Source organism: Paenibacillus sp. HGF5, from assembly GCF_000204455.1.
GTDB lineage: Bacteria > Bacillota > Bacilli > Paenibacillales > Paenibacillaceae > Paenibacillus_AQ > Paenibacillus_AQ lautus_A.
In genome coordinates, this window is sequence record NZ_AEXS01000017.1 from 1 (window position 1) to 56,588 (window position 56,588).

The window sequence follows — 56,588 nt, forward strand, 5'->3', positions numbered from 1 at the left end:
CAGAATTTTGCCCAGCTGCTCCAGGCGATGCTGCAGCGGCGTCTCCTGGGATTCCGTGTTTTGGATCAGATCGGCGATTTTGCCCATCTCCGTATCCATTCCGGTCCGGATAACAACGCCCTTGGCCGTACCCCGGGCCACCATCGTTCCCATGAACCCGATGTTCTTCCGGTCGCCCAGCGGAACTTCCGCATCGCGGATCGGCTCGGCATGCTTATTAACCGGCAGGGACTCGCCGGTCAAGGCGGACTCCTCGACGCTGCAGCTGTTGATCTCGAGCCAGCGAACGTCGGCCGGGATACGGTCTCCGCTCTCGACGAGAATGACATCGCCAGGTACGAGCTCTCTGGCCGTTAGCTGCACCACCTTGCCGTCCCGGATGACCTTGGAGGTCGGCGCGGACAGTTGCTTCAAGGCCCGAAGCGACCGCTCCGCCTTGAATTCCTGGATGAAACCAAGGATCCCGTTGATCAGGATGATGGCCACGATCGTGACGGCATCCAGATACTCGCCCAGCAGGCCGGATACCAGGGTGGCTCCAAGAAGCACCAGCATCATGAAATCCTTAAATTGATTCAAGAACAGAACAAATGGAGAAATTTTAACGCCCTCGGAGAGCTCGTTGTAGCCACTTTTTTTTCGTCTCTCCCCGGCTTCCTCTTCCGTGAGGCCGTGCTCCGGATGCATCTGCAGTACTTGCTGCAATTCATCCGTGTCCATCTGGTGCCATTGCTTTTGTTCCATGCTTCCTTTCCCTCCCGGTTGGTTTTGCAAGTTCCGGCGGATGACAGCTTTTCCACCCTTTCTACGTAAATGTATTCGGACAGGTCCTGAATTATCACAGAAGGGGCCTTAAGTTTTTAAGGGAAATATGGCATCATAGAGAAGTACGATTAGGAAGGGTAACAGACAGATAGGAGAATGAAGGATGGCACTAGACGGCATTGTCACGCGCGCGATCGTGCATGAGCTTCAAGCCTGCCGGGGCGCACGAATCAATAAAATATATCAACCGAACGATCGGGACATCGTGTTTCATATACGCACCCAGCAAGGAAACGCCAAGCTGCTGCTCTCCGCAAACCCCACGTATCCCAGGGTGCATCTGACGCAGGAAACGTTTCTCAATCCGGCCGAGGCGCCGATGTTTTGCATGATTCTGCGCAAGCATTGCGAGAGCGGCATCATCGAGGACATCCAGCAGGTGGGCATGGAGCGGATCATCCATATGACGATTCGCCAGCGCGACGAGCTCGGGGATGTTTCCTCCAAGAAAATCATCGTGGAGCTGATGGGCAGACACAGCAACATCATTCTGCTTGATCCCGCGAGCGATACCATACTGGACGGCATCAATCATGTGACGCCCGCCATCAGCAGCTACCGCGTCGTCATGCCGGGATTTTCCTACACGAATCCGCCGGAGCAGCATAAGCGGAACCCGCTCGAAACCGGGCAGGAAGCTTTCCGGGAGTCCTGTCTGGTGAACGAGGAGTCGGCCGTCTCATGGCTGGTCGGCGAATTCAGCGGCCTAAGCCCGCTGGCAGCGCAGGAAATAGCCCACCGTGCAGGAGAAGGCCATCCGGGGGGAAACGAAGGGGAAAAAGATTGCGGCAGCCTGTGGCGTGCATTCGATGAAGTGATGGGACAAGTCCGCAGCCATCAATATACGCCTGTTACAGGCGTCAATGCCAAGGGCAAATCGGTGTTCTCCGTCATTCCGCTGACATTGCTTGCGGACGAGACCAGAACCTACGAATCGGTCAGCCAATGCATGGAGGATTATTACGGGGATAAGGCGCAGCGGGACACGGTTAAACAGAAGGTCAGCGACCTCCTCCGATTCCTGCAGAATGAACGGACCAAAAACATCAAGAAGCTGGATAATCTGAACAAAGATTTGGAGGAAGCCGGCGATGCCGATCGGTACCGGATTTTTGGCGAGCTTCTCTTCGCCTCGCTCCATCAGATTCAGAAGGGCGACCGCGAAGTCCAGCTGATCAACTTCTACGATGAAGAGCAGGCGACCGTTACCATACCGCTGGATCCGCTCCTAACCCCATCGGATAATGCCCAGCGATATTTCAAAAAGTACAACAAGTATAAGAACAGCCTCGCGGTCATCAACGAACAGTTAATCAAAACCCGCGAAGAGATCAACTATATCGAGAATCTTCTGCAGCAGTTGTCGCATGCTTCCCTGAACGACATCGATGAAATCAGGGACGAGCTGGTCCAGCAGGGGTATTTAAGAGACCGCAGCCGCAAAACGAAGAAAAAGAAGAAAAACGACAAGCCGACGCTGCATGTCTATACTTCATCCGAAGGCGTCGAGCTCTATGTGGGCAAAAACAACCTTCAAAACGAATACGTGACCAACCGTCTCGCTTCCTCGAACGACACATGGCTGCACACCAAGGATATCCCGGGTTCCCATGTGGTCATCCGCAGCAGCGAGTACGGGGACGCGACGCTCCAGGAAGCGGCGCAGCTGGCGGCTTATTACAGCCAGGCCAAAGAATCCAGCAGCGTGCCCGTCGACTATACGCTCATTCGCCACGTCCGCAAGCCGAATGGAGCCAAGCCCGGCTTCGTCATCTACGACAATCAGAAAACGCTGTTCGTGACGCCGGACGAGCACCTGATCAAGGCCATGCCCAATTCGGTAAAAAACAATCGCAATTAAGATGAACGGAAGACGTGGATAGATTTTCATTTAGCCAAAAAAAAACGGGTACCCCGCAAGGTCAAAATGACCATCCGGGATACCCGTTTTTCTTACCGTTCCGTCTGCCTTAGATCCTTGCCCGCGCCTGTTGAAGCTGGTCCAGCACCTGGGTGGATACCTGGCGGCTGCCGATATCCCCATGAAATACCTGGCCCTGCCTCTGTCCATGGTAATCCGATCCGGCGGTCACGATGAAGCCGTACTCCTCGGCCATCGCCAAGTAACGTTCCTCCTCCGATACCCCATGGTCCGAATGATAGACTTCGATCCCCTTGAACCCTGACTCTTCAATGACCGTTCTGACCAACGCATCATCGCCGTAGAGTCCGGGGTGCGCAAGCACCGGCACGCCGCCGGCTTCACGGATCCATTCGCAGGCTTCCTTGGGATGGATCCGCGGCTGCGGTACATAGGCAGCCGCGCCCTGGGCGAGATACCGGTCGAAGGCATGCCTCAGATCCAGGGCATGTCCTTTATGGACCAGCGCATCCGCAATATGCGGGCGTCCGATGCTCTCATCGGGCTCCAGCGGCCGCCCCAATACCGCAATGACTTCCTCCATCGTAAGCTCGATGCCAAGCTCGCGAAGCTTAGCCAAGATCTTCTCATTGCGCTTATCCCTCGTGCGGCGGAGCGCTGCCAGCCGCTCGAGAAACACGGGGTCCCGGTGATCGACGTAATAGCCCAGGACGTGAATATCCGTCCCGCCTGCCATGGTGCTGATTTCAACGCCGGGGACCACGATGATGTTCAAGCGTTCTCCCGCTTGCAGCGCTTCCTCGATCCCGGCTACGGTATCATGATCCGTAATGGCCAAAGCCCCCAGCCCCCGCTCATAGGCAAGCTGCACGTTCTCCGAAGGCGTATTCATTCCATCCGAAGCCTGGGTGTGGGAATGGAGGTCACAGCCCTTTCGATCCGCGAGTTTATCCATGGCGTTCAATCTCCTTTCGTTGTATGTTCGGGTATGCTTGCATTAACGCCGTCGCTCTCTTAAGTAGGCCAAAAACGTCATCGCCGACATCGGCAAGAGCGCCGACCGCAAATGAATGGAATAGAAATTCCGTTTAAATGACGCATCCGCGATATCGATCATTTTGACTAACCCGAGCGCTGTCTCGTGCTTGACCGTAGAGGTTGACAGCATCGTTATGCCGAGTCCTTCCTCTACCGCCGATTTGACCGCTCCCGTGCTCCCCAGCTCCATCACCGTCTGGATGCTCTCAGGGTCGTGCCCCCGCTCCAGCAGCACGTCCTCCATGACCTTCCGGGTGCCGGAACCTTTCTCGCGCAGCACAAACGGATACGTCAGCACATCCTTCAAATATATCGCATCTTCCCTTTGCGCTAAAGGATGGCTGGAAGGAACGATCAGTTTCAGCTCATCCTCCATGACCGCATCCAGCACCATGTCCGGATGTTCCACAGGAGCCTCGATCAGTCCGAAGTTCAGTTGGTGGCTTGCGATTTCCTCGAGAATCTGCGTAGTGTTCATCACTTTGAGCATTATCGATATGTCCGGATACTCCCGGCCGAAGGGCCCCAGCAGTCGCGGCAGCACGTACTCCCCGATCGTCAGGCTTGCCCCGAGCTGCAGCCTTCCCTGAAGTTTGTTCGAGAAAGCCGCCATGGCCGCATCCGTTTCCTGCGACAGCTCCAGGCTCCTGCGGGCAAAGGGGAGCAGCGTCCTCCCGGCCTCGGATAACTCCATGCGCTTGGTGGAGCGGATGAGCAGCTTTGTCCCAAAGTACTCCTCCAGCGCCTGCACCTGCATCGTCACGGCCGGCTGGCTCATATGAAGCGCTTGGGCAGCAGCGGAAAAACTCCCCCGCTCGGCCACCGTGTAAAAGATATGTAGCTGGTGAAAATTCATCGTTTCCGTTCCCCTCTCGCTGCCGCTCTTGTTTTATATTGTAACGGATCGCGGCAGCGCATACAAAAAAAGACATCCGCGCTTACGCTCGCATGCCATTTCATGAATTTATTTCTTTATTTACGCTTGCGGCTGTTCTTGATCAGCGTCATGCGGCGCGAATGACGAAGCCATGAGTAATAAGACTTCAGGTCCCGAAGCTCAATGGTTTCGGACATACGCCCCAAAAATGTTACAATGATCATCCGATGCAGTGGGTTGCCGATCAGATCGCGTTCATGCTCCAGCTCCGAGAACTCCGCCACAACCACCAGATCGTCGTCGATCAGATAGACATCCTGTTCGTTGCGGTAATACGGCACGATCCGGTCCTGCTTCAAGCACTCCCACATCCAAGTCCCGATTTCCTCGTGGGAGGTGTCATGGCCTTCCACCCGGTCCGTATAACGGCTCTTTGCATGATTGGTAATCACGATATCGGCTACCTTTTTATCATTTAACGTAATATAAAACGGCTCATAGGTGCTCCACCGCTCAGTCCCTTTGTCGCGCATGGAATATCACTCTCCACCAAATGGGTCTTTGTATCTATGTATATATACCCAACATATTACATCATTCCACTGTCATTCACAAGATTGAAACCTCGCTTCTTGTGAACAATCACCGAAAATTTAGAAATAGCTCTAATTGCCTCCTGGTGCGGAAGGTGCAAAGCCGGATGGAATGATGGGTCCCATTAAAATGTAAATTGTACCTTACTTATACTATTTTATCAAATCGCCTTCCGGTTTATGCCAATCTATCGCCGCAAATCGAAATAATCTTTGGAAGTTCATGCGCGACATGCGAGGCTAATACTTTCCAAGGCCTTAAAAAAAGCGGCCCCAGAGGGGCCGCTTTACGCTTTTCTCGCATTCTTACAAGATACGCGATATGCGATTTGCACAGATTCACGAGCAGGCACATCCTGCTAGGGACCGTAAAACTTGGCTTTATCCGGCCCCTTGCTGCTGTACTCTGTCTTAATCTCGTTCCGGTAGGAGCGCTCGATCTTACGAACGTAGGACAATCTCCGTATGTTCTTCATTGTCTCTTCGGCACGGTCAGCGTTGACGTACATGACAACGTAATGCATGCGGCGCGATATATAATGGACGCTGCCGTATTTCTCCAAATTCCTTGCTGCCTTCACATCGCTGACCCATATAATAAAACCGGTCCGTTCAGCCAACATCCTAAGCTCCTCGCCTCACTTTCGTCTCTATCTCTAATGTATGCCTGTTATCCGCACGAGCAGGCTCCGCCGCTGCCGCACCCCTTCTTCGGAAGAGGGTCATTGCCGGGAACCTTGATGCTCTCCGAAACCGAAAAAGCAATCCTCTCCGACATGGAATGCAGCAGATCGTCCAGATTCTTCTCGGCCTGCTTGAACCGGGCTACGGGCTCAAAAGCTTCCAGTTCCGCTTCCACCGCGGCTACTTCATCCTTGGCCGAATGATAATTGGGGTGAAAGTGGCCGAACCGCTGCGTCTCTTCGAACAACTCCTTCTTCGATTCAAGCTTTCTGACCAAAGCCTGAATCATGGGGTCATTCTCAACTGCCTGCTTCCAATATAGATAATCCGCCACTTCGACGGAAGCATTAATCATGTCGCCTATCTCGTAGGCATAGGTGAGCACCTCGGCCATATCGACCGTGTTTATTTCCGATACGCTCATGAACTCATCCCGCTTTTCTATTAAATTTGGCCCGCGTGTTGATCGTGGACTCTTTCATCATAGCATAACGCTCGTATCTTAAGAAGGGGGAATTCGAACGCTTTTACGGAATCACGAGCCGCATTTCCCTCCATTCCCCTTCGCCTAACTCCACGATGGCTCCCGTCTTATCCGAATCCGGATCGTACAACGCACCCGAAATTTTCCACGGCTGACGCAGGATTTGAAATGGAATGAATTCCATGCGGCTGCCATCGACGGCAATCTCCAATTTGGCCGACAGCTCCAGCGCCTGCTCCATCATTTGTTTGGCCGTCGAGCCGTGGTAAGAGCGCCAATCCCGTGTCCACATGACAGGAATCCGGTTCAAATCGGGAATGATCGACGATGGATCCGGCAGGGTGTCATCAGGTTCAAGTGCAAGCTCGCTTTGTGCCGGGCGGATCAATCCGCAGGAGGGACGGCTGCGATTCCCCCACTGCATAGGGTAACGGTCATCTCCATCAGGGCCCGCAAGCTCCGCATCCTCTTCCGGAGGAGCCTCAGCAGAGCGCAGCGACTCGTTCTGGCCCGCCCTGTCCACCTCCTTGCCCCATTGGCATAAGGCAGCTTGCACGTTCTCCGGCATTCCCACGGCTGCATGTTTCGTGAAAAAGGCCACGATTCCCTCGGGGTCCATTCCGGCTTTTGCCGCCTGCATCACCGAATCCCTTGTCAGGCGATAGACCGTCATCACATCATCCAAAATCCGATCCGTGCAGCAAGCAGCTTGAAACTTAACGGAATTCGGCACATCGGGCGGTATCAATATGTCAAAATCCGGCTGAATAAACAGACCCGATGATCCGGTATCAGCGCCTTCGCTTCCATTCAGCAAGGAGGAGGGAGCCACGCGCCAGCGGAATAGGAATTGACCATCGTCATCGATGCCCAAATCGGTGTAACCGCAGCCGGTTAATAACCGGAGCCATGAAGCGGCTTCCTCCGGCAATAATTCTTTTCCGGTGGATGCCCCTCCTTCCAAAGGCTCTGAGACTGCAGCGGGCATCTGCCGGGCGCGGTACCACACCCCGCCGGACAGCGACGAGTGACATATCCGCCAAGTCCAATGCTGAAACCCGGCCGAGTTCGGAATGTAGCGTTCCATCATGTGAAGAAGGACGAACCTGTCCATCGCTTCCCGGGAGAGCATAAGCCAACGCCGCAATGCTGTACGGTTCAGCTTGAGCTCCCCCTGATCGGCAGCGACCAGCTCAAACGTAAACAGCAGATCCAAAACCATCGCCACATGTGGAGGGTACGCATCCGCATGATCATAGTGAAGGGAAAGCCCTTCGACATCGTATGGCGTTAAGGCGATCTCGCCCCCCAGTTTCTGAATATATTTCTTATGCAAAATCCCTTTTGTGGTCAACGATACCCGGTTTTTGGCCATATATGCGAGAACATTGAACATATCGATCGCTACGCCGCTTCTTGCTTCCTGCTGAAGCCTCACGGATGCAGGAGGGATGGAGCTTGTTTCAAGTGACTCCACAGGACCGCAGCCTTCTTGGAGGATCTGCAGCTTGTCAAAAGGAATGAAATACAGCCGCTCGCCCCACCCCCGCTTGACCGCTCGCACCCATCCCTGTTGTCTCAAGGAGATGATGGCAAGCTGCACCTCCACGCCGCTCAATCGAGGAAATCGCAATGAGCGCAGCTTGTCGTCATCGAAACCCTGCCCGGCAAAGCGGGACCAGATATGATGGAGGACCGTTCGCTCCTTCGGAAGAAGCCGTTCCAGGCTCATCGTGTCCGCCATGTCCTGCTGTCTCGTCATCTCCACGAGACCTCCTTCCCGTCGGGATGCTGATAAGAGCGGGTATTTCGCCTCGCGATCAGATCCAGGGAAGCCGTCGGCTGCTTTGCATGTATCGCGTGATATTCATACCCCTGCTCAATCAGAAACAGCTGTCGCCGGATCGCAAAGATCTCCTCCCGGCTGTCCTCCGTTACCAATGCATAAAAATAACCCCGATTCTCCCCTGTCTTGGGCCGCAGCAAACGTCCAAGCCGCTGCGCTTCCTCCTGCCGCGAGCCGTAGCTGCCCGAAACCTCAATCGCTACGGAAGCATCGGGCAGATCGACCGCGAAGTTTGCCACTTTCGATACGACAAGCACGCGTACGTTTCCTTCCCGGAAGGCGTTATACCATTCGTTACGCTGATCCTGGGTCATTTGTCCCGTGATGAGCGGGGCCTGCAGCTCCCTGGAAATGGCATGGAGCTGATCCAGGTATTGTCCAATGATGAGCGTCTGGGCATCCTTGTGGACATCCACGAGCTGCCGAATCACATCAAGCTTGGAGGGATTCTCGGCAGCAAGCCGATATTGCTCCCTTTTGCCTGCCGTTTCGCAGGCTTCTCTGATCTCGTCCGGCAGCGGCACCTTAATCTCCGTGCAGGTCACCGAAGCAATCCACCCTTGTGCCTCAAGCCTTTTCCACGGCATTTCATATCGCTTGGGACCGATCAGGGAGAACACGTCGCTCTCCCTTCCATCCTCGCGAACCAAAGTGGCGGTCAGGCCAAGCCTGCGGGTCGCCTGGATGTCGGCCGTCGCGCGGAATACCGGAGCGGGTAGAAGATGGACCTCGTCATAAATGATCAAGCCCCAGCGCCGTTCATTAAACAGCTTCATATGCTGCTGCTCCTCCCCCTTGCCCTGCCGGTGGGTCAAGATGTGGTAGGTAGCGACTGTCACCGGCCTGACCTGTTTGCGCTGACCGGAGTATTCGCCGATTTCATCCACGGACAGCGTCGTTTTCTGCATCAGCTCGGCGATCCACTGCCTTACCGACGTGGTATTGGAAGTGAGGATCAGCGTCTCGCACTGCAGCTCGCGCATGGCTGCGATGCCAATGACCGTTTTCCCTGCGCCGCATGGCAGGACCAGCACTCCATTGCCGCCTTCGCCGCCAATATCCCTGAAGGAGTCGACAGCCTTCTGTTGATAGTCGCGAAGCACGAAGCGCAGATCGTTGGATCCGCCGTTCGAATCTTCAAGGCGCCCGCTGCCCGATTTCTCTCCCCGCCAAAGAATGTTCAGGTATTGCCCGTCCATATATCCCGCGAGGTCCAGCACAGGATAGCCGAGCCGGGTCATCTCCTGCTTTAACACGCCGCGGCGGTCCGAAGGCACCTCCGCTTCCTTCGGCGAAATCAACCGGACGCCGATTTCCCTCAGGGAGCGATGGGACGTCAGCTCCTGCATCAGGGCTTCCTCATTGCCGGATAACAGCAATGCACGATCAAGCGTTGGATGCGGGAGCAGCGACAGCTGCCCGTAACGCCCAACGAGCTGGCGAATCTCTTCCAGCAGGGAGGCCGGCACGTCCCAACGCGACAACGACTGGAGGCTCGAGCAAATCGCTTCAGCCGTCATGCCTCCAGAAGCGGCGTTCCATAAAGATAAAGGGGTCAGGCGATATGTATGAAATGATGCGGGACTTTTGATCAAATCCGCATATTGGGCAAGCTGCTCGCGCGCAGCCTCCGCATCCGCATGGGCGGTTTCAAGAAGTATGGTCCGATCGCGCTGGACGATGCAAGGCTTGTTGTGCACCCTTATTCCTCCTCGTGACATTCGGTCATCTTAAAAAAAAGAAGTCCACATCCATGTCCTGGATCTGAACTTCCCCTATGATCAATAGGATTTCCAAATAACGAGCGTTCATGCGCGAAGATTGCGATTTTGTGAAAGTCTATTCCCCGTTCTGGTAACTCGACACCATCTCGACCAGCAGCTTCGCCCCGTAGCGCATCGCATCTTCATCAAAGTCGAACATCGGATGATGATGCGGATAAATCGCCCCTTTGTCGGGGTTGCCGGCTCCAACGAAAATGAAGCAGCCCGGAATTTCCTTCAAGTAATAAGCGAAATCCTCTGCCGGCATCAGTTTGGGCGAAACGGTGACCTGATCCGCATCGAACACCTTGGGTGCCGTACGGAAAAATCGTGCGGTTTCGGCTTCATCGTTCACCACGGGAGGGTAGCCGACGAGATATCGAATCGCCGCCTTTGTGCCGTAGGTTTCGGAAACCGTCCGGGTCATATGCTCGATCCGCTCCCGGATCAATGTCCGGGTAGGTTCGTCAAATGTGCGCACCGTCCCCGTGATCCGGCAGGAGGAGGCTATGACGTTTTGCGCCGTTCCGGCTTGCATCGTCCCTACCGTAACGACGGCAGGCTGCAGCGGATCCACGGTGCGGCTTACGATGGTTTGAAGCTGCATGACAAGCGCAGCCCCCGCAACCAGGGCATCGGCCGTCACATGCGGCATGCCGCCATGCCCCCCGCGCCCCGTAATGTCAATGAAAAACTCATCCGCCGCCGCCATCAGCGGACCCGGCGCGCTCGCTGCGGTGCCGACAGGTAACGGCGTCCACAGGTGCAGACCGTAGACAACGTCGGCCCCATCGAGCGCCCCGTCCTTGATCATCTCCACCGCACCGCCGGGGCATACTTCTTCCGCCGGCTGGAACATAAAACGAATCTCCCCCTGAATTTCTTCTGGGAACGTGCTGTAATATGCGGCGGCTCCAAGCAGCATGGAGGCATGCCCGTCATGCCCGCAAGCGTGCATCACTCCCTGCACCCTCGATTTGTATTCGCAGCTCTTGCCGTCCTCGATCGGCAGTGCATCCATGTCGGACCGCAGCACAACCGTCCTGCCGGGTTTATCCCCTTTTAACGTCCCTATAACTCCATGCCCGCCAACACCGGTCTTGACCACAAGGCCGAGCTCCTGCAGCCGGGCTGCTATAAATCCCGAAGTTTCCTTCTCCTGGAACGAAAGCTCCGGGTGCATATGTAAATGACGCCGCCACTCCACCATCCGTGGATACCATTGATCCCAAAATGTTTCCTTCATCAAGTTCATCATCCTTCCCCCGCTATTGGCGGCTCAATCGATCGCAAGAAAGCCGTGGAGTTTGCTCAGCAGCAGTCCGTGCCCAACCATGGCATCCATCCGGCCGCCCTCCTTGATCCTGCGATATACATCCCTGAGCGGGACCCACACCGCTCTAACGTCCTCGTCTTCCTCTTGATTCGACTCCCGGCTCTCGGACACCTTCAAATCGTCGGTGAAATAAAAATAAACGTTCCGGTTGGCCAGAGAAGCCATCGGATAAGCACTGCCCATGTAGGACAAGTCCTTGCACTGCACGCCAGCCTCTTCCTCAAGCTCCCGCTTAACGGCAAGCGTGCGTTCCTCGCCGGGCTTCACCGTTCCGCCGGGAAGCTCCCATGTGATCTCATTCACCGCTTCCCGATGCTGGCATACCAGAAGTAGGCACCCTTGATGGACGGCCACAACCGCTGCCGAATCCGGAATCCGGTCGATCACGACGATTTCCTTCTGTCCGTTTTCTTCCACTGCATAATACTCCGTGCGGTAAACGACGCGGTTCATAGGCCGTATCCACCCTTCGCTTGAATTGAAGTCCTATGAATATATAACCACCAGGATGGAAAGCGTACATTTCACAGCGTTTTCACTTGCATTTATTTTAACAGAAAAGAAGAATGCTTGCCGTTATCAAAATCTTATCTGGATAAATGGTCTCAATTGAAGCGTGACGGGCGGTACAGGCTTGCACAAGTTCTTGAAACATACTATCATATTAAAGAACTTTGCAAGGACTATTAAGGGGGTTACGACCACATGATTTTCGAAAATACAGGCTTGGACGGATTGCACAGCGATTTAGCTTACCTCGATGAATGTGCCGAGAAAGTAGGCTTCATTCGTTGGCAGTGGGAATATTACCGCGCTACATACGACTTGAAAATCGAAGATAAAAAAAATCAGGCTGAATACTTCCTGCGCATTAACACCCGCGCTGTTGAAGGCAAGCTGGAGAAACCGGACACCATCCTCAAAATCGAAGCGGTATACCTGGGCAAAGCCACGTTCCCGCACGGTCTCGAGTATGAATCCATGGCTCCGCAGCCCGTCATGAATGTGGCCACCAAGAAGCTTCAAGAGCTCAAAGCTCTTCTGGAAGCGTAAGGTCGAACACGATGAATACGACCAAACCTCAGCCGAAGAGAGGGACGCCTGATTTTCAACTGCTGATCCTTACCTTGCTGTTGGTGGGATTCGGACTGATCATGGTGTTCAGTTCCAGCTCCAGCTTGGCCGTTTTCAATGAAAAATTCAATAACGATCCGCTACACTTCACGAAGCGGCAAGCCGCGTTTGCGGTTCTGGGCACGTTTGTCATGTTTGTGGCCATGAACATCAACTATAAGAAATACAAGAAGCTATTCATACCGGTGTTTTTTCTAACCTTGATGCTGCTGATTCTTGTGGTGATTATCGGTTCCGCAACCAACGGCGCCACGAGCTGGTTTAATTTGGGGAAATTCGGCATCCAGCCGACCGAACTGGCCAAAATCGCGACGATCGTCTATCTGGCAGCGCTGATCACCAAAAAAGGGGAACGAATCCGTCAATGGAAGGGCGGTTTCTTCCCCGTACTCATTATTGTAGGAATCGTAGCGGGCCTGATCATGCTTCAGCCGGACCTGGGCTCCTGCTTTATCCTCGTGGCTACCAGCGGGCTGTTGATCTATGCGGGGGGCGCCAGCCTTAAGCATATTCTCGGCTGTATCTCGCTTGTTGCGCTTGGCCTGGTGCTCACGCTCGGCGTCGGATCGCTCTTTAACTCCGGCGGAGATCAGGAGCAGGCCTCCAAGAACTACAAGATGGGACGAATCGAGGCATTCATGGACCCGTTCCATGACGAATCGGACACGGGCTACAATCTGGTCCAATCGCTGATTGCCATCGGCCAGGGCGGCGTCACCGGAGCGGGTTACGGGGAGAGCGTGCAGAAGCTGCATTATCTGCCGAATCCGTACAACGATTTCATCTTCTCGGTCATCGGCGAAGAATTCGGTTTTATCGGAACCGCGATATTCCTGCTGCTCTATTTATACTTCATCCTGCGGGGGATCATCGTGTCGCTTCGCTGCTCGGATCCGTTCGGAACCTTGACCGGCGTCGGCATCATGGGACTTATCGCCATTCAGGCCTTCATCAACATCGGCGGGGTGACCAATACCATTCCGATAACGGGCGTTACCCTCCCGTTCATCAGTTACGGCGGATCCTCGCTGCTGGTCATGATGCTGAGCATGGGCATCGTGCTTAGCATATCCAGGGACAGCAACCGTCCGATGAAAGAGGAGCAGGTTAAATCCGTAATTAAAAAAGACTACCGGGCAACCGTGTAGTCTTTTTTGTCCATTTTTTTCATCATTAGCGGGGCTGATCCCCCAAGGTTCGTCTTATTTGGCTCGAAGCTGAATATCGTCGATTTCGTCGTCTTTGAAAGCTACACCTTCGACCTTCACGTTGACCTCAACCACACGAAGCCCTGTCATGCTCTCGACAGCTTCGCGGACGTTCTGTTGAAGCATGCGGCACACTTCATGTATAGGCGTCTCGTAAAGCACGATAATCCGCAGGTCGATCGCTGCCTCCAGCTGCCCTACTTCTACCGTAACACCCTTCTGCACATTTTTGCCGCTCAGCCGCTTCGCCCAGCCCTCGGACAATCCACCGGACATGGCTGCAATACCTGGGGTTTCCAAGGCAGCCAATCCAGCAATTTTCGAGACGACATCATCCGATATTCGAATCAAACCGTTATCCAGTTGAAGTTGTTCCGTCATGCCATTTCCTCCTTCACCTCATTATCCGTTATTGTAAATGGTAACGGGCCTAAAAAGCAAATGCTCGCTTCTGAAAAGAACGATAATTTTTCGAAAAATTTGGGTATATTGTAAAAAGCGATACGAGAATCGTCGTTTTCGCTCGCAAGTACTCATCAGTACATAAACCATAAGGTAGGTGTCGGTTATGAAGAAATGGCTCAATCCCGCGCTTCTGATCTTTACCTTTTTGCTTAGTGCGCTGGGACATTTTGCGAATTGGAACTTCACGCTCCAGTTCATTCTGTCTGCCATCGCGGTTATTTTTGTCGCCGGTTTTCTCGGCAAAGCAACGGAAAGCGTCGCGCATTACGCCGGCCAACGGCTCGGGGGATTCCTGAACGCTACCTTCGGCAACGCGGCAGAGCTGATCATCGCCATCCTGCTGATTAAGGAAGGTTTGTACGATATGGTGAAAGCCAGCATCACCGGCTCCATTATCGGCAACCTGCTGCTCGTTCTCGGGCTCAGCCTGTTTGCCGGGGGCCTCAAGTTTAAAATCCAGAAATACAATGTGACGCTGGCAGGTCTGAATGGATCCCTGATGACGCTGGCCATCATCGCCCTGTTCATCCCTGCGGTCTTTCTGAATACCCACTCCATTACGGAGGGTGAAACCAAGACGCTCAGCCTCATTGTGGCGGGAATTCTGATCGTGGCCTACATCGCATGGCTTGGATTCTCGATGATCACCCATAAAAATTATTTGGCGGATGTCAGCGACGATCACGACCAGGATGCGCTTCCGCACGAGCACGGTCCCACTTGGTCCAAGAAGCGCTCGATTCTGTACCTTGTCATCGCCACCGTGATGGTTGCGTTTGTCAGCGAATGGCTTGTCGAGGTGCTTGAGCCCATCAGTCACGAATATGGCCTCAGCGAGCTGTTTATCGGGGCCTTCCTGGTAGCGATTATCGGCAACGCCGCAGAGCATAGTGCAGCCATCATGCTTGCGATGAAGAACAAAATCGGCGCGGCCGTTGAAATTGCCGTCGGCAGCAGCCTGCAGATCGCCCTGTTCGTTGCTCCCGTGCTTGTGTTCATCAGCTTTTTCCTTGGGGATACGATGGATCTCGTGTTCACCACGCTGGAGCTGGTCGCCATCGGCGTCGCCGTATTCATTGCCAGGTCCATTACGCAGGACGGCGCCTCCAACTGGTATGAAGGCCTGCTGCTGCTCGCCGTATACGTCATACTGGGCGTCTCCTTCTTCCTCGTATAAGCCTTGTACACGGTGCTTGCCTCGGATCGAAATCTAATCGTGCAGCAAGAAAAAAACGCATGTCGCGGGAGCGCGACATGCGTTTCTCTATGTATGCGCCTGTACGAGTACAGGCTATTTGGATTGATTCATGGCTTCGTACAGGACCGCTAGATTGCGTTCAAGCTTGCTGATCAGCTGCTTTCCCGTACTTTCCGGAAGAAGCCCGGCCCGCACCGCGAAATCAACCTCTTTTGAAAAACCGTACATTTGGGTATCCAGCACTTCCTCATAGAGAGGGCAATAACGGGTCGCCAGATTCTCCATCTGTACTTCAATAAGCTTTAGGATTTTATCTGCATCTTCATGAAGAAGACTGATCGCTTTGAGATTCAGCTGTTCCTGTAAATCAGATGAAGTCATGATCTTCCCCCCTATGTCAAAAATCACAGCACAGTTACTATCTTTAATATTAGTCGAAATCGTTTCTCAATACAAGGACCTGAACAAAATAGACCCCTTCTCTACGAAAAAACACCCTTCCATTGATTGAAAGGGTGTTTTTGGCGAATGTTATTCAGCCACGACGGATACGTTCAAGCCATGCTTGGTGAATACGTCGATCATTGCTTTTTTAGCTTCATCGGCATCAGGACCATGTACATGCAGTTCATAGCTTTGGCTGTTGACAAGCGTTGTGAACAGACCCAGGATGCTCTTAACATCAATGTACTTGTTCTCCGCCTGCAAAACGATGGAGGATGTGAACTGGCTGGCTGTTTGCGAAATTTCTACGATAGATTGATTGTTATTGGACATACGAATCCCTCCGTAACTTTAGGATCTGAATAAAGCTCATCACTGCACCTTCATGATACATTGAATCCGTTTTCTTATGCAACATTTTTTCCAATCTATTTAAGATTTTCCGGATTTAATGCTTCCAGTTCTGGAATAACGAATATGCCATCCTTGCGGATCAGGCGATCATCAAAGTAGATTTCCCCGCCGCCGTATTCCGGCCGCTGGATCAAAACAAGATCCCAGTGAATGGAGGATCGATTGCCGTTGTCTGTTACATCATATGCTTGGCCTGGCGTAAAATGCAGGCTTCCTGCAATTTTCTCATCGAAAAGAATATCCTTCATCGGCGTCAAAATGTACGGGTTGAAGCCGATGGCAAATTCGCCGATGTACCGCGCACCCTCATCCGAATCCAGGATCTCGTTCAGCCGCTTCGTGTCGCTCCCTGTTGCTTCGACGATTTTCCCGTTTTCAAAGCGGAATTTAATATTTTCGAAGGTGACTCCATTGTAAAGAGTCGGTGTGTTGTATGCGATCGTCCCGTTAACCGAGTTGCGAACGGGCGCGGTGTACACCTCGCCATCCGGAATGTTCTTCTGGCCGGAGCACTTTTCCGCGCCGATGTTTTTGATCGAGAAGCTGAGGTCCGTTCCCGGTCCCACGATGCGAACCTTGTCGGTATTCCTCATCAGCTCGGCCAAAGGATCCTGGGCGCGGTCCATTTTGGAGTAATCCAGATTGCACACATCGAAGTAGAAATCCTCAAAGGCCTCCGTACTGGTGTTGGCAAGCTGCGCCATGCTGGCGTTCGGGTAACGGAGAACCACCCATTTGGTGCGCTTCACGCGCTCTTCGCTATGTACGGGATGCGAGTAAAGGGCATTGTACAGCTTCATGTTCTCTTCGGGCACGTCAGCCATATCGTTGACGTTCTCGCCTGCGCGAATGCCGATGTAACAATCCATTTTTTTCATGCGTTCAAGATCCAGCTCTGCCCACAGCTCAAGCTGCTCTTTATTTGCGTTCTTCAACATCGCGCGCTGCACCGTACGATCCGTCAATTGCACGAACGGACGGCCGCCTCCCTTCGAGACCTCCTCGATAATGGCATTCAGCAGATCGCGCTCCGATCCGATCATTTCGATGAGCACATTTTCCCCTGGCTGCATATCCACGGAGTAGTTCACGAGATTCTGAGCCAACTTTTGAATTCTGGGATCACGCATATGTTTTATCCTCCTTATGATGACTGTTCCCTATTGTATAAATTGAACAGCGGTAAATTTATTTTATTGTAGCACGCCGGGCAGCCTCGCGTCAGCGCTCATCGTGAAAAAATTTTTAATGGCTCAATAACCGGTAAACGTAACATCCGACAGCAGTGTTTCGGTACGTGTTTTGCCTTGTTCGTCCACAAAGGATACCCTGCGCTCCATGGTCATCTTGGTAGGCAGCTGGCTTTTTCTGTTAATGGTTACATGACAGACCGAAACAGCATCTGCCTCATTCAGCATGTTTTTCATTTCATGGTAGTCCCTTTCCCAGATTTCCTTCAGCCGCTTGCGAACCTTCGGATCGTCGCTGTATAACGGGTCGTCTTTGCGTTCAATCCGCTCAGCCAACGCCTTCATCTGCTCATCCAGCGACTCCTGCACCATATGGGCAGCCGCCTCGGGCGAAAGCTCGACACGCAGCACCTTCGTTCCTCTTGCGGCCCCCAGTTCCTGGGTAACGGTCTTCTCCGACTTGCCCATGTACTCCAGCAATTCCAGCGGATTTAACCGGCTCATCCACATTCCCCCGGCATGCTCCGACGAAAGCGTGCTCCACTTGCCATCCTTACGCTTGAGCGTCACGGTAAGTTCATTCGATTTATATGCCGATTCGGCAGACATCTTGTCATTCCGTATGACGGTGCTTCTCTCTTTAGAAGATAAGGTCAGGTCGGAATGATGCCGCAGATTCCCTTCAAACGCCAAGCTTTCCTCAAACGGTCCTGTTTCTCCGCTCCGAATCGCCGTTTCTCCTCGAAAAGAGAAATTATCGATGCCGGACAGCCCCGATAAAGCACGGTTAAACGCTTCTTCGGCAGTCAGCTGATCCTGCCAGGCGCATCCGGTTAATCCAAAAATGAATACCATCATTGCGATAACGCTTCGTAACCTTCTGTTTCGCATAATCATCAGCCTCTCGTTGATCTTGCTATTAGGCTATCCGCGGCCCCTTACATTATGCAGATGACAGAAAAAACCCTGCAGCCTCTCTTAGCTGCAGGGTATCTAATCCATTCCGATCTCGGCTTCGGCCCTCTCCACGACGATCCGGTTGCGACCGCCATTCTTGGCTTCGTAGAGCGCCATATCCGCCCGATAGAAGAGCGACTCCACGCTGATCTTGTCGTTGGTCCAGTTCCACTCGGAAATCCCGCACGACACCGTTACGCGCGGATCGGTCTCTTCGGCCACCCGTAAGCGAATCCGTTCGGCCACCTGCACCGCCTGCTGAATGCCGAGTCCCGGCAGATACACCGCAAGCTCCTCACCGCCCCAACGGGCCGGAATATCGCTGTGACGAATGGTTGTTTTTACGATGCTGCTGACCTGCTTCAGAATCTTGTCACCACGCTGGTGCCCGAACGTGTCGTTGACCTGCTTGAATTCGTCGATATCCACCACGATGAGCGAGCCGCAAAAATCACGGTTCTGGCATTCATGGATTATTTCATCCAGATAATGTCTGGCATACAGTTCGGTCAGCATATCCCGGTTAGCCATTCTTCTCACTTCCGCATGCAGAAAGGCATTCCCGATCGCCAAGCCGATATGGCTTGTCAAGGCTTGAAGCAGCCGATAGCTGTCGTACGAGAAATAATGCCGCTTCGCATGGGTGAGCAGGACGACGCCCCTCACCTCGCCGTTAACCATTAGCGGAGTAGCAATCATCGAGCTGGACCGCGTGCTCTCCATCAGCCTGGATTCTGCCGGACGCTCTTCCTGATAGTCTGACAGAATGAGCGGCTCCTTCGAATGATAGACGAGGCCCCCCAGGCCGTAGTCCTTCTCGAAGACCTCCTTGGCCAGCCACTCGGCGTTGCAGGATACCACCTCTAGCCCGCCAAGCTCCTCGTTATGGATCAGAATACAGCAGTAATCCGCTTCAAGGATCTTGAGCAGCTCATGATTGGCGAATTGAAATATCTCCGCCAAATGCAAGCTTTTGTTCAGCCGCTGGGTCAGCTCATTAATCATGCGGAGCTCATGAATCATCAGGTTGGATTGCTCGTACAGTTTGGCGTTCTCGAAGGCGGTGCCTGCGGCATCGGCCATCATCCCCAGCAGCTCCAGATCCATATCGGGCAGTTCCGACTTGTCCACTTCAACGTGAAGCACCCCATAGACGCCCTGCTTGCCTCCCATGGGAATCCCGATTTCCACCAGCGTGTCGGGTTCTTCATGCTCATGAATCGTCAGGGAACCTTCCATAAAGGTGCGCACATAAACCTCTTCCTGCCAATGATGGAGCAGCAGCGGACGCACGAGCGGATGAACGCTTTCATGGTCCTGTGACATAAACAATTCGACCTTCGCCTTGGGATACAGGGCCAGGACGCTATCAATGGCCTCCACCAGCACGCTGTCCACATTGATCTGCACATGCATCCGCTTCACGTACTGAAACAAGATGGAACGCCTCTGCACTTCACGTTCGGCTTGGCGGTGGACCTTCTCCAGGTCATCCGCAAAGATGTACTCCATCTGGCGATAGAAGCAGGAACGGAAGAGCAATGCGTAAGTTTCCGTCAGCATGAGCGACTGCTCCGGCTCCATCCTCCCCGAGGCAACGCTGACCATCACCGCAAAAAAATCGCCATGGACGCGCGTGAACAGCGGGACAGCGCACAGCACCATTCCCTCAAGCGAACCCTTGCCCATGCCTTGGGCGGCTTCTTTCGAACGGAGCGTATGCGTCAGCGTCTCATCCTCGCTTGCATGAACGTTTTCCGTTATTTCGGGTGCCCCTGTCAGCCAAGCTCCCTCATGAGAAAGAAGGGCCCAGCTGAATTTCCGCATCGCCTGCGTGCCAGCGCTTTCTCTTAGCCACTCCAGATAGCTGTCTGATATGAGAGGCTGAATATAAGGGAAATCATGAGGTGTAATATCCAAGCCCTGAAGCCATAGACGAGGCTCGTTTCCAGGAATTGGCCCGGCATCATTGAACATGACCGCAGAACCGGGAGAGCTTTCATACACTTTCCGTTGTTCTTCTGACATATTGGGCGCTCCTTTGCACCATTATAAAAGGCCTATCCAAGACTGGCGTTCCGATTCATAATGTAAGGATCCATTCGGCTGCCGCATGGCGGCAACCCGGCTGTTCAACATGTTGGGGAATGATAATCACCAAAAAACACTACGATATGTAACTAGATAATTGCTACTACTTATTCCAATATCATATTACTCTTTTCTACCCACTTTTGCATCAGAATTTATGCGTTTTTCACAATAATTTTAGGTCCATGGTCCTATCGACAAAATTAGACAAAAACCAAGTTATAGTAAGTTGCAGGTTGAACTTGACTTTATATCATTACTTCATATAATATTTATTGTTGAGTAAGAATGCAATGCATTCGATGAATTTGGGCGGGTTGTGTCACCCTCACGTTATTTGTTACTGACAGGACAGCGGCTGAACTTTCCTGGCAGATCTTCCGGAAGATGACGGATAGAGCAAACAAATACGGCGCAAATAGAGCCCTAATGAAACTTTAATTAAAAAGGAGTCTATATAACATGGCACGTTACACCGGTCCTAAATTTAAATTAAGCCGTCGTCTGGGAATCTCCCTGAGCGGTACAGGTAAAGAATTGGCAAAGCGCCCTTTCCCTCCAGGTCAGCATGGTCCTAACCAACGGAGAAAAGTAAGCAACTACGGTATGCAGCTTCAAGAAAAGCAAAAGCTGCGTCACATGTACGGCTTGGGCGAGAAGCAATTCCGCACCCTGTTTAACAAGGCTACCAGCATGAAAGGTATCGCGGGTGAGAACTTCATGTTCCTGCTTGAGAGCCGTCTGGACAACCTGGTTTACCGTCTTGGCTTCAGCAACTCCCGTGCGGGCGCTCGTCAATTGGTAGCTCACGGTCACGTGACTGTGAACGGCAAGAAAGTCGATATCGCTTCTTACGCTGTAAGCACTGGCGATGTAATCGGCCTTCGTGAAAGAAGCCGCAGCCTCTCTTCCATCAAGGAAGCTTTGGCTAACCGCGTGCATCTTCCAGCTTACCTCGAGTTTGACGAAGCAGCAATGGAAGGGAAATACATCCGTCTTCCAGAACGTTCCGAGCTTTCCCAAGACATCGACGAGAAACAAATCGTCGAATTCTACAACCGTTAAGATTCATTCGGAACCCAAAAAACCTGAAGGCCCCGGCCTTCAGGTTTTTTTGTCGGTCGCGGCTCTCTCCGAATCAAAAGGCTCCGCCATAAACCAAGGGCCTTCAAAGCTTTTTTCCCCTATGAACTTGGCGTCATGTGTATTGAACCCTCCCCAAAAAAGTCATTCTTCCTCAAAAAAGGACACGCTATATAGGTACACATGATTCAAAACCTTCGATTTATGCTATAATAGGTGCGTTAAAAGGAGGAGTATACATTCATGGTTGAGGAGAAAAAACAAGAGCCTGAACAACAGAAAAAACCGCGAAAACGGTCCTTTCTGCGGGTGCTGGGATCCGTCATCGGATGGCTCTTTGTGGTAGGTCTGATGGGCGTTTTGTTCGCCGGAGGAGCCGTAGCCGGTTATGTAACCTCTATTGTTGAGAATGAGCCGGTAAGATCGCGTGCCCTCATCGAGAACACGGTGAACGATAATGCCATAACGGGCTTTGCCTACTTCGCGGATGGCTCACCGATCGGACAGCTTAGAACCGAAGAAGACAGACGACCTGTGGAGTTCAAGGAGATTCCCCAGCTTGTTAAAGATGCCGTCGTATCCATAGAAGACAACCGTTTTTATACACATAAGGGTGTTGACATAAAAGGTACCGCTCGCGCCGTGAAGGAACGCGTGTTGAATGAGCCGGTTCAAACCGGCGGCAGCACATTGACGCAGCAGCTGGCCAGGCTTACTTTTTTAAGTCGTGACAAAACGGATAACCGTAAGGTAAAAGAAATGCTGCTGGCGATGCGGATGGAGCGCTTCTTAAGTAAAGACCAGATTTTGACGGCCTACTTGAACAAGGTTCCATACGGCAACGGCTCGAGCGGATACCAGCTGTTCGGGATCAAGGCAGCGGCAAGAGGAATATTCAACATCAACAATCTGAATGATCTGAATGTGGCCCAAGCTGCATACTTGGCAGGTCTTCCGCAGCTGCCTTCCTCCTACTCGGCCTTCAACGGCAAAGGAGAATTTGATGAGAAATCGTTCAACCGGGCCATAAACCGCCAGCACCGCGTGCTGGCAAGCATGCTGGATGAAGGTAAAATAACGCAAGCCGAATACGATGAGGCCAAAGCATTCGATATCAAAGAATCGCTGGCTCCTCGCACGCAGAAAGCCTATGTGACTTATCCTTATCTCATGATGGAAGTCGAACGTCAAGCATCGAACATTCTGATGCAGCTAAGCCAGGAAGCTGAAGAGAACGCAAAAGGCAAGCAAGCGAACTCCGATCTGATGGATGCTTCCCGTGCTCAGCTGAGCACCGGCGGTTACCGCGTGTACACCACCATCGACCGGACGCTCTACAAGACCATGCGTTCCATTGCAGAGGATGACAGCAACTACTTGCCTGACAGCGCCGAAAAAGGAATGGAGCAAACCGCCGCGATGATGATCGACAACAAAACCGGCGCCATTCTCGGTATGATTGAGGGCAGGGATTTCAACACGGAACAAATGAATTATGCTACGCAAATGAAACGGCAGCCCGGATCTGCCATGAAGCCTATTGCCGCCTACTTACCGGCACTTGATACGGGGGCGATTCAGCCTGCCAGCGTGGTGGACGATTCACCGATCATCTTAAAGGACTACAGCAAAGTATTCCATATCCCTAAAAACTCGTACACCGGGTACAGAGGATTGATGACGGCAAGACAGGCGCTGAACGATTCGACCAATACGGTGGCACTCAAGCTGTTTAACAACACGGTCGGCATTGAGAAGGCCTGGGAGTTTTCCAAGAAGCTGGGCATCACTACCTTGGAGGAAGACGATTATAATGCTTCAACCGGCGTACTGGGCGGATTGCATTACGGCGTGACCGTGGAAGAGCTGACGAATGCCTACAGTTCCATCGGCAATCAAGGCAAATTCACGGATGCATTCATGATCGAGAAAATCGTGGACTCCAAAGGCAATATTGTTTACAAACACGAAGTAAAACCGGAGCAGGTATTCTCCGAGCAGACAGCGTATCTCATGACGGATATGCTGCGTACCGTCATTACGAACGGAACCGCCAGCAAGGTCCGGGATACGTACAAGAAATTCAATGAGGTTCCCGTCGTGGGTAAAACCGGCTCCACCCAGAACTACGGGGATGTTTGGTTCATGGGATACTCGCCGGATGTTACGCTTGGCGTATGGGTCGGATACAAGGAGCAAAAAAATACGCTTGTTGGCGATCAGCGCAAGCACGCCCAGGCCATCTGGGCCAGAATCATGAACGAAGCGACGGACGTTAAGCCGGAGCTGTTCCCAACCAAAACGTTCGAAAAGCCGGAAGGCATAACGTCCAAGACGGTCTCCGCTTACAGCGGCAAGCTGCCGACTTCCTTAACGGATAAATTCGTAACGGATCTGTTCAACGCGAAGTTCGTGCCTACCGAAAGCGATGACGGCATCGCCAAAGCAAAATACATTACCTATCGTGGCGTAAATTATATTCCACAGGAAGCAACGCCTTTGGATATGTTGAGAGAACAAATCGTAATCAAGCGCGAAAAGCCGATTGACGAGCTGATTGTGGAACTCCAGAACGCCTTGAAGGTTATGAAAGGTGAAAAGAAAGCGCTGGAATCCTATCTCCCGCAGGATGCGAAAAAAGGAATGCCAAGCAAGGTCGACCCGAGAACGGACGACGGCAAGGCTCCTACTCCACCGAAAAACGTACACTATTCGGTGGGCAGCGGCTCCATCAGCTTTAATGCCAGCGGATCGCCTGATGTTGTCGGATACCGGCTCTTTAAGTCCGTGAACGGCAGCCCGTACACTCATCAAGGTCAGGTCATTCTTGGCGACGAGAGCCTTGTCTTCTCAGGTCTTGGAGCTGACGGTGTATTTACGACCTATTACGTCGTCGCCGTTGACGTAGCCGGCAAGACGTCTGAGCCAAGCGCTATTGTGGGCGGCACAACATCGGGATTCCCATTACCGGGCGACACTGAAACGAACCCGGATGACACCATCGATCAGCCAGATGACGGCATCACCGAGGAAGAGCCCGATATCGATCCCGGATTTGGGAATGAAGGCGCCACGACTGTACCGTCTGCACCAGGCCAGCCGACACTCACAGCTACTCCGGAGGGTTTCCAGGCCACTTGGAGCGGAAACGCCCCAGAAGAAGAGGTCATGGTCTACAATATCTATATCAGCCCGAACAGTGACGGGAACTACCAGATTCTGGGCTCCAGCAAGAGCACGGAGTTCTACTACACCTCGGGCAACCCGATTGGCGGCACCTTTAGAATAACTGCCGTCAATCCGATTGGTGAATCTGCAGCTTCGCCAGCCGTATATTTTGAGAAAAAATAGATTGTTTACGTAAAAAACAGCCCTTCTACAGACATTACTCTGTGGAAGGGCTGTTTTTATTTTTAGCTGGAGATGGGTCGATACGGTTGTTTATTCCTCTTGTTAAAAGAAAACGTTTAGGACGTACAGATAACGCTCTGAAATAAAAAAGAGCCGGCCACGAACATGGCGGTTAGCCATCTTCATTGCCAGCTCTGTTATGATCTGCTTATTAATCCTCGATCGTGGACAGATCGCCAGTCGGCAGATCCAGTTCCCAGGCTTTCAATACGCGCCGCATGATCTTACCGGAGCGCGTCTTCGGAAGTTTATCCTTAAACTCGATTTCACGCGGGGCGGCATGGGCGGAAAGACCTTCCTTCACGAAACGATAGATTTCATCCTTGAGCTCCTGAGAAGGCGTATAGCCCTCACGCAGGGAGATAAAGGCCTTAATGATCTCGCCTCGTGTTACATCAGGCTTACCGATAACGCCGGCTTCGGCTACGGCCGGATGCTCAACAAGCTTGCTCTCCACCTCGAATGGGCCGATTCGCTCCCCGGACGAATTGATCACATCGTCGATTCTGCCCTGGAACCAGAAGTATCCATCCTCGTCCATATAGGCCGAGTCCCCGGAAATGTACCAGCCCGGAATACGGAAATATTCTTGATACTTCGCCTCGTTATTCCAGATGGTTCTCATCATGGACGGCCAAGGTGTCTTGATGGCCAGGTTCCCCATCGTATATGGCGCAACTTCTTTCCCGTGATCGTCCAGGATCGCCGCCGTAATGCCCGGCAGCGGACGCCCCATGGATCCCGGCTTGATCGCCATCCCCGGATAGTTACAGATCAGCTGCCCCCCGGTCTCCGTCATCCACCATGTATCATGGATACGCTGCTTGTAAGCCTTGTGTCCCCAACGCACCACCTCGGGGTTGAGCGGCTCGCCAACGGACAGTACATGCCGTACATGGCTCAAATCATATTGGTCGATAAGATCGGAACCTGCCCCCATCAACATCCGGAAGGCAGTCGGCGCGCTGTACCATACCGTTACTTTGTTGTTTACCAATGTGCTGTACCAGTCCTGCGGGCTAAAGCGGCCTCCGCGAATGACATTGGTCACACCGTTCAACCATGGCGCAAAAATACCGTATGACGTACCGGTTACCCAACCCGGGTCCGCCGTACACCAATATATATCGTCTTCCCTTAAATCCAAGACAACCTTGCCTGTATAATAATGCTGCACCATAGCGTTCTGAACGTGATACACGCCCTTCGGTTTCCCGGTTGAGCCTGATGTATAGTGCATGATCAATCCGTCTTCCCGCTCGAGCCATTCAATCTCCAGCTCGCTGGATGCGGCTTCAACTTCCTTATGATAGTTTACTAGACGCGGATCCTCTTCTTCCACTTCGCCAACGACAAAGATATGCTTCAGTTCGGGGAGCTCATCCCGTTTCACGCGCGACAACAGCGCAGGCGTCGTAATCAGCGCAACCGCTCCGCTATCCTCCAAGCGATCCTTTACCGCCGTCTCCATGAACGCCTCGAACAATGGGCCTACCACGGCACCAACCTTCAAAATACCAAGCAAACCGGCATAGAGCTCAGGGCCGCGCGGCATAAAGATAAATACCCGATCGCCTTTGCCCACGCCATATTTGCGCAGCACATTGCCGAACTTGTCGGATTTCTCTTTCAATTGCGCAAAAGTAAGAGTCTCCTCGCGGGCGGCGTCACTGTACAAGAGTGCTACCTTGTCTCCTCGTCCCTCCGCTACATGACGGTCGATTGCCTCGTACGCCATGTTTACTTTACCCGTCTCATACCAAGTAAAATGTCTCTCGATTTCGTCCCATGAAAACTCGGAGCGTGCTTGCTCGTAACTCTTCATATTGGAATGTGATACTTCACTTGGCAATATTTCGCTATGCGTTTGATTCATGATAACATCCTCCTCATTCTCAAATCGGTCTCCTCATAGTGGACAGCGCTTACAAAATGATTGAATGAAACATACATTTTACACATTGCGGCGGGTTATCACGTTGTCACAGTCATCGAGTCATTAACCCTTGGAATTCGCAAGGAAACATATCGTTAAGTACGATACAATTGTGAAGGTTTTATGTCGAAAAGATTATATCATAGCTTTTGTTTGCCTGTCATTGCTTTTCATTTTTTTATTTTTTGCTATAAGTAGGGTATGGAATTGAAAGGAGCGTAACGGATGGAACACTGCAAGGTATACCAGTCTCATGTTTTGTTCCCTGAAGACCGCCGCCTGATCATCGAAGGACCTGTACCTCCCGAGCAGCTATCCGAACTGACCATGCACCCTGATCTCAAGGCTTTTCGTCGTCCTGCGGAGCAGCATGAGGCATTGGTGGAAATTGCAGGCCTGCCCGAAGGCAGAATCATCATCACGAGAGACCGAGATATGATCGTAGGATACGTAACGTTTCATCACCCGGATGAGCAGGAGCGCTGGTCTGAGGGCAATATGGAAGATTTGATCGAGCTAGGTGCCATCGAGGTAGCGAAAGATTACCGTTCCTTAGGCCTTGGGCAGCGGATGATCAAAACCGCATTCGAGGAAGGCCAGATGGAACGCTACATCGTGTTTACGACCGAATACTACTGGCATTGGGACCTAAAAGGCAGCGGCCTTAACGTGTGGGATTACCGCAAAATGATGGAGCGCTTAATGAAAGTCGTGGATATGGAATGGTACGCAACCGACGATCCGGAAATCTGCTCCCATCCCGCCAACTGCCTCATGGTCAGAATCGGACGGCATGTGCCGCTTTCATCGCAAGAACAATTCGACCGGATCCGTTTCAGACAGCGGTTTATGTATTAATTCGATTCTCAATAAAACAAACTCCCCTGGGATTGCTCAGGGGAGTTTGTGTATCTTTCGCTCATGCCGGATTAAGCATAACGAGCGCTTCCTATCATTTGCTGCTAGAGTTTGCCCAGCATATAGTTCACGATTTCATGAGAACGCTTGGAAGCCTTTACTGTAAACTCGGGGAAGTTGACATGCGCAGAACCGTCGGCCTTATCCGACATGGACCGGATCACCACATAAGGCACGCGGTTCATGTAACACACTTGGGCAACGGCAGAGCCTTCCATTTCCGCGCAGGCCCCGTTCAATTCCTCGTAGAGCGTCTGCACCGTATCGCGGCTGGCAATGAACTGGTCTCCGGACAGAACCTTCCCTACGATGTAATGATTCACTGCCTGCTCTTTGCAGGCCTCCTCCGCCAGCTGGATCAAAGAGGCGTCTGCGGGAAAATCGGACAGCTCCTGATACGGGATGACCCCGCGCGCAAAGCCTAACGGCGTCACGTCCATATCATGCTGCATGCATGAAGAGGAGATCACGATATCGCCGATGTTGAGCTCCGGATGCAGCGCGCCCGCTACGCCGGTAAACAATATTTTGGAAACGCCGAAGAAGTCGATCAAGATCTGCGTGGTGACCGCTGCATTGACCTTGCCCACCCCGCTCTTGCATACGACGACCTGCTTGCCATGGATCGTTCCCGATGCATAGGTAACACCTGCCCTAACGGTTGTTTCTTTATTCTCCAGTTGACCGAGCAGCAGCTCCACTTCTTCGTCCATAGCCCCGATAAGGCCGATCACCTGTGTTGTCATGTCGATATCCCTCCTGATTATAAGAGCGCATAAAAAATCCCACCAGAAAAAAGCCCCTTAAAACCAGGAGCTTTTCTCGAATCCATCTTGTTCATCTAAACGTTTGGTTTCACGCAGCCTATTCGTTCACATGGCTGACCGAGAGGCGAAGAATCGTTTCATGCGGCAGAATCACGCGAGGATTCTCCACATTTTCCTTTTTCATCAGCTTGGTAAGCAAACGCATCGCTACGGCTCCCAGATCATACATTGGTTGGGCCACCGTTGTCAGCTGTGGACGAACCATCGAAGCCATCCGGATATTGTCTACGCTGATGATCGAGAAGTCATCCGGCACTTTATAGCCTTCATCCTGAATGCTATGAATAGCGCCAATCGCCATCTCGTCGGTAGCGGCAAATATAGCGGTTGGTTTCTTCTTGAGGCCCAGGAAGTACTTCATCGCTTCCACGCCGGACTCATAACGATAGTTACCGATCCGCACCAAATCCTCTTGATACTCGATGCCTGCTGCTTCCAGCGCTTTTTTGTAGCCTTGGAAACGAGCATAGCCGTTTGCCGGATCCTGCAGCGTGCCGCTGATCATAGCGATCTCGCGGTGTCCGTGCCGAATCAGCGTGTTGACCGCATCAAACGCAGCCTGTTCATGATCGATGTCGACCGAAGGATAAGAACCTCTCTCATCACTGGTCGCACAGAGAACAATCGGCACAGCCGATGTCTGGAACGCCTGGATATGCTCGTCCGTCACCGTTCCACCCATAAACAACAGCCCGTCCACTTGCTTCTCGAGCAAGGTGTTGATTACGCGGATTTCCTTTTCCTTACGTTTGTCGGCATTACACAAAATTATATTATAGTGATACATGTTAGCAATATCCTCAATACCACGGGCAATCTCCGCAAAGATCGAGTTTGAAATGTCAGGGATCACAACGCCGACGGTTGTGGTCTTCTTGCTGGCCAGGCCTCTGGCTACCGCATTCGGACGATACCCTAAACGTTCAATCGCTTCGTATACTTTTTTCCGGGTCTGAGGCTTAACGTTCGGGTTATTGTTTACAACCCGGGATACCGTCGCCATGGAAACGCCTGCTTCGCGCGCAACATCGTAAATGGTTACCGTCAAATTCCTTCTCTCCATTGCCAATAGATTTTCATTCGTTCAATACCAATTGAATTTATGATACGACAAATTACTGCTTTGTGCAACGACACGGCATCATATGCCGTCCAATTGAGCTTTCAGCGCTTCAGCCGTAATATGGGAATGGGATGTATGCCAGACTGGCGCTCCTTCTTTTACAAGTATAACTTGCGGCGATTCGTGTTGGATGTTCAGAGTTTCGGCAGCCTGACTCGACACCGGTCGGTCCGCAATGACATCGATCCACACATAGTCGATCCCCTCGTTCGGCTGGTCCTCAAGGTAAGCTTGCACTTCCCTGTAGGCTCCGGCACTAATTGGGCATCTGGTACTATGTTTGAACAAAAGCAAGTGCTTCCGATCGGAAGATTCCAGCGTGCTGCGCAGCTCTTCTATAGTAGTCATTTTCGTCAACGTCGCCATAGGATATACATTCCCTTCATTGTATTGAAGTTCCTATCCTCTATCCTAACAAAAAGTGCGTGAAAAATCCAACAACCACGAAAATTTTCTGAAAATTATCTTGCATAATTGCTCGAATTTTCAGGAATGAGAGATTTTATGGTGCTTAATTGCTCGAGACGCCCCTCCATTTGTCTCATCCAGTCGCCGTCGGCCAGGCTCTGGGCATAACGGAATAGATCCAACAGCATATTAATGCGCTCGTCAAACACTTCCATGCAGCGCGCCTGCCATTCTGCCGACGAATCATCATCGTATGTACGGAACACTTCACGAAGAACATATGCGGCTTCATTGACATCTGCGAACGAAACGCGTATTCGCTCGGTCTCATAGTTAATCGATGCGAGATAGCGAAGCAAATCCGGTTTAATAAGAGGCAGAAGCTCATACTTCTTGCAGGCCTGACAGGCATAAACAGGAACATCACATATCCGAGTTTTTCTTTCATGAATCAGCTTTCTTAATTCCAATTTCATACTTTGTCCGCAGTTGCAGGTTTTGAACAAAATGCCCACCCCAAATCCTATCACGTAATCTAAAACCAACAGTCCCATGTCACAAATCTGTCACCTGAATTAGTTCTATTCGACTATCATACCAGAGAATCCTGCAAATTTGTGATGATGCTTTATTTACCAGAAATGTTGTCAAATGTTCCTTCTTCGGACGCTTCCATGAAACTCCTCTCCATATTTGTTACAATGAATACAGTCTTAAAGGACCGAATGCGCAGCGTTACGGTTATATCAAAATTTTTGCGGAGAAAGGAGCTAGGCCAATTATGCGATTGACTGGAAAAAAGGTTATAGCGCTTGTAGATGAAGAATTCGAGGATTTGGAGCTATGGTATCCCGTTTACCGGGTCCGCGAGGAAGGGGCGGAAGTCCATCTCGCCGGGCTGGAAAAGGGTAAAACTTACACCGGCAAATATGGTGTTCCGGCTCAGGCCGAGTATTCGTTTGAAGAGCTGAACAGCAAGGATTATGACGGAATACTTGTACCGGGCGGTTGGGCGCCGGACAAGCTTCGCCGATATGATAAAGTGCTTCAACTGGTTAAAGAAATGAACGAGGACCAGAAGCCGATCGGTCAGATCTGCCACGCAGGATGGGTGCTGATCTCCGCCAAAATCCTGGACGGAGTTACCGTCACTTCTACGCCGGGAATCCGCGACGATATGGAAAATGCCGGTGCGATCTGGAAGGATGAGGCGGTCGTGACCGACGGACATATCATTTCCGCACGCCGGCCTCCGGATCTTCCGCCATACGGCAAAGCCTTCTGCGATGCGCTGGCACGGCAAGGCAAATAAGTTGTTCCTTTTCTTGCCCCATATACAGAAACAGCCGCCTTTGTCACCAGGGCTCCTGGTGAGATAGGCGGCTGTTTTTTTGTGCTCATATAGCTTGTCCTTTAAAAAAGAAGCCTGAAAAAAGTCGATGATCCCTATCTTACCGGTTAAGACGCCGTGCTGTCCGTCCCGTTGGTTCCGTTCAGATAACTGCTCCGTTCGGCAAAAGCGCTAAGACGTTCTTCGACAGCGGAGCTGGTACGCAGCTTGAAGCAAGCCGCCGCCTCTCCTTTCGCTTCTGCCGCATTCGTATTCAAAATGCGATGCTTCACGCGGAGCAGGGATTGCGGAGACATGCTCAAATCCTTAACGCCGAGCTCAAGCCAAAGCGGAATCGCTCTTTCGTCTCCGGCCAGTTCTCCGCACACGCTGACTGGAATCCCTGCCCCATGGGCAGCCTCCACCGTCGTCCGGAGCATGCGCAAAATGGCAGGATGAAACGGATGATACATATGCGCGATCTGCTCGTTCATCCGGTCCACGGCCAGAACATACTGAACCAGGTCATTGGTCCCGATGCTGAAGAAATCGGCCTCTTCGGCCAGCAAATCCGAGATCGTGACCGCCGCAGGCACCTCGATCATGATGCCGACCTTGATGTTCGGATCATAGGCGATGCCGCGTCGGTCCAAATCGGCCATGGCACGCCGCAGCACGGCATTGGCCTGCTTGACTTCATCTACCGATGAAATCATCGGATACATGATTTTGACGCTGCCGTATGCGCTGGCTCTCAGAATCGCGGTAAGCTGGGTCTGGAACGGTTCGGTTCGGTCCAAGCTGATGCGGATGGCGCGGTACCCGAGGAAGGGGTTTTCTTCTTCCGGAAGCGCGAAATAATCCAGCTGCTTATCGCCGCCAATATCCAGCGTACGAATCACGACGGACGCCTTGCCTGCGTTCTCCGCAACCAGTTTATACACTTCGAACTGCTCTTCCTCCGTCGGGAAGTTGTGCCGGTCCATATACAAAAACTCCGTTCGGAACAATCCGACTCCCTGCGCGCCGTTCTTCAGCGCAATCTCCATTTCCTTAACGGAGTTCATGTTCGCGGCCAGGTTAAAGTATGTTCCGTCCTTCGTTACCGCATCAACGGCTGCCAGGAGCTGGAGCTGCTCTTTCTTTTTCCGCTGCTGGTCCCGAATGCCTTCATACCGCTCCACGATGAGCGTGTCAGGCTCCAAATAGAGCAACCCCTCATCTCCGTCCACCACCAGCTGCTGTCCGGTCTGGATCGGTTTATCCAGCTTGTTCTCGATTCCCGATACGAGCGGTATGCCCAGCGCGCGGGCCATGATCGCCGAATGAGAGGTCTTGCCGCCGGTCATCGTCACGATACCAAGAACGTGGGAAGGGTTCAGATGAACGAGCTGCGACGGGGAGAGCTCCTTCGCAACCAAAATATAAGGCTGCGTATCGGCCGGGAGCTTCACTTCGGGAGCACCAAGAAGATGCTTCAGCAGCCGATTGCCGACATCCTTAATATCAAGCGCCCGCTCCTTCATATACTCATCGTCCAGCAGATCGAACATGGATACGAAATGATCGATCGCCTCTTTTACCGCCACCTCGGCAGCCTTGTACTGGCGCTCGATGATCCCTTGAATTTCGTTCATGAACACGGGATCCTCCAGTATGGCCAGATGCGCGTCAAAAATCTGCGACTCCTCGTGCCCCACCATTTCCTTGAATTCGTTCTTGATGTATTCAATTTCATTCTTGGAGGTTCGTATGCCTTCATATAAGCGCTCGAACTCTTTGGCTAAATCGACAGCGTCCATTTCGGAATCCGGAAGATCCAGCTCCCAATGCGGCAGTACGAAAGCCTTACCGATAGCTACGCCTGTTGCTGCGCCAATGCCTTGTATCATGATTCTCTACCCCCAGCATTACTCTCATTTAATACGACGGACATGACAGATGACTGTCCTCTTTTCACGGTCTTGAACGGAGCATAGCTCCAGGCTCTTACTTTATCGGGATTGGTGATTACCATTGGCGTGGCCAGCGATGCGGCATGTGTCTTTAAATACGCCAAATCGAACTTGACCAGCAGTTGCCCCGGTTCAACGGTATCCCCTTCGCTGACCACAGCCGTAAACGGTCCTTTCAGCTGGGAAGTGTCGATCCCGATATGAATCAATACCTCAAGCCCTTCCGGCGTTGAAATCCCGATGGCATGCATCGTCGGATACACGTGCATGACCGTGCCGTATACCGGTGATACAAGCTCTCCTTTTTCCGGTATGAAGGCGACGCCGTTGCCGACCAGCTTCGCCGCAAAAATATCATCCGGCACTTCGTCAATCGGAAGCATGCGTCCCTGTACGGGCGCGCTGAACAGAACGCGCGGCAAATCCTGCTGCATCAGCTTGTTTATCTCTTCGCGGATGAGCTCGGAATACGTCCCGAACACCACTTGCACGTTCCCTCCGCCCAGCTTGATAATGCCGGCTGAACCGAGCAATTTCAGTGCGTCAGAATCAATCTGACGATCATTGTATACGGTCAATCGCAGACGCGTCATGCAGGACTGCACCTGAACGATGTTGTCTTTGCCTCCAAGAGCCTCCAGAATGAGCGGCGCCTGATAGGGAATATCGCCTGCCCGGCCTTCCAGCGCCGAGCCCTCCTCGCGCCCCGGCGTGGGGATTTCGAAGGTGCGTATCGCCCAGCGGAACAGAAAGTAGTAGACGATGCCATACACGGCCCCGATCGGTATGATGATCCAGGCGTTCTGCGATAAATGGAAGTTGAGCACGTAATCGATGAATCCCGCCGAATACGAAAAACCGTGATGGATGTCAAATGCATAGGTAAGGACCATCGCGAAACCGGCCATCAAGGCGTGGAGCACATACAGATATGGAGACGCAAATAAAAACGCGAACTCGATCTGCTCCGAAACCCCGGTCAAAAAACAGACAAGCGCGGACCGCATAAACGTCTTTTTCACTTTCGGTTTCAGATCTTCACGTGCTTCCTGGATAATGGCAAACGCGATCGCCGGCAGGGCAAACATCATGATCGGGAACAAACCGGCCATGAAGTCGCCAGCCGTGGGATCCCCCGCGAAGAACCGGGGCAGATCCCCCTGCACGACGGTACCATCCTCCGTCTCGTAGGAGCCCAGCTGAAACCAATACACATTGTTTAACAAATGATGCAGACCGAAGGCCGTGAGTACGCGGTACAAAATTCCGTATAGAAACAAACCGAAAGCTCCCATATGTACGGTAAGATCATAAAAAGCATCTAACCCGCGCTGCACAAGGGGTGCTGTCCCCAGCATGATCCAAGCGAATATCGTTGAGAACAATCCCATGAACAGCAGTACAAATCTGGAGCCTCCAAAAAACTGTATGGCTTCGGGAAGCTTAATATGTTTGAACCGGTTATACACGTAACCGGACATTACCCCAAATATAATACCGATCAAGGTCGAGGGCTGTACGCTCCCGTCTCCCAGACGGGATATGACCTGATCATAGATGAACATGCCGGCCAGGGCGGCGAGCCCGGCGGGACCTCCCTGATTCGAGAGTCCCCATGCGACGCCAATGGCAAATAAATACGGCATGTAATAAAACACCCCGTGCCCCGCTGCCTGAGCGATTTCGCCCAAGGTTCCGAAGCCCCACGCCGACCATGGCAAACTCCCCACGCTAAGCAGGAGAGCTGCCGCCGGAAGCGCCATTGTAGGGAGCATGACTGCTCTGCCCAGCTGTTGCAACGATCCCAACCAATTCAAGGCGAGCCCTCCTTTCTATCCTTGATGGTAAGCGCTGCGCCTGTTTTTGTCAAAAAGAATTAAGGGCAAATGCCCACAGCAAAAGCAAGCCCTGCAAACAGAACGGCGACAGAACCGGACCATGTCCAGTCTGCCACCGGCTGTTTTCTACGCAAGACTTGCCTATTCTTCCAATATGCGCTTTGAAGTTTAACGGCCGCCCAATGCGATGGAATCCTCGACCTTGATGCAGCGGTCCATAATCGCGATCATGCCGCTGCTTTCGGCGATGGCCGCCGCCTCCTCACTGATAATTCCCTGCTGCAGCCAGAGCACCTTCGCACCGATCTCGGCGGCTTCCCGTGCTACATCGGCGCAGTATTCGCTGCGCCGGAACACATTGACGATATGGATCGGCTCGGGAATGTCCTTCAGGGAAGGGTAACTTTTCTCGCCGAGGATTTCGGCTGCACCAGGGTTTACCGGGATAATCCGGTATCCGCGTTGCTGCATCGCGGCAGAAACCATATGGGATGTGCGGTCCGGCCGATCGGACAGGCCAACGACAGCAATATTGCCCGCATTACGTAAAATATCCGCGATTTCTTCGCGCGTAGGATTTTCAAATGCCATGGTTCATGACCACCTTTCCGTTCCTTATCGATGAGAATCTTGGCCTATTCCTCTATTTTACCCATTCTACATCGGCGCCAAGCGCCTTCATGTGATCAAAATATTGCGGGTACGACTTGGCTACATGGTGGGCGTCCTTGATCCGGATCGGCTGTCCTGCGCGCAGCCCGACCACCGTGAGGGCCATGATCACCCGGTGATCGTAATGGGCATTGATCTCAACCCCGCCCTCGACGCCGTCCGGACGGCCGTGAACGATAATCTCGGCCTGGCGCTCCTCCACGTTGGCCCCTGCTTTACGCAGTTCGGTCAAATAATCCGTAATCCGATCGCATTCCTTATAACGGAGATTCTCCACGTTGTAGAACCGGGAGGTCCCTTCGGCAAACACGGCTGCCGCCACCATCGCGAGCACCGCGTCCGTCGCCGCATCTCCGTCGAATTCCAGCGCCTTCAGCGTGCGGTTGCCCTGCACATGGACATTTCCGTTCTCATGCGTGAGCGGAACCTCCATCATTCGCAGAACGTCGATAATGGCGCGCTCGCCCTGCTTGCTGTCCTCCGACAGATTGCGGATCGTCACATCGGACTGCGTAACCGCGGCAGCCGCCAGCACGGCAGCAGAGCCCGGATAATCGCCTTGAACCGTATAGGTCTTGGCTTCGTAGGATTGCCCCCCGGGAACCCGGAAGAACGTATAGTCGTCCGCTGCGTGAATCGTAATGCCGGCCTGCTCCAGCACTTCCAGGGTCTGACCGATCACGACCTTGGATTTCAGATCTCCGGTAACGGTGATTTCGCTGTCTTCGGCAAGCAATGGGGTCAAGAACAACAGGGCGCTTAAATACTGCGAGCTTACTTCGCCTGAAACGGTGAGCTTGCCGCCCTTCGGCTGGCCGCCGCGAATCGTGATGGGCAGCCTGCCTTCGTTATGCTCCACTTCCACACCCAGTTGGCCAAGGGCCTCGATGAGATCGTCATGCGGACGCTTGCCCAGTGATTCCGGGTACGCATTGACGAAGGTAACCTCTTTAGACAATGCCGTTACGCCCATCAAGAAGCGGAGAACGGCACCGGCGTTGCCGACATTCAGCTCCTTCACATCCCTTGGCGATTTGCCAAAGCCCGTAATCACGGCTTTTTCCTCGTCCTCCTCGATCACGGCTCCGAGATCCCGGATACAGCGTCTCATCGCGTCGCTATCCTCGCTGTGGGCAGGGTAATAAATCGTGCTCGTTCCTTCCGCTAGGGCAGCCACAAGCAGGTAACGGGTGGTATAGTTCTTGGAGGACAGCGCTCCGATCTCCCCTTTTAAAATAGGCGTAGGCCTGACGATAACATCCATCGTATGTATCTCTCCCTTGTATATAGTGTTGCGATTACCAGCAATACAATCTCCCTAGGATAAATTGACAGGGAAAGAACCGCTTGGTTATCATAGTTCATGTGAACCGGAAAATCAGATCGTTTGCGATCTTACTCATTTATGATAAGAAAAGAGGTCTATATGATGAAACCGATCCCTCAGATGGAAACTTCGGAGCTTAGAAGCCGGCTTCAAAACGGCGAACAGGTGTACATGATTGATGTCCGCGAAGATGAAGAGGTTGCCGCCGGGATGATCAGCGGTGCCAAGCATATCCCGATGGGCGAGATTCCGAACCGCCTGGACGAAATTCCGCGCGACCAAGAGGTTGTCTTTATCTGCCGCAGCGGCGGACGCAGTCAACACGTATGCGAATTTCTCAATCACCAGGGCTTGAACAACGTGATCAACATGAAGGGCGGCATGCTGCAGTGGCATGACGATGAAGTATAGGCAAGCCGTAAAGAAGGTGCGGGATGAAGGTGATCCCCGCCTTTTTTTGCTTGTGCTTGTGCTTGAGTTGATCCCGCTCACAAGCTCCCTTGATCAAACCCTCAGGTCTCATCTATCTCCATGCCAAGCCGGGTTCGCTTATCATCTTAGCCGCGGTAATGCGTTAAAATGTCAGCCGCCACTTCATCCGCGGATCGGCCAACCGTATCCACCATCACGTCCGCAAACCGGTATTTGTCCTTTCGCTCATCGAGGATGCGCCGAACCCTCTCTTCGACATCGCCCGCAAGCAGCGGCCGGTTGGCATCGCCCCGTACGCGTTCCACGATGCTGGCTGCATCCGCTGTGAGGGCAACGACCCAGCCGCCGCGTTTCATTACGTCGCAATTATCGGAACGAAGGACAGCTCCGCCGCCGGATGCCAGGACGATTCCATCCCGGAGCAAAACGCTGCGCAATGCAGCGGATTCAGCCTCGCGGAAATACGGCTCTCCATCCTTTTCAAACATCTCGGAAATCGTTCTGCCTTCCATTCTCTCAATTTCCGAATCCAGATCTATCAAGTTGTAGCCGAGCGAGTCCGCCACGAGACGCCCCACGGTTGACTTGCCCGTACCCATCATCCCGATCAGAATGATGTTTCTACCCAGCTTATCCAATTTCACACCCCATTCGCTGCTTCACTGTAAAGGTTGTTCATATCATACCACAGCCCCAAATCTTTCGACAATGGACCCGACTCTCTAAATTGTAATCCAAATGCCTCAAGCCAAGCCCCTATTTATGGAGTCTATCTTGTTCCCAAGCATCATACACTGTTACAAGAATGCAAGATTAGAAGAAAGGAATGAACCCATGGTGCCATTTCATCCAACCGGACTCTCTTCCTCGGCCAAGCGGATCCGCCGGATGCTCGATCCATCTTACCCGTTATGCCGCGAGGACGTGATGTGGGTGCTTCATTTTGTCCAAAAAAAAGTGGCTCTGAAGGATCCTGCGCTGCAAGATCTTTCAAAGCCACGGTTGCTGCAAAATTTCAACAGTTATTGCGAAGCCGCGCTGCTCTTGCTCGGAAGCGGAAACCACTTTCACACAAAGAACGGCGACATCCGCACCTGTCTCTTAGAAGCCATGCACGGGCTTCCCGAGCTGGCGGAGGCTATCTCCCCTGCTCAAGCCCGCACGTTTGAATCGATGCCCTCGATCCCTGAGGACGGTATCCATCCTGCTGCAAGAGAGCAGAATTAGTCCATCCGGGAAGCGTCGAATTCACGCTGCTGATAAAAAAGCAGGATTACTCCATCCAGTTGTAGTGGAAGGTTCCTTCTTTGTCAACGCGTTTAAAGGTGTGCGCTCCGAAGTAGTCGCGCTGAGCCTGCAGCAGGTTCGCTGGCAGGTTCGCCGTACGGTAGCTGTCGTAGTATGCAAGCGCACTGGAGAATCCAGGCACCGGAATACCCAAGGATACCGCGGAAGCTACAACTTTACGCCATGCATCTTGATAGGATTCGATTATATCGGTAAAGAACGGATCCAGCAGCAGGTTCTTAAGCTCCGGATTGTTCTCATACGCATCGGTGATGTTCTGCAGGAAGCGGGAACGGATAATGCAGCCGCCGCGCCAGATTTTAGCGAGGTTGCCGTATTGCAGGTTCCAGCCGTATTCATCGGATGCTACGCGAAGCTGTGCGAAGCCTTGAGCGTAGGATACGATCTTGCTCGCAAACAGCGCTTTGCGCACATTTTCGATGAACTCGGCTTTGTCGCCGTCAAATGCAGCCGTTTTTGGACCATTCAGGATTTTGCTTGCCGCAACGCGCTCTTCTTTCATCGCGGAGAGGAAACGGGAGAATACGGATTCGGTGATCATGGAAAGCGGCACGCCCAGATCCAGGGAGCTTTGGCTTGTCCATTTGCCTGTTCCTTTTTGACCCGCCGTATCCAGGATGACGTCAACCATTGGCTTGCCGGTTTCTTCGTCGTATTTGGAGAAAATGTCAGCCGTGATCTCGATCAGGTAGCTGTCGAGCTCGCCTTGGTTCCACTCCGTGAAGATTCCGTGAAGATCCTTCGCATCGAGGCCGAGTACGTCTTTCAGCAATTGATACGCTTCGCAAATGAGCTGCATATCGCCGTATTCGATACCGTTGTGAACCATTTTTACATAATGGCCGGCACCGTCCGGTCCGATATATGTACAGCAAGGCTCTTCGTTAACCTTCGCGGAAATGGCCGTCAGAATAGGCTCAACCAGCTTATAAGCACTTTCTTGTCCGCCAGGCATGATCGATGGGCCTTTCAATGCGCCTTCTTCGCCGCCGGAAACGCCTGCACCGATAAAGTTAAAGCCTTTTTCAGCCAACTCTTTGCTGCGGCGCTGCGTATCAGGGAAATAAGCGTTACCGCCATCGATGATGATATCGCCTTGGTCCAAATGCGGAATCAGCTGTTCAATCGTAGCGTCCGTAGCTTGTCCTGCCTGTACCATGATCAGGATTTTGCGAGGAGTTTCAAGGGAATCCACGAATTCTTCGATCGAGAACGTTCCTTTCACTTGCTTGCCTTCGGTTTCCTTCAGCATATCTTCCGTTTTTTGCGGAGAGCGGTTATATACGGAAACGGTGAAGCCTTTGCTTTCGATGTTCAGGGCCAGGTTTTTTCCCATTACAGCAAGGCCAATCACACCGATTTGTTGTTTTGACATCTGGTTCTCCATCCTTTGCTCCAATATATTTTTAAACAACCCATCCCTACGAGATGATTTGCAATAATCTTATATTAACGTTTTTCATTTGACAAGTGAACCCCTGTCACAAAATGAGAACACGCGCGAAAACACCCCTTCGGTTTCGGAGTGTTGTTCGTGCTTTACTCTTGTATCGTTCGATGAAGTGAATTACCACTCCAGCCTCATCAGCTCCAAGGAAAGCTCGCGGAGTCTTTGCTTGCAGGCCGCGATTTTGTCCTGATTCCCCTCTTGCAGGGCGGCATGGAGCTTCTCAAGCTCATCATCGGTTTCCAGCCTGGATAGAAGGAGCCGCTGTTCCCCCTCATCCGATTCGAACAACCGCACCATTTCCTGCTCCGTCATCGGCGTCCCCTTCTGAAACAGCACCCGCTGCCGGTAACCGGATATTTCCACCAGCCTTATAACCTCGCCAAACAAAATATTCTCGATCAATATCTGCCGGTCCTTGAAACGTTTGACGACAGCGTGGCCACGGGTATTCTCGATCAATTTCTCCATCCATTCCGCAAGCTTGGGATCGCGGATCATATAATCGCCTACCAGCTTAAAACCGCTTCCTGTCCGTTGAAACCGCAGCTTTACCAGCTTGCGTCCGGTTCGGATCGAAATGACAAACTGCGTATCATTCTCGCTCCAGTAAAGCGAATATCCTTCCTGGATCAATTCCTTGATTAGGTCCTGGATATGCCGGCGATCAAACCGGAGCTCCAGGTTGCAATACTCCACTTCCTCGCTCTTATTCACGGCACTCCCTCCTCCGGTTTACTACCGATCTGAAAAACGACGGTGAAGATTTCCCCCATGGCTGCTTTTGATGTTGTCTTATCTATATCTTATACTCCATCTTATGTAACGGTAACTTGGTTTATTGACTATTTTTAACCCGCATGAAAATACGGTGAAACTTTCCTGGGTCATGCCTGACGTCCACTCGCCTTATGGTATAATGGGTTATCCAAAAGCCGAGTTTAGTAAGTGTTCATCATAAACAACAGGGAGGCCATCACATTCATGACGGTTACCGGATTTAAAGATCAGGATTTCGACGTATTCTCCGTTCCAGGGCTCGAAGCCCGTATGGAGGTTCTCATTGAACGGGTAAGACCCAAGCTTGAGACGCTGGGGGCCGAGCTTGCCCCCTATGTGTCCGCGCTGGTCGGGGAAGAGATGTTCGTGCATGTGGCCAAGCATGCCAGACGAACCGTTAATCCCCCTATTGACACCTGGGTCGCATGGGCTGCCAGCAAACGGGGCTACAAAGCGCTGCCTCATTTTGAGGTGGGCATGTTCGGAACCCATCTGTTTGTTATCTTCGCGATTATTTACGAAAGCCCCAACAAAACCGTATTTGCCGGCAACCTGGAAGCCAAGCTGAAGAAAACAGCGAAGGCGCTGCCTAAACATTTCTATTGGTCCATGGATCATATGAATCCGGCCGGCACCCCTCACCAGGACATGAGCGAGGAGGATTTCGTTCGCCTCATTGAGAAGCTGAAACAGGTGAAAAAGGCTGAGGTCATGTGCGGACTGCGCATTCCGCGCGAGGAAGCCGTCAAGCTTGAAGGGGACGAGCTGGTGCAAAAAGTGCAGGAGACGTTTGAGACGCTGCTGCCGCTTTATAAAATGGCGTTTTAAACTGGCGTGAGATATTTACGAAAATGGGCTGCGGATGCAGCTCTTTTTTAAGATTATAGAATTTATAAATTTTCAGCGAAGCTGAACAATTCTATAATCGCAAGAAAAACTTCCTTTAACCGCGGTCTGTCTTCTGAGAAAGTACGTCGATAGACGTTTATCTTATGGATGATATTTTAATGAAGGAACGATGAAGAACATATCCCTCCGCCTTTATATGTCTAAAGTATGAAGCGCTGCCGGGCCGTGCAAAAAAAGCCGGTCATTCTTCTTGCATTCCCCCCCTATTTTGCTATACTCAATTTTGTTTATATAAAAACAGAAATCGACAAACCATAAGAAAATAAACATAAGGAAAGGTTGTGACAACGTCCATGGACCACAGTCGTACACCGCTCTTCACCGCGCTTAAAGAACACGCGGCCAAAAACCCCGTGCAATTTCACATTCCGGGACATAAGAAGGGCCTCGGCACCGATGCCGAATTCAGGGAATTTATAGGGGATAACGCCTTTTCTATAGATTTGATCAATATTGCGCCGCTGGATGATTTGCATCAGCCTACAGGCGTCATTGAAGAAGCCCAGAAGCTGGCCGCCGACGCATTCGGTGCCGACCACACTTACTTCAGTGTCCAAGGGACAAGCGGAGCGATCATGACCATGATCATGTCGGTATGCTCGCCCGGCGATAAAATCATCGTACCGCGCAACGTTCATAAATCCGTGCTTTCCGCCATCATCTTTACCGGTGCCAAGCCTGTGTTCGTATCGCCTGCCCAGGATTCCAATGTGGGGATCGATCACGGGATCACGATCAGCTCCGTACGGAAAGCGCTAAAGCGTCACCCTGACGTCAAGGCCGTACTGGTCATCAATCCGACATACTTCGGGGTGAGCGCCAACCTGAAGGAAATCGTCGATTTGGCCCACAGCTACAACGTTCCCGTGCTTGTGGACGAAGCACACGGGGTTCTGATCCATTTTCATGAAGAACTTCCGATGTCGGCGATGGAAGCCGGTGCCGATATGGCTGCCACCAGCGTTCATAAACTCGGCGGATCGATGACCCAAAGCTCCGTGCTGAACGTGAACACCAAGAACGGATACATCAATCCTTACCGCGTGCAGACCATCATCAGTATGCTGACCACAACGTCGACCTCCTACATCCTGCTGGCATCGCTGGATACTTCTCGCCGGAGCCTGGCGCTGCATGGACGGGAAATGGCTGCAAGGACGATTGAATTGGCGCAATATGCACGAAACGAAGTCAATAAAATCGAAGGCCTGTACTGCTTCGGGAAGGAAATACTGGGCGGAGAAGCAACGCACTCCTATGATCCGACCAAGCTGACGGTTCATGTACGCCATCTTGGCATCACGGGATATGAAACCGAGAACTGGCTGCGGGACCACTACAATATTGAAGTGGAGCTCAGCGATATGTACAACATTTTGTGCCTCATTACACCGGGGGACAACCGGGAGACGATCGATATTTTGCTGACGGCGCTCCGCGAGCTTTCGGACCAGTACATGCACGTGAATGAAATTAATGAGCTGGTCGTGAAAACGCCGGAAATTCCGCAGCTGTCGCTCATTCCCCGCGATGCGTTTTATGGGGATACGGAGGTCGTGCCGTTCAAGGAATCGGCCGGACGCATTATTGCCGAATTCATCTATGTCTACCCGCCGGGGATTCCGATCTTGCTTCCGGGCGAAGTTATTTCCCAGGAAAACATCGATTACATTACCGATCATGTCGATGTCGGCCTTCCTGTCAAAGGTCCTGAGGACCGCAGCATTCAGAACGTGAAAGTTATCGTGGAAACGGATCCTATATTCTAAGGCAGCAACTACAAAAAACCCGGTGCGAGTGGTTCGCACCGGGTTTTTCGTTAGGGAGTGTTACTCCTGGTTTGCAGCAGCGACCAGTTCGTTGTAAACCGCCTCTACTTCATTCCATTCGTCTTCGTCCTCAATATTGTAAAGAACCATTTCCTCGTTCTCTTCTTCCATACGTAGAATGACGCCGTCCGCTTCCGGATTCTCGCGTTCAAGCAAAAGCGCGTAAAGCTTCTCGCCGACATCAAATGTCTCCACGAGAACCATCTCTACTTCTTTTCCTTCTTCATCCGTCAATGTCAGCACAAACTCTTCATGTTCGTGGTCGTGGTCATGGTCATGACCGCAGCCGCAAGCATCTCCGTGTTCATGTTTGTGTTCGCTCATTGAAAAAACCTCACTTCGGTTAAATTATCATACTTTCGTATCGTATCACGGATAGCTTCTTCAGGTCAATTTTTGCCAAGCAGCTATGGACCCATCAATTTAGGGCGGTAATCACTTTCTCCGCAACCTTCACAAAACCGTCATCCGATTTGACTTTTACATAAAAGCCTACCGAGTATTTTCCGGCCGTTTTGAAATCGTACGTGAAATCATAGGTTCGGAACCAGAAGTTATCCTTGCGGTCCTTCACTTCCTGGGACTGGATGTCCTTGATATTGCCCGAAGGATCCTCAATCGCTACTTTCACGGCATGAATATTGTTGTTTAAGCTGTCTACCTGGCTAAATACATTGAATTTCAGCTTGCCTTTGTTTACGTTGCCGAATACAGTATCTCCTTTGAAGAGAAAAATATGCACATTCGGCTTGACGACCTGGACTTGTCCATTCGCCGAATTCCAGTCCACAGCCCCGTCAAATTCCCGGACCGGCACATAGGTTTTGCCATCAATCAAATACCCGCCATCCTTCAATTCGCGTCCGTTCAGCCAAACACGAACACGTTCATTGACGGAATCCGCAAACAAAAGGGTGCTGCCACCCATTAAAGAGAGCACTAGCATACATGCCATCACTTTTTTCCACTTCATTTCATACGTTCCCTCCATTGGCTCTTCTTGTTGTTATATGTGTATACTACATGTCAAAAAACAAGTTGCGGACAATTTTGCACTTTGTGGTAAAATTTTTTTCTCGTGGTTCAAGGCTTGATCTTATCACGATTTTTGCAGCATTACGGCTCCGTTTCAAGCATATACTCCGTGTAAAGACACAAGAAATTCGTTAAAATACACATAAGCATACTTGGACTATACATCATTTCATCAGGAGGTTTCATCCATTGACACTGACATTGCAAATGCTTGGCACCGGCAGTGCGTTTGCCAAGAACTACTATAACAATAACGCACTGATACATGACGGAAATTTCACGCTGCTCATCGACTGCGGAATCACTGCACCGTTGGCGCTGCATCAGATGAACAAAACGTTTAACGATGTGGACGCCGTGCTCATTACGCATATCCATGCCGACCATGTTGGCGGGTTGGAGGAGCTTGCGTTTATTATGAAGATGAAATACAATCGCAAACTTCCGCTCTATATTGCTGACGCGCTGGTGGAACCGATATGGGAACATACACTCAAGGGCGGATTATATCAGCACGGGCATATCTCTTCCCTTCAGGATGTATTTGACGTGCATCCTTTGAAACCGGGCGTGAAGGCCGCTATTTCATCCGGAATCTCGGTGGAGCTGATTCATACGCAGCATATTCCGGGCAAAGACAGCTATTCGCTTTATTTGAACGATCGGATTTTTTACAGCGCGGACATGGTATTCGACCCCATCCTGCTGAAGCAATTGGTAAATGAACGGGATTGCGAAGTGATTCTGCATGAATGCCAGCTGCAGGGTCCGGGCGAGGTGCATACGACACTCGATGAACTGCTCAGCCTGCCTCAAGAAATTCAGGAGCGTACCTATCTGATGCATTACAGCGATGAGGTCGAAGCTTTCATCGGCAAGACCGGAAACATGGAATTCGTGGAGCAGCAGCGGGTATACGAATTGTAGTTCAATATGCGTCAATGCATAGTTTACGAGGGTTCCCGGGAATAATAAGGCCGGGAGGCGATTCATATGGATCAAGAACAACAAGAAGTTGTAGGCGTACGTAAAAATGGTGATGGCGACATCATCGAACTTAAGCTGGATAACGGCAGCGTCGTGGATTACAAGACGGCCCAACAGATGGCCAAGAATAAGGAAATCAAGAACCTGAACGTATTCCGTGGACGTGATGGAGACGAACATCTTCGTTCCAATGCGGATGGCGATCCCAGCAACAACCTGGACAATTTGCCGACGTTCTAATTTATGCGCAAAAAGACCTCGAGGCGATGCTCGAGGTCTTTCCTTTTTTTTTGGGGGACGATGCGTTAATAACCGGCATCTTATTTGGATTTGGCTTGGTTTGCGGCCTTACAATTCCTTTTTCATGCGAACATGGGGAATGCCTGCATCATCAAACGGCTCGTCCGAAATCGTCTCATACCCCAGCTTGCGGTAAAAAGCCTCTGCCTGCACCTGTGCATCGAGCACGGAATATTGCAGCTTTAGTTCACGAGCCTGCGCTTCCAGCGCCATCATCAGCACACGGCCAATCCCTTTGGAACGGAACGGCTTCCGCACCGCGATCCGCTGCATTTTGGCGGAATCCTTATTGTAATAGGTAATACGCCCGGTTGCGGCGTACTGCCCCTCCGACTTGATCAAGACATGGTGTGCATCCGATTCCAGGCGGTCGTAAGCATCGATCTCCAAATCGATCGGCACCTTCTGTTCTAGGACAAACACATCCTTTCGGATATCCAGCGCCTGCTGCAACTGCTCTTCCGTTGATACATTGATGATTTCTGCTGCCATTTCAACACCTCTTTATGTAGAATCAATTCCTCGTGATATCGCAGGTCGAGATATTATACAAAATATTCGTTTTCCTGTATAGTAGTAGAAGCTAACGTCTTCATGAAAGGAGCATTGCCTTTATGAGCATGGGAGCCACGATATTTTGGGCTGTGGTCATTGCTGCCCTGATCATCTATCCCACCTTCTGGACGATCAAAAAAGGTTATTCCCGCAAATGGGATGAGGAATAGCATCGGCCGACTTACGACAAACCGCCAGCCTGCCAGCCGGCGGTTTGTTCTGCTCACTGTTCGTGCAGAGATCATCATAATGGTTGGCGCCGCTTTAAGCACAAAGCCGTCCTGGAGCTCTTTATGGATGGAGATCCCTTAACGTGTCCTCCGCATCCATCGGGGATACTGGCTCCAGCACCCCGCTTCCCTGCTTGGAATATACGTCCTGATCCACGGAACGCCCGTACACATCCAGCATCACGGGCGCTGCAGGGGCATGCAGCGGCTCCAATTGCACCGATGTTCTTTCCGGGACACTGCAGCCGCCGCCCACAATAGATACCGCCAATAACGAGAGCACCAGTCCCGCTCGCTTGAAACGATGGGATATTCCACCTGTCATGCCATTCACGCTCCTTCATTGGCAAATTCATGCTGTATTTAGTCTGAACCGGAACGTGATATTTTATAACGAGAAAACCATTGACAGCCGCCTTGTCTGCTGGTAATATATGAATTACCTTTTTAAATATTTCATGATCTGTTAGCTCAGCTGGGAGAGCACTATCTTGACAGGGTAGGGGTCAGTGGTTCGAGCCCACTACAGATCATCACAAGGAGCCCTTGCGTAGCAAGGGCTCCTTTCTTTTTATGCTTTTGACTACCTTTGCGAGTTTCACCTTTTGGGGACGAATTGGGGGAAACTAAAGAGGGCCAAGTACCCACAATTTTGCCCTTCCCTAAGACGCAAAAAATCAATCGAATATCGGTGCTTGATCCCATTCCAACTTAAATTGAGAACCAAACTTTCTGACAGAGTCTATATCAGCCGTAAGCGTGAAGTCTTGATCAGACCCAAAAAAGCCCAACTCATAAATACCTTCCGATTGGCTTCTTTTCCAGCTTAATTGATAAAGATGTTTTTCGAATGACATATATAATCCATCTAATTTGAATCCATTCAGTGTGTCCAACGGAAATTCCGTAGTTACTGTAATATAATTATGAATCGTTAGATTCGTCCAACCGAAATTCAAATCATAGATGAATCGGTTGGAATCATAAAATTTAAAGTTGATTTGGCATCCTTCGTACTTTCCAGGGATACGGGATATAAAATGAAATTCGGCTCGTGTCCCCTCATCCGTGCAATCTCTAAGCACAGGCATTTCTATACCTCCTGCCGACTCAATGTGTCGTCCAGTAATCCGCAGCTCTTTCCACTCTTTGAACGGGCTGTGCCTCTTCCTCCAGCACAATCAGGCTCTGCAATTCCCGCTTGTTCTTAAACATAATATAGCCTTGTTCCTCCAATGAAGCTATGCCCTCCATAATCTCGTTCGGTTTACGTCCCGTTAGATACTTAAGTAACCGCAAGGTCGGGACACGGCTGCGATGCGCCGGATAGTTGATCAAAATTCGGAGCAGTTTTCGTTCCAGATCAGGAAGCATGCGAACCTCTTCCTTTCTGGGGCCTCCAGGACAGGATATTGTTTTCATTGAATACCCGAGGCTTTCCCGTCTCCAGGCACGTTGCCCGAATCCGCTGATCCTTAATGCTGTGTATCTGTATTTTGCGCTGGGTAATGTTGCCCTTACGGTCTTCGTATATGATTTCTACGGTTTGCTCCAGGTATTTCTCAAACATGATGCACCCACCTCTGATAAGAACGTTTGTTTGTATTATATGCGAACACCCGTTCTTTTATCAATGTCAATTTTACCCTAATTGGCTTGGCATCCATTACTAAAAAACTCGCAATCATTGGGGCATCGATGGAACCGACCGTTATGGACTCAGCTGCAGCTTCCTTAGTCATAATAAAAACCGGCGCCAACAGGCACCGGCTACTACGACCCATATCTCATTCAACAACCATGAACCTACCACAAATTTGGAGTACCCCAGTCCCCGTAACAATTGGATCAAGATTTACTTCAAAAGTTCTTCCGGCGTCTCTCCGCTGTACACAAATACGGGACTTGCAGTATTAACGACAAATACGGCTACCAACGTCAGTGCAGATGCGATGAACGAAAAAAAACGATGACGAATCTTATGGATCCATAACATGAGCTTGTCCTCCTTTCCAGCGTAATAAACTTATAGCCTGGATTAAAAATATGACAGCCAATGTTGGGGACTGAAGGACAAAATTGAACAACACGATGAAGCAGCTAATCAAGCGGAGTTTAGAGTAATGCTTGCTCGGTATCCGGGATTGTCTCTCGATACGGCTGGGAGCAAACAGCATAACCAGCAACAGACTAAGTGCATTCATAACGAGCACAGCTGCATTCCCCATATCAACAAAAGTCACCAAGGTGAACAGTGCTGTCGTGAATGCAATACAGCCGGCCCCCGTCTTAAGGTGATACCCTCCCGAGAATTGCCTCAGTACGGCGAAGCCCGTCAAGGCTATGACCGCCTCTCTCACGTTACCCGAGAAGATCGAAATCAGCAGCGTGAATACGACAATGAACATCACGTTGAATAGAATGGCGAGCGCGTGTTTCAAAACAGGAACGGAGGACGGATGATCAGGAACCTGACGTTTGATCCTCTCCGCTATCCGCTCTGACAGTCCTTCTATGATCATAAGACTCCCGCTCCTCTGTATTGATGGCATAATACAAGAAGATTCCAAATGTGATTCCAAAGAAGAGAAGATGCAGCCACAGGCGGTTGAGGTAAAACAGAATGGCAATTAATATCAGCACTACGATAATTAAAGCGATTAACAGAATATGTTCAAATTTAATGCGCAGCTTCTCCAGGTCGTACTTAAACCCGATACCGAACCTGTACATCAACCAGGATATCAGCAGTCCCGTCGCTCCTGACAGAACTTGAAGAATGTAACCTTTGGCAGGATCGGTCTGAATGGCATCGATCGATCCGAACACCGTTGTCAAATAGGCGGTTTGAATCAACGCGTAGAACATGTAGCCTATAATGGTGCAAATCGCCGACCAAATGACAGGGATTTTAATGATGGCCGAGAACAAGAACACAAAAATCATTACCGTAATAAGCGGGGCAAGAAAATCGAGCGAGAGTTCATTCCGCATGATGTAACTCTGTAGATTGGCAAGGATCATAACCAGCAGGGCCTGCCATATGTACTCCGTTGTTTTAAATCTAAGCAATGTCATGATCAGTGAATAAATCGCCAGTGTTTCAAAAGTCGAAAACACCATAAACCAAATAGCTTCCATTCAAAGATTTCCTCCCTACACCGTAAAGAAATGGTTTAATGTGTACAACGCCACTTCCCGATTCATCCTGATTGCGCTGAATGATTATAACGTCCATAAGAAACGTATATCTTCAGCCCCTCAGTTTCTATCGAGTCGTCCCTGAATGATGCATGTTCTTGAGGTCAATTCCGATGGCGCCTGCCATTTCTTATATGCCTGGAAGCTCTGATGAAAAATGCAATAACATCGAACGGCGTCAATAGCTCCGGCTTGTATACAATTACCAAGCACAACGGCCCGGAGCTTATAACGCCAAAGACGAAGCAAACCACTGCAACGTTCAATCCGCAAAACAAAAAACGAGCATCAATGATCAAGAATCCACGACCTTATGAACATGACTAAGCCAGAATAAACTCGTGTCGCACGATGCGTAATATCCTGACATCATCATCTATGTCGATTATATAAGGCCATGTAGCCATAACAACAGGTAATTAAATACATATGTGGGGGAATCCATCATGGATCTATGAAGTGTAGAGTTAATAAAAGGAGATAACTAGCTATAACTCTATTATATACGAACCTACGTTCCTGTTCAACTATTTAGGAAAGACAGTATTTATTTATTTCTGACATAAACCTTACGCGATTAGAAATTAAGATAGGATTAACTAATCTGTATTCCAAGAAGAGGCATCCGCCGGATGCCCCTCCCTATTTTCCATTCTTGTCCCCAACCCTTCAAATGGATGAGCCTTGTTAGACGGAATGTTTTTGTGTATGAGTAAAGGAGTCACTTATACAGCCTGGTCCAAGCCAAACCATTGGCAGCAAGCAGCGCGACGATATAGGCCGATATACCGTAGGTAACCGTACTGCTAAAATAGTGCAAGCCGCATAGCCCGCCGACAACGATAATGAACAGCAGCACCCACCAGCCGTCTTTTTGCTGAGCCATATTAAAGGCTTGAGAGAACGGCGGATGGCGCAGCATTACCTTGGCCGACACAGGAATCAGCACCAAGCCGGTAAGAAGGATGATGAGAACGTCCGGGAGGATCCGAATACCGAATATGATCAGGAATACGATCGCATTCACAGTGAACAACGGCAGGAACATTTTTATGGCAAAAGCCTTTAAAGCTCCTTGATATAAGGGACTCATGCTTGGCATCGGAGCCGCCCCGAACAGCCAGAAGGCCTTGGGTTTGCCGGAGAATTTCAACATCATTACGACGGTTACAATCATGATGAGCATGACATGCAGCACATAGTACGACGATCCCCTGCCGATTTCCGCCAGGGAGGAATTACGGATCGTGGAGAAAAAGAACAGGTAGGGCAGCAGAACGGACAAGCCGAGCGTAGGATACACCTTCAGCTTGAATTCTCTCTCGTTCTTCAGCATGCTGGCAGATAAGCGGAAACATGCCTGTTCCGTGCGGGACCGGCATACGATTTTGGCCAAAAACCTGTCAAACCGACCGCGTTCCCGCCCTTTTCCCGCTTCGCTGTGCGCCAGCTTTTCCAGATACTGCTCGAAGGATGGAATATAACGAAGGTACACCACCATGAGCAGAATCGGAACGAGCACGGCCAGTAAGGAGAGGACAATCAGCCACCCGCTCCCCTCGCCGAACATCCATTCAAATGGAGCCGCAAACCATACGGGCGGAAGCAGAACCTGCCACCAGGCCGGCGTAAATACCAAATTGAAATCAATCAGATCAAACGAACGGATCACGAACTGATAGCCGATGGCCAGCGTGGCGGAAAGCCCAATCTGTACATAATTGATCAGATCCTTCAGTTTCTCTCCGTCCCAATATTTCAGCAGCACCAGATAAATCATGGAGGTGCCCACCAGTATGAGCATATTCATGAGAATAAGCTCAAGGATGCAGATCAGAAAGAACAGCACGCCATGCTTAAACAGCCCCACGGCAAGTGAAGCAGCCGATAGCGCTCCGGTCAGCAGCAGCAAATAAATGCCGGCATGAATCGATCTGGCCACGCCGACCGTGCGGCCGTCGATCGGTTTCGTCATCAGAATGCTGCGGTCGCGCACATCCAAAAGCACGGATGAGAAATCCGAAATCATGGAGGTCATGATCAGGAACATGAGGATGGCGGACAGGATGCTCATCGGCATCAGATATTCCGGATCGCTCCAGAACACAAACGGCGTCAGGACAAGCCCGATTAAGCCATACAGCCAGAGGGAACTGACAAACAGGTTTTTGTCCTGCTCTTCAGCCTTCCGGCTGTTTGAAGATAATATGACGGATGCCCGCCTCGAGTCCATCAGCAGCTTGACATGCAGGATCCGCCGCAGTGTTTCATAGTCGACGCCCATTCTCGAGATAACCCCTTGAAACCGATCCAGCAGCTTCAGCATTCGAAATGAAACTTCCGGGCCCGCCATATCAGCTCCCCTCCCGAACGATCGATACGAACCGCTCCGCGATGCTGGCATGGTCATTGAAGCCCGTCAGCTGATTGAACACCTCTTCCAGCGACCCTTCATGGGAATGCTGCTGCAGCTCTTTGAACGTTCCGTCCGCCACCACCCGGCTGTCTGCGAGCAGAACGATCCGGCTGCTGATTTTCTCGACGACGTCCATGATATGCGAGGAATAAAAAATCGTCTTGCCCTGTGCCGACAGCTGCGCCAGCACCTCCTTGACCACCATCACGCTGTTTGCATCCAGCCCGCTTAAGGGCTCATCAAGGAACAAGAGATCCGGATCATGCAGGAGACTCGAGATGAGCAGCACCTTTTGCCGCATTCCTTTTGAAAATGTGGCGATCCGAGCATGGTAAGCCTTTTCCAAGTCAAAGCAGTCCATCAAATGTTTGGCCTTATAATCCGCAGCATCGTATGTAAGTCCGTACAATTCGCCAATAAAAGTCAGATATTCCGCGGCCGTTAACTGATCGTATAATTCCGCCACCTCGGGCACATACCCGATTCTCCGTTTATAATCGATATTCCCGTCGGAAATATCCTGGCCGAATATGCGGACCGTTCCCGTATACCCTTCAACCAGCCCAAGCATAATTTTAACCGTCGTGCTCTTTCCCGCCCCGTTCGGACCGATATATCCTATCATCTCGCCGCGGTTGACCTTCAGATCGATCCCGTTCAATACATAACGGTTATCATATTTCATGCGCAGGTCTTCAATCGATAACACTTCATTTTCGGACATGATTGATTCTCCCATTCCCTCTTTTGTCGTCTCATACCTACCTTATTATGGAAGCGCGGGAAAATCAACCGTTGGCGGTATACTCGCTCCGCAAAAGCCCCATGTGCACAATGTCATGCCAGGCACCGTTCCGGTACAAGCTCTGTCTGGAGCTGCCTTCGTGGACGAAGCCGATTTTTTCATACAGCTTGATCGCTTTATGGTTAAAGGAGAACACCCGCAGGCTTACCCGGTGCAGATTCAGCTCCAAAAAGGAATAATCCAGCAGCAGCTCCATCGCTTCCGAGCCGTATCCCCCTGCCCCAATAATTTTTATCGCCGATGTCGATGATGCACTCCGCATTGCGATTCTTGAAATCGATGCCGACCAACGACATGATGCCGATCGGTTGACCTGATTCCTTCGCCTGGATCAGATAGCTCTTCGAGGACGGAGTGCCGAGGATCACATGCTGAACGAAGTCCTTGGTCTCCTCCATTTGGTAAGTATCCAAGCTGGGACTGGTTGATTGCATCACTTCCAGGTCATTTCGCCAGGTATGATACAGCTCCGCGTCATCCATGGTCATTTTTCGACAAGACAATCTAGCAGAATCAAACAGCATTGCTATGAGCCCCTTTCTGTCATCATGATTCAATGGTTATCGGATTTAGCATTTCGCCGAGAGAGTAGAGGAAAGACTCCAGCTGCTCCGGCACGCAAGTCACCCCAGCCCCAAGCTGGAAGGTATCCAGCATGAGTCCGTTGAGAAACGAGATCATGTACCGTGCGATGGCTTCCGGTTCCAGACGCGGCCGAAACTCCCCTTGCTCCTGCCCCTTCCGGATGACCCCGCACAGAGCCTCAACCGTAATCTGATAGCGCTCGGTAATATAGGGATCTCCTTGCTTCGCATGATCATAAGAGGAAGACAGGAAGTATTCCGCCCTGGCGAGTACAAGCGAGTGATGGATCAGCGAGATGTCCTCCTGCTGTTTCTTGATCCAGTCCAACATTTGCTTCCACATCGAATGTGGCGAATCCGGTTCAAAAAAACGGAGCGCCTCCTGATCGTCATAACGCAGAACCTCCAGAAAAACATGCTCCACATTGCCAAAATACGCGTACACGGCGCCGCGGGACATGCCGGCTTCCTCCATGATGTCCTGCATCACGGTGCGGGTATAGCCCTTCCTAATAAAGACGCGCCTGGCTGCTCTCAAGATTTCAAGCTTTTTTTGCTGCTTGTATTCGTCGCTGACCCTTGGACACATAATCCTCCCCACCCTCGACCTTAAACTGACACTGGTGTCGTTTTTCACACCATATTATAAACGACATTCATGTCGTTTTCAAATACCATCCAGTAATTTACGCTGATCCCTTACAGCAAAGCCCTTTAAAAGGACAAGTTGAGCGCAGCCATGACACTATCATTTTTTAGATGGAATGTCCCATAATGCCCCTGTCGCTTGATCTTTGAAAACAACTTGTTCTATTTTCCGGCAGCTGCACATTTCCGTCAACATTCGCGAATCCCCGCATATATATGGGGGAGAACGAAAAGAGGTGATCGGACATCATTAAGGGCATCGGCCGCATACTGGTCTTCGCCTTACTGCTCGTATTCTTTCTCCCCTCCGTTACCCAAGGCGCGGCAGCAGGACAGAAGCTGGACAGTAAGTACACCAAGTACGCACAGTTTATCGTCATTGACAAATCCACCAACAAGCTGACGTATTACGAAAAAGGCAAGGTCATAAAAACATTCCCCGTGGCCACCGGCAAAAAACCCTCCTATACGCCGGAAGGACTGTTCAAAATCCACGAAAAAGTGAAGAACAGACCGTACTACAAGGAAGGCATCAAGGGAGGAGATCCGCGCAACCCGCTTGGGGACCGCTGGCTCGGCATTAATGTGAAAGTGAACGGCCGAACCAGTTACGCTTATGCCATCCACGGCAACAACAACGCGAATTTGATCGGAAAGTACGTATCCGCGGGTTGTATCCGGATGCACAACAAGGACGTGCGATGGCTCTACGACAAAGTAAAAATGAACACCCCCGTCCTCATCCAAAAATAAGGCGCGACCATGAAAAAGCCAAACACTGCACAAGTGTTTGGCTTTTTTAGGTTTAACGTTTTACGAGCCGTACTCGGCTCCGAATTCAATAATGTTGCGGTCCGGATCGAGCACGAATATCTGGGCGAAGCCCGCTACGCTGTCGGGTTTGGCTACATACTCGACGTTCATCCGGTCCAGCCATTCCTTGGTTTCGCGGTAGCTCTTCACCCAGATCGAGAAATGTCCGTCCGTTGTATCGATGCCCCGTTCCCGCAGCGTATCGCTGATGGGATGCTCCAGCAGATGGAGCTGCTGGTTCCCGACGGCATACCATACCCCTTTCGAATCAAACGGCGGGCGCGGCAGCTCCCGAAACTTGAGAACGTCCGAGTAAAAAAACTTCGCCTTCTCCAAGTCGCGCACCGCCAAGCTCACATGGTGCAGTCCTTCAAATTGAATCATGAATCCCACCCCCAGGTATGTAACTGTATTGTAAAGGATACCTTATCATTATATAACATGAATTAACCAGCCAAGGGGGGAGTTCACCATGGATATCCATTCGAATGAATACAAAATCGCTGCGCTCAACGGAAATGAAGGCACTTTGAAGGCAATTGAAGACGCCGAAACCAAAATTGCCGAGCTGACGGGCAAAGAGATCACGCTGATTGCCTACGAGAAAGAACAAACACAAGGGGAGATGCCATAACCAAGCCCCTTAGAAAAAAGGCTGCCCTCCACGCGTCTACAGTGACCTTGGAAGAGCAGCTTTTTCATTAGATGAAGCTCGACGCCGTCACGGCCGCCTGATAGGTTACGTTAACCTCAAGCGGTCTGTCGGTTAGACCATTCAGGTCGAAGAGCATCCGGTCGGCTTCCAATTCCTCGATTTCCTCGACTACGCCTCCCACATAATCCGAAAGGCGGTCCTGCGTAGAGGAGATTCGCGCGAGAAGCCCGCCGTAGCGGAGATCCAGCACTTCCCAGCCAAATGGCTTATACGTGCTCATCCAAAGCGCCCTGTGGGATAAACGCAATGTCTCGATGCGCCGCTTCAGCTGGTTTAACGGAGAATCCGCCGCGGAAGCAAGCTCAGCAAGCCGGCCTTTGTTGCCCGTGTCGTAGAG

The 56,588-nt window shown here is 51.3% G+C and carries 59 protein-coding genes, 1 tRNA gene and 1 pseudogene (1 of these 61 running past the window's edge); 17 read left to right on the forward strand and 44 right to left on the reverse strand.

Features of this window, described 5'->3' with window-relative positions:
* Positions 1–744: HAD-IC family P-type ATPase (locus HMPREF9412_RS01860; RefSeq protein WP_009589624.1), on the reverse strand; the 744-nt coding region annotated here is incomplete at its 3' end.
* 184 nt (positions 745–928) lie between these two features.
* Here HMPREF9412_RS01860 and HMPREF9412_RS01865 point away from each other — a divergent pair.
* On the forward strand, positions 929–2,686 hold the full coding sequence (locus HMPREF9412_RS01865) for an Rqc2 family fibronectin-binding protein (protein ID WP_009589664.1): 1,758 nt from the start codon (positions 929–931) through the stop codon (positions 2,684–2,686).
* A gap of 109 nt (positions 2,687–2,795) precedes the next feature.
* Here the strand turns inward: HMPREF9412_RS01865 and HMPREF9412_RS01870 are convergent, their stop codons facing one another.
* The 9 genes from HMPREF9412_RS01870 to HMPREF9412_RS01910 all read right to left on the reverse strand — a co-directional run bounded on the left by HMPREF9412_RS01870 (position 2,796) and on the right by HMPREF9412_RS01910 (position 11,781).
* A complete protein-coding gene (locus HMPREF9412_RS01870) occupies positions 2,796–3,662 on the reverse strand; it encodes a PHP domain-containing protein (RefSeq protein WP_009589574.1) in 867 nt (288 codons plus the stop codon).
* A gap of 42 nt (positions 3,663–3,704) precedes the next feature.
* A complete protein-coding gene (locus HMPREF9412_RS01875; RefSeq protein ID WP_009589578.1) occupies positions 3,705–4,601 on the reverse strand; it encodes a selenium metabolism-associated LysR family transcriptional regulator in 897 nt (298 codons plus the stop codon).
* A gap of 116 nt (positions 4,602–4,717) precedes the next feature.
* The gene (locus HMPREF9412_RS01880) at positions 4,718–5,155 is read right to left on the reverse strand and encodes a hypothetical protein (RefSeq protein ID WP_009589660.1); all 438 of its coding nucleotides are present in this window, start codon (positions 5,153–5,155) and stop codon (positions 4,718–4,720) included.
* 419 nt (positions 5,156–5,574) lie between these two features.
* A complete protein-coding gene (locus HMPREF9412_RS01885; RefSeq protein WP_006209210.1) occupies positions 5,575–5,838 on the reverse strand; it encodes a YlbG family protein in 264 nt (87 codons plus the stop codon).
* Between the two features lie 47 nt (positions 5,839–5,885).
* Positions 5,886–6,323: a YlbF family regulator gene (locus HMPREF9412_RS01890; RefSeq protein WP_009589694.1), complete on the reverse strand. Its 438-nt coding sequence runs from the start codon at positions 6,321–6,323 to the stop codon at positions 5,886–5,888.
* 103 nt (positions 6,324–6,426) lie between these two features.
* The gene (locus tag HMPREF9412_RS01895; protein WP_009589592.1) at positions 6,427–8,145 is read right to left on the reverse strand and encodes a helicase-associated domain-containing protein; all 1,719 of its coding nucleotides are present in this window, start codon (positions 8,143–8,145) and stop codon (positions 6,427–6,429) included.
* Positions 8,142–9,929, reverse strand: a complete 1,788-nt coding sequence (locus HMPREF9412_RS01900; protein ID WP_009589672.1) for a DNA repair helicase XPB — start codon at positions 9,927–9,929, stop codon at positions 8,142–8,144. Before HMPREF9412_RS01900 ends, HMPREF9412_RS01895 begins: the two co-directional genes overlap by 4 nt.
* A gap of 139 nt (positions 9,930–10,068) precedes the next feature.
* Positions 10,069–11,247 (reverse strand): M20 family metallopeptidase, encoded by a 1,179-nt coding sequence (locus tag HMPREF9412_RS01905; RefSeq protein ID WP_036671032.1) that lies wholly within the window; start codon positions 11,245–11,247, stop codon positions 10,069–10,071.
* 24 nt (positions 11,248–11,271) lie between these two features.
* Entirely contained in the window at positions 11,272–11,781 is a 510-nt protein-coding gene (locus tag HMPREF9412_RS01910) for an NUDIX hydrolase (protein ID WP_009589572.1), read from the reverse strand.
* Between the two features lie 252 nt (positions 11,782–12,033).
* On the opposite strand from HMPREF9412_RS01910, the gene HMPREF9412_RS01915 reads away from it, so the two are divergent.
* Complete coding sequence (locus HMPREF9412_RS01915; protein WP_009589628.1) at positions 12,034–12,381, forward strand: YugN family protein; 348 nt, start codon at positions 12,034–12,036, stop codon at positions 12,379–12,381.
* 11 nt (positions 12,382–12,392) lie between these two features.
* Positions 12,393–13,610 (forward strand): putative lipid II flippase FtsW, encoded by a 1,218-nt coding sequence (gene ftsW, locus HMPREF9412_RS01920; RefSeq protein WP_009589615.1) that lies wholly within the window; start codon positions 12,393–12,395, stop codon positions 13,608–13,610.
* Between the two features lie 54 nt (positions 13,611–13,664).
* Here the strand turns inward: ftsW and HMPREF9412_RS01925 are convergent, their stop codons facing one another.
* Complete coding sequence (locus HMPREF9412_RS01925; RefSeq protein WP_009589611.1) at positions 13,665–14,051, reverse strand: Asp23/Gls24 family envelope stress response protein; 387 nt, start codon at positions 14,049–14,051, stop codon at positions 13,665–13,667.
* Positions 14,052–14,238: 187 nt separating this feature from the next.
* Between HMPREF9412_RS01925 and cax the strand changes: the two genes are divergently transcribed.
* Positions 14,239–15,312 (forward strand): calcium/proton exchanger, encoded by a 1,074-nt coding sequence (gene cax / locus HMPREF9412_RS01930; RefSeq protein ID WP_009589656.1) that lies wholly within the window; start codon positions 14,239–14,241, stop codon positions 15,310–15,312.
* 114 nt (positions 15,313–15,426) lie between these two features.
* Here the strand turns inward: cax and HMPREF9412_RS01935 are convergent, their stop codons facing one another.
* From HMPREF9412_RS01935 to HMPREF9412_RS01955, 5 genes are all read right to left on the reverse strand, one after another.
* Positions 15,427–15,714 carry a YlaN family protein gene (locus HMPREF9412_RS01935; protein ID WP_009589686.1) on the reverse strand — a complete coding sequence of 96 codons (288 nt, stop codon included), beginning with the start codon at positions 15,712–15,714 and terminating at the stop codon, positions 15,427–15,429.
* A 150-nt stretch (positions 15,715–15,864) separates the two neighbouring features.
* Positions 15,865–16,110, reverse strand: coding sequence for an HPr family phosphocarrier protein (locus HMPREF9412_RS01940; protein WP_009589671.1), 246 nt, complete (start codon positions 16,108–16,110; stop codon positions 15,865–15,867).
* A gap of 95 nt (positions 16,111–16,205) precedes the next feature.
* Entirely contained in the window at positions 16,206–17,321 is a 1,116-nt protein-coding gene (locus tag HMPREF9412_RS01945) for an aminopeptidase (protein WP_009589582.1), read from the reverse strand.
* Between the two features lie 123 nt (positions 17,322–17,444).
* Positions 17,445–18,272: a hypothetical protein gene (locus tag HMPREF9412_RS01950; RefSeq protein WP_083829900.1), complete on the reverse strand. Its 828-nt coding sequence runs from the start codon at positions 18,270–18,272 to the stop codon at positions 17,445–17,447.
* A 102-nt stretch (positions 18,273–18,374) separates the two neighbouring features.
* On the reverse strand, positions 18,375–20,366 hold the full coding sequence (locus tag HMPREF9412_RS01955; protein WP_009589571.1) for a sensor domain-containing diguanylate cyclase: 1,992 nt from the start codon (positions 20,364–20,366) through the stop codon (positions 18,375–18,377).
* 525 nt (positions 20,367–20,891) lie between these two features.
* Between HMPREF9412_RS01955 and rpsD the strand changes: the two genes are divergently transcribed.
* Entirely contained in the window at positions 20,892–21,494 is a 603-nt protein-coding gene (gene rpsD / locus HMPREF9412_RS01960) for a 30S ribosomal protein S4 (protein WP_009589567.1), read from the forward strand.
* Positions 21,495–21,755: 261 nt separating this feature from the next.
* The gene (locus tag HMPREF9412_RS01965; RefSeq protein ID WP_009589670.1) at positions 21,756–24,863 is read left to right on the forward strand and encodes a transglycosylase domain-containing protein; all 3,108 of its coding nucleotides are present in this window, start codon (positions 21,756–21,758) and stop codon (positions 24,861–24,863) included.
* A gap of 211 nt (positions 24,864–25,074) precedes the next feature.
* Here the strand turns inward: HMPREF9412_RS01965 and acsA are convergent, their stop codons facing one another.
* Positions 25,075–26,799 carry an acetate--CoA ligase gene (gene acsA / locus HMPREF9412_RS01970; RefSeq protein ID WP_009589594.1) on the reverse strand — a complete coding sequence of 575 codons (1,725 nt, stop codon included), beginning with the start codon at positions 26,797–26,799 and terminating at the stop codon, positions 25,075–25,077.
* A gap of 285 nt (positions 26,800–27,084) precedes the next feature.
* Here acsA and HMPREF9412_RS01975 point away from each other — a divergent pair, with 285 nt between their 5' ends.
* Complete coding sequence (locus HMPREF9412_RS01975; protein WP_009589652.1) at positions 27,085–27,717, forward strand: GNAT family N-acetyltransferase; 633 nt, start codon at positions 27,085–27,087, stop codon at positions 27,715–27,717.
* 104 nt (positions 27,718–27,821) lie between these two features.
* On the opposite strand, the gene HMPREF9412_RS01980 is transcribed toward HMPREF9412_RS01975, so the two are convergent.
* The 4 genes from HMPREF9412_RS01980 to HMPREF9412_RS01995 form a co-directional block, all read right to left on the reverse strand.
* Entirely contained in the window at positions 27,822–28,523 is a 702-nt protein-coding gene (locus HMPREF9412_RS01980) for a 5'-methylthioadenosine/adenosylhomocysteine nucleosidase (protein WP_009589684.1), read from the reverse strand.
* 118 nt (positions 28,524–28,641) lie between these two features.
* Complete coding sequence (gene ccpA, locus HMPREF9412_RS01985; RefSeq protein WP_015734310.1) at positions 28,642–29,652, reverse strand: catabolite control protein A; 1,011 nt, start codon at positions 29,650–29,652, stop codon at positions 28,642–28,644.
* Between the two features lie 93 nt (positions 29,653–29,745).
* Positions 29,746–30,093, reverse strand: coding sequence for a bacillithiol system redox-active protein YtxJ (ytxJ, locus tag HMPREF9412_RS01990; RefSeq protein WP_009589575.1), 348 nt, complete (start codon positions 30,091–30,093; stop codon positions 29,746–29,748).
* Between the two features lie 95 nt (positions 30,094–30,188).
* Positions 30,189–30,611: a hypothetical protein gene (locus HMPREF9412_RS01995; protein WP_254663983.1), complete on the reverse strand. Its 423-nt coding sequence runs from the start codon at positions 30,609–30,611 to the stop codon at positions 30,189–30,191.
* A 305-nt stretch (positions 30,612–30,916) separates the two neighbouring features.
* Between HMPREF9412_RS01995 and HMPREF9412_RS02000 the strand changes: the two genes are divergently transcribed.
* Positions 30,917–31,447, forward strand: coding sequence for a type 1 glutamine amidotransferase domain-containing protein (locus HMPREF9412_RS02000; protein WP_009589666.1), 531 nt, complete (start codon positions 30,917–30,919; stop codon positions 31,445–31,447).
* Positions 31,448–31,593: 146 nt separating this feature from the next.
* Here the strand turns inward: HMPREF9412_RS02000 and ptsP are convergent, their stop codons facing one another.
* The 4 genes from ptsP to aroA form a co-directional block, all read right to left on the reverse strand.
* Positions 31,594–33,357: a phosphoenolpyruvate--protein phosphotransferase gene (gene ptsP / locus HMPREF9412_RS02005; RefSeq protein WP_009589643.1), complete on the reverse strand. Its 1,764-nt coding sequence runs from the start codon at positions 33,355–33,357 to the stop codon at positions 31,594–31,596.
* On the reverse strand, positions 33,354–35,237 hold the full coding sequence (locus tag HMPREF9412_RS02010; protein WP_009589653.1) for a glucose PTS transporter subunit IIA: 1,884 nt from the start codon (positions 35,235–35,237) through the stop codon (positions 33,354–33,356). Before HMPREF9412_RS02010 ends, ptsP begins: the two co-directional genes overlap by 4 nt.
* Positions 35,238–35,426: 189 nt before the next feature.
* A complete protein-coding gene (locus tag HMPREF9412_RS02015; protein WP_009589621.1) occupies positions 35,427–35,849 on the reverse strand; it encodes a CoA-binding protein in 423 nt (140 codons plus the stop codon).
* A gap of 52 nt (positions 35,850–35,901) precedes the next feature.
* Complete coding sequence (gene aroA / locus HMPREF9412_RS02020; RefSeq protein ID WP_009589640.1) at positions 35,902–37,194, reverse strand: 3-phosphoshikimate 1-carboxyvinyltransferase; 1,293 nt, start codon at positions 37,192–37,194, stop codon at positions 35,902–35,904.
* A gap of 165 nt (positions 37,195–37,359) precedes the next feature.
* On the opposite strand from aroA, the gene HMPREF9412_RS02025 reads away from it, so the two are divergent.
* Positions 37,360–37,668 (forward strand): rhodanese-like domain-containing protein, encoded by a 309-nt coding sequence (locus tag HMPREF9412_RS02025; RefSeq protein WP_175320732.1) that lies wholly within the window; start codon positions 37,360–37,362, stop codon positions 37,666–37,668.
* A 146-nt stretch (positions 37,669–37,814) separates the two neighbouring features.
* Here the strand turns inward: HMPREF9412_RS02025 and HMPREF9412_RS02030 are convergent, their stop codons facing one another.
* Positions 37,815–38,333 carry a shikimate kinase gene (locus HMPREF9412_RS02030; RefSeq protein ID WP_009589620.1) on the reverse strand — a complete coding sequence of 173 codons (519 nt, stop codon included), beginning with the start codon at positions 38,331–38,333 and terminating at the stop codon, positions 37,815–37,817.
* A 190-nt stretch (positions 38,334–38,523) separates the two neighbouring features.
* On the opposite strand from HMPREF9412_RS02030, the gene HMPREF9412_RS02035 reads away from it, so the two are divergent.
* Positions 38,524–38,916, forward strand: coding sequence for a hypothetical protein (locus HMPREF9412_RS02035; protein WP_009589662.1), 393 nt, complete (start codon positions 38,524–38,526; stop codon positions 38,914–38,916).
* Between the two features lie 46 nt (positions 38,917–38,962).
* On the opposite strand, the gene gndA is transcribed toward HMPREF9412_RS02035, so the two are convergent.
* Positions 38,963–40,372 carry an NADP-dependent phosphogluconate dehydrogenase gene (gndA, locus tag HMPREF9412_RS02040; protein WP_175320731.1) on the reverse strand — a complete coding sequence of 470 codons (1,410 nt, stop codon included), beginning with the start codon at positions 40,370–40,372 and terminating at the stop codon, positions 38,963–38,965.
* Between the two features lie 192 nt (positions 40,373–40,564).
* Positions 40,565–41,161 carry a hypothetical protein gene (locus HMPREF9412_RS02045; protein WP_009589606.1) on the reverse strand — a complete coding sequence of 199 codons (597 nt, stop codon included), beginning with the start codon at positions 41,159–41,161 and terminating at the stop codon, positions 40,565–40,567.
* 267 nt (positions 41,162–41,428) lie between these two features.
* Between HMPREF9412_RS02045 and HMPREF9412_RS02050 the strand changes: the two genes are divergently transcribed.
* Both HMPREF9412_RS02050 and HMPREF9412_RS02055 read left to right on the forward strand, forming a co-directional pair.
* Positions 41,429–42,052 carry a DUF1054 domain-containing protein gene (locus HMPREF9412_RS02050; protein ID WP_009589608.1) on the forward strand — a complete coding sequence of 208 codons (624 nt, stop codon included), beginning with the start codon at positions 41,429–41,431 and terminating at the stop codon, positions 42,050–42,052.
* Positions 42,053–42,426: 374 nt separating this feature from the next.
* Positions 42,427–43,902 (forward strand): aminotransferase class I/II-fold pyridoxal phosphate-dependent enzyme, encoded by a 1,476-nt coding sequence (locus tag HMPREF9412_RS02055; RefSeq protein ID WP_009589629.1) that lies wholly within the window; start codon positions 42,427–42,429, stop codon positions 43,900–43,902.
* A 60-nt stretch (positions 43,903–43,962) separates the two neighbouring features.
* Here the strand turns inward: HMPREF9412_RS02055 and HMPREF9412_RS02060 are convergent, their stop codons facing one another.
* Both HMPREF9412_RS02060 and HMPREF9412_RS02065 read right to left on the reverse strand, forming a co-directional pair.
* Positions 43,963–44,286, reverse strand: coding sequence for a DUF1292 domain-containing protein (locus HMPREF9412_RS02060; protein WP_009589641.1), 324 nt, complete (start codon positions 44,284–44,286; stop codon positions 43,963–43,965).
* Positions 44,287–44,380: 94 nt separating this feature from the next.
* The gene (locus tag HMPREF9412_RS02065; RefSeq protein WP_015734300.1) at positions 44,381–44,935 is read right to left on the reverse strand and encodes a copper amine oxidase; all 555 of its coding nucleotides are present in this window, start codon (positions 44,933–44,935) and stop codon (positions 44,381–44,383) included.
* Positions 44,936–45,186: 251 nt separating this feature from the next.
* On the opposite strand from HMPREF9412_RS02065, the gene HMPREF9412_RS02070 reads away from it, so the two are divergent.
* Complete coding sequence (locus HMPREF9412_RS02070; protein ID WP_009589688.1) at positions 45,187–45,924, forward strand: MBL fold metallo-hydrolase; 738 nt, start codon at positions 45,187–45,189, stop codon at positions 45,922–45,924.
* A gap of 66 nt (positions 45,925–45,990) precedes the next feature.
* Entirely contained in the window at positions 45,991–46,224 is a 234-nt protein-coding gene (locus tag HMPREF9412_RS02075; protein ID WP_009589625.1) for a DUF3892 domain-containing protein, read from the forward strand.
* 108 nt (positions 46,225–46,332) lie between these two features.
* On the opposite strand, the gene HMPREF9412_RS02080 is transcribed toward HMPREF9412_RS02075, so the two are convergent.
* Positions 46,333–46,776, reverse strand: coding sequence for a GNAT family N-acetyltransferase (locus HMPREF9412_RS02080; RefSeq protein ID WP_009589627.1), 444 nt, complete (start codon positions 46,774–46,776; stop codon positions 46,333–46,335).
* A 354-nt stretch (positions 46,777–47,130) separates the two neighbouring features.
* Entirely contained in the window at positions 47,131–47,394 is a 264-nt protein-coding gene (locus HMPREF9412_RS02085; protein ID WP_009589568.1) for a hypothetical protein, read from the reverse strand.
* Between the two features lie 135 nt (positions 47,395–47,529).
* Here HMPREF9412_RS02085 and HMPREF9412_RS02090 point away from each other — a divergent pair.
* Positions 47,530–47,602 (forward strand) — tRNA-Val (locus tag HMPREF9412_RS02090).
* 144 nt (positions 47,603–47,746) lie between these two features.
* Here the strand turns inward: HMPREF9412_RS02090 and HMPREF9412_RS02095 are convergent.
* The 10 genes and pseudogenes from HMPREF9412_RS02095 to HMPREF9412_RS02135 form a co-directional block, all read right to left on the reverse strand.
* The gene (locus HMPREF9412_RS02095; RefSeq protein WP_009589587.1) at positions 47,747–48,160 is read right to left on the reverse strand and encodes a hypothetical protein; all 414 of its coding nucleotides are present in this window, start codon (positions 48,158–48,160) and stop codon (positions 47,747–47,749) included.
* 19 nt (positions 48,161–48,179) lie between these two features.
* Entirely contained in the window at positions 48,180–48,443 is a 264-nt protein-coding gene (locus tag HMPREF9412_RS02100) for a hypothetical protein (protein WP_009589570.1), read from the reverse strand.
* The gene (locus HMPREF9412_RS02105) at positions 48,433–48,639 is read right to left on the reverse strand and encodes a hypothetical protein (RefSeq protein ID WP_009589586.1); all 207 of its coding nucleotides are present in this window, start codon (positions 48,637–48,639) and stop codon (positions 48,433–48,435) included. Before HMPREF9412_RS02105 ends, HMPREF9412_RS02100 begins: the two co-directional genes overlap by 11 nt.
* Before the next feature lie 285 nt (positions 48,640–48,924).
* On the reverse strand, positions 48,925–49,065 hold the full coding sequence (locus HMPREF9412_RS31900) for a cyclic lactone autoinducer peptide (protein WP_009589655.1): 141 nt from the start codon (positions 49,063–49,065) through the stop codon (positions 48,925–48,927).
* Entirely contained in the window at positions 49,049–49,591 is a 543-nt protein-coding gene (locus HMPREF9412_RS02110; protein WP_050802775.1) for an accessory gene regulator ArgB-like protein, read from the reverse strand. Before HMPREF9412_RS02110 ends, HMPREF9412_RS31900 begins: the two co-directional genes overlap by 17 nt.
* Entirely contained in the window at positions 49,533–50,210 is a 678-nt protein-coding gene (locus HMPREF9412_RS02115; protein WP_009589614.1) for a hypothetical protein, read from the reverse strand. Before HMPREF9412_RS02115 ends, HMPREF9412_RS02110 begins: the two co-directional genes overlap by 59 nt.
* Positions 50,211–50,991: 781 nt before the next feature.
* Positions 50,992–52,623: a hypothetical protein gene (locus HMPREF9412_RS02120; protein ID WP_009589623.1), complete on the reverse strand. Its 1,632-nt coding sequence runs from the start codon at positions 52,621–52,623 to the stop codon at positions 50,992–50,994.
* 1 nt (position 52,624) lies between these two features.
* A complete protein-coding gene (locus HMPREF9412_RS02125; protein WP_009589665.1) occupies positions 52,625–53,410 on the reverse strand; it encodes an ABC transporter ATP-binding protein in 786 nt (261 codons plus the stop codon).
* Between the two features lie 64 nt (positions 53,411–53,474).
* Positions 53,475–54,015 (reverse strand): annotated as a pseudogene (locus tag HMPREF9412_RS02130) (GNAT family N-acetyltransferase).
* A 22-nt stretch (positions 54,016–54,037) separates the two neighbouring features.
* Entirely contained in the window at positions 54,038–54,664 is a 627-nt protein-coding gene (locus HMPREF9412_RS02135) for a TetR family transcriptional regulator (protein WP_009589663.1), read from the reverse strand.
* Between the two features lie 437 nt (positions 54,665–55,101).
* Between HMPREF9412_RS02135 and HMPREF9412_RS02140 the strand changes: the two genes are divergently transcribed.
* On the forward strand, positions 55,102–55,476 hold the full coding sequence (locus tag HMPREF9412_RS02140) for a L,D-transpeptidase (RefSeq protein ID WP_302621985.1): 375 nt from the start codon (positions 55,102–55,104) through the stop codon (positions 55,474–55,476).
* Positions 55,477–55,536: 60 nt separating this feature from the next.
* Here HMPREF9412_RS02140 and HMPREF9412_RS02145 read toward each other — a convergent pair whose 3' ends face one another.
* Positions 55,537–55,920, reverse strand: coding sequence for a VOC family protein (locus tag HMPREF9412_RS02145; RefSeq protein ID WP_009589646.1), 384 nt, complete (start codon positions 55,918–55,920; stop codon positions 55,537–55,539).
* An 88-nt stretch (positions 55,921–56,008) separates the two neighbouring features.
* Here HMPREF9412_RS02145 and HMPREF9412_RS32750 point away from each other — a divergent pair, with 88 nt between their 5' ends.
* Entirely contained in the window at positions 56,009–56,170 is a 162-nt protein-coding gene (locus HMPREF9412_RS32750; RefSeq protein ID WP_009589685.1) for a hypothetical protein, read from the forward strand.
* 67 nt (positions 56,171–56,237) lie between these two features.
* On the opposite strand, the gene HMPREF9412_RS02150 is transcribed toward HMPREF9412_RS32750, so the two are convergent.
* Positions 56,238–56,588 carry the 3' portion of a beta-N-acetylhexosaminidase gene (locus HMPREF9412_RS02150; protein ID WP_009589599.1) on the reverse strand. 1,566 nt of this gene lie beyond the right edge of the window, so the window shows 351 of its 1,917 coding nt (coding positions 1,567–1,917); its start codon lies off the right edge, out of view; it ends in the stop codon at positions 56,238–56,240.

Bases quoted from the DNA above. Each gene is read 5' to 3' on its own strand.
- HMPREF9412_RS02080 (WP_009589627.1), bottom strand. From the start codon at position 46,776: ATGGCAGCAGAAATCATCAATGTATCAACGGAAGAGCAGTTGCAGCAG.
- HMPREF9412_RS02015 (WP_009589621.1), bottom strand. From the start codon at position 35,849: ATGGCATTTGAAAATCCTACGCGCGAAGAAATCGCGGATATTTTACGT.
- HMPREF9412_RS01910 (WP_009589572.1), bottom strand. From the start codon at position 11,781: ATGAACCGCGTCGTTTACCGCACGGAGTATTATGCAGTGGAAGAAAAC.
- HMPREF9412_RS01865 (WP_009589664.1), top strand. From the start codon at position 929: ATGGCACTAGACGGCATTGTCACGCGCGCGATCGTGCATGAGCTTCAA.
- HMPREF9412_RS01955 (WP_009589571.1), bottom strand. From the start codon at position 20,366: ATGTCAGAAGAACAACGGAAAGTGTATGAAAGCTCTCCCGGTTCTGCG.
- aroA (WP_009589640.1), bottom strand. From the start codon at position 37,194: ATGGATGTTATCGTCAGGCCTACGCCTATTTTAAAAGGGGAGATCGGA.
- acsA (WP_009589594.1), bottom strand. From the start codon at position 26,799: ATGAATCAAACGCATAGCGAAATATTGCCAAGTGAAGTATCACATTCC.
- HMPREF9412_RS02055 (WP_009589629.1), top strand. From the start codon at position 42,427: ATGGACCACAGTCGTACACCGCTCTTCACCGCGCTTAAAGAACACGCG.
- ftsW (WP_009589615.1), top strand. From the start codon at position 12,393: ATGAATACGACCAAACCTCAGCCGAAGAGAGGGACGCCTGATTTTCAA.
- HMPREF9412_RS02000 (WP_009589666.1), top strand. From the start codon at position 30,917: ATGCGATTGACTGGAAAAAAGGTTATAGCGCTTGTAGATGAAGAATTC.
- HMPREF9412_RS01885 (WP_006209210.1), bottom strand. From the start codon at position 5,838: ATGTTGGCTGAACGGACCGGTTTTATTATATGGGTCAGCGATGTGAAG.
- HMPREF9412_RS01925 (WP_009589611.1), bottom strand. From the start codon at position 14,051: ATGACGGAACAACTTCAACTGGATAACGGTTTGATTCGAATATCGGAT.
- HMPREF9412_RS02125 (WP_009589665.1), bottom strand. From the start codon at position 53,410: ATGTCCGAAAATGAAGTGTTATCGATTGAAGACCTGCGCATGAAATAT.
- HMPREF9412_RS01995 (WP_254663983.1), bottom strand. From the start codon at position 30,611: ATGAAATTGGAATTAAGAAAGCTGATTCATGAAAGAAAAACTCGGATA.
- HMPREF9412_RS02075 (WP_009589625.1), top strand. From the start codon at position 45,991: ATGGATCAAGAACAACAAGAAGTTGTAGGCGTACGTAAAAATGGTGAT.
- HMPREF9412_RS02065 (WP_015734300.1), bottom strand. From the start codon at position 44,935: ATGAAGTGGAAAAAAGTGATGGCATGTATGCTAGTGCTCTCTTTAATG.
- rpsD (WP_009589567.1), top strand. From the start codon at position 20,892: ATGGCACGTTACACCGGTCCTAAATTTAAATTAAGCCGTCGTCTGGGA.
- HMPREF9412_RS01880 (WP_009589660.1), bottom strand. From the start codon at position 5,155: ATGCGCGACAAAGGGACTGAGCGGTGGAGCACCTATGAGCCGTTTTAT.
- HMPREF9412_RS02110 (WP_050802775.1), bottom strand. From the start codon at position 49,591: ATGATCATAGAAGGACTGTCAGAGCGGATAGCGGAGAGGATCAAACGT.
- HMPREF9412_RS01950 (WP_083829900.1), bottom strand. From the start codon at position 18,272: ATGCGAAACAGAAGGTTACGAAGCGTTATCGCAATGATGGTATTCATT.
- cax (WP_009589656.1), top strand. From the start codon at position 14,239: ATGAAGAAATGGCTCAATCCCGCGCTTCTGATCTTTACCTTTTTGCTT.
- HMPREF9412_RS02100 (WP_009589570.1), bottom strand. From the start codon at position 48,443: ATGCTTCCTGATCTGGAACGAAAACTGCTCCGAATTTTGATCAACTAT.
- HMPREF9412_RS02120 (WP_009589623.1), bottom strand. From the start codon at position 52,623: ATGGCGGGCCCGGAAGTTTCATTTCGAATGCTGAAGCTGCTGGATCGG.
- HMPREF9412_RS02095 (WP_009589587.1), bottom strand. From the start codon at position 48,160: ATGCCTGTGCTTAGAGATTGCACGGATGAGGGGACACGAGCCGAATTT.
- HMPREF9412_RS02060 (WP_009589641.1), bottom strand. From the start codon at position 44,286: ATGAGCGAACACAAACATGAACACGGAGATGCTTGCGGCTGCGGTCAT.
- HMPREF9412_RS31900 (WP_009589655.1), bottom strand. From the start codon at position 49,065: ATGTTATGGATCCATAAGATTCGTCATCGTTTTTTTTCGTTCATCGCA.
- HMPREF9412_RS01870 (WP_009589574.1), bottom strand. From the start codon at position 3,662: ATGGATAAACTCGCGGATCGAAAGGGCTGTGACCTCCATTCCCACACC.
- HMPREF9412_RS01975 (WP_009589652.1), top strand. From the start codon at position 27,085: ATGGAACACTGCAAGGTATACCAGTCTCATGTTTTGTTCCCTGAAGAC.
- HMPREF9412_RS02035 (WP_009589662.1), top strand. From the start codon at position 38,524: ATGGTGCCATTTCATCCAACCGGACTCTCTTCCTCGGCCAAGCGGATC.
- HMPREF9412_RS01915 (WP_009589628.1), top strand. From the start codon at position 12,034: ATGATTTTCGAAAATACAGGCTTGGACGGATTGCACAGCGATTTAGCT.
- HMPREF9412_RS01895 (WP_009589592.1), bottom strand. From the start codon at position 8,145: ATGACGAGACAGCAGGACATGGCGGACACGATGAGCCTGGAACGGCTT.
- HMPREF9412_RS01965 (WP_009589670.1), top strand. From the start codon at position 21,756: ATGGTTGAGGAGAAAAAACAAGAGCCTGAACAACAGAAAAAACCGCGA.
- HMPREF9412_RS02050 (WP_009589608.1), top strand. From the start codon at position 41,429: ATGACGGTTACCGGATTTAAAGATCAGGATTTCGACGTATTCTCCGTT.
- HMPREF9412_RS02025 (WP_175320732.1), top strand. From the start codon at position 37,360: ATGAAACCGATCCCTCAGATGGAAACTTCGGAGCTTAGAAGCCGGCTT.
- HMPREF9412_RS01980 (WP_009589684.1), bottom strand. From the start codon at position 28,523: ATGACAACACAGGTGATCGGCCTTATCGGGGCTATGGACGAAGAAGTG.
- HMPREF9412_RS01935 (WP_009589686.1), bottom strand. From the start codon at position 15,714: ATGACTTCATCTGATTTACAGGAACAGCTGAATCTCAAAGCGATCAGT.
- HMPREF9412_RS02145 (WP_009589646.1), bottom strand. From the start codon at position 55,920: ATGATTCAATTTGAAGGACTGCACCATGTGAGCTTGGCGGTGCGCGAC.
- HMPREF9412_RS02135 (WP_009589663.1), bottom strand. From the start codon at position 54,664: ATGTGTCCAAGGGTCAGCGACGAATACAAGCAGCAAAAAAAGCTTGAA.
- ptsP (WP_009589643.1), bottom strand. From the start codon at position 33,357: ATGATACAAGGCATTGGCGCAGCAACAGGCGTAGCTATCGGTAAGGCT.
- HMPREF9412_RS02105 (WP_009589586.1), bottom strand. From the start codon at position 48,639: ATGTTTGAGAAATACCTGGAGCAAACCGTAGAAATCATATACGAAGAC.
- HMPREF9412_RS01945 (WP_009589582.1), bottom strand. From the start codon at position 17,321: ATGCGTGATCCCAGAATTCAAAAGTTGGCTCAGAATCTCGTGAACTAC.
- HMPREF9412_RS32750 (WP_009589685.1), top strand. From the start codon at position 56,009: ATGGATATCCATTCGAATGAATACAAAATCGCTGCGCTCAACGGAAAT.
- ytxJ (WP_009589575.1), bottom strand. From the start codon at position 30,093: ATGGCGACGTTGACGAAAATGACTACTATAGAAGAGCTGCGCAGCACG.
- HMPREF9412_RS02115 (WP_009589614.1), bottom strand. From the start codon at position 50,210: ATGGAAGCTATTTGGTTTATGGTGTTTTCGACTTTTGAAACACTGGCG.
- HMPREF9412_RS01905 (WP_036671032.1), bottom strand. From the start codon at position 11,247: ATGAACTTGATGAAGGAAACATTTTGGGATCAATGGTATCCACGGATG.
- gndA (WP_175320731.1), bottom strand. From the start codon at position 40,372: ATGTCAAAACAACAAATCGGTGTGATTGGCCTTGCTGTAATGGGAAAA.
- HMPREF9412_RS01940 (WP_009589671.1), bottom strand. From the start codon at position 16,110: ATGTCCAATAACAATCAATCTATCGTAGAAATTTCGCAAACAGCCAGC.
- HMPREF9412_RS01890 (WP_009589694.1), bottom strand. From the start codon at position 6,323: ATGAGCGTATCGGAAATAAACACGGTCGATATGGCCGAGGTGCTCACC.
- HMPREF9412_RS02085 (WP_009589568.1), bottom strand. From the start codon at position 47,394: ATGACAGGTGGAATATCCCATCGTTTCAAGCGAGCGGGACTGGTGCTC.
- HMPREF9412_RS01875 (WP_009589578.1), bottom strand. From the start codon at position 4,601: ATGAATTTTCACCAGCTACATATCTTTTACACGGTGGCCGAGCGGGGG.